The 56863-nt window shown below is 46.1% G+C and carries 59 protein-coding genes and 3 pseudogenes (2 of these 62 only partly in view); 34 read left to right on the forward strand and 28 right to left on the reverse strand.

The window, feature by feature from the left end; genetic code table 11:
- Positions 1-190: the start of a phosphoribosylaminoimidazolesuccinocarboxamide synthase gene (purC, locus tag E4K71_RS12345; protein ID WP_135080010.1), read on the reverse strand. The gene continues 578 nt to the left of window position 1, outside the view; the window shows 190 of its 768 coding nt (coding positions 1-190); it begins with the start codon at positions 188-190; the stop codon falls past the left edge of the window.
- Between the two features lie 251 nt (positions 191-441).
- Between purC and E4K71_RS12350 the strand changes: the two genes are divergently transcribed.
- Both E4K71_RS12350 and E4K71_RS12355 read left to right on the forward strand, forming a co-directional pair.
- Positions 442-717 (forward strand): transposase, encoded by a 276-nt coding sequence (locus E4K71_RS12350; protein ID WP_135080012.1) that lies wholly within the window; start codon positions 442-444, stop codon positions 715-717.
- Between the two features lie 193 nt (positions 718-910).
- The gene (locus E4K71_RS12355; protein ID WP_135080014.1) at positions 911-1297 is read left to right on the forward strand and encodes a hypothetical protein; all 387 of its coding nucleotides are present in this window, start codon (positions 911-913) and stop codon (positions 1295-1297) included.
- A gap of 234 nt (positions 1298-1531) precedes the next feature.
- Here E4K71_RS12355 and E4K71_RS12360 read toward each other — a convergent pair.
- The 7 genes and pseudogenes from E4K71_RS12360 to E4K71_RS12390 all read right to left on the reverse strand — a co-directional run.
- Positions 1532-1732 (reverse strand): annotated as a pseudogene (locus E4K71_RS12360) (transposase); the annotation flags it as partial.
- Positions 1732-2673, reverse strand: coding sequence for an IS110 family transposase (locus E4K71_RS12365; RefSeq protein WP_135076099.1), 942 nt, complete (start codon positions 2671-2673; stop codon positions 1732-1734). The gene E4K71_RS12365 and the pseudogene E4K71_RS12360, both read right to left, overlap by 1 nt.
- A 184-nt stretch (positions 2674-2857) precedes the next feature.
- Positions 2858-3889, reverse strand: a pseudogene (locus E4K71_RS12370) (IS256 family transposase); the annotation flags it as partial.
- A gap of 302 nt (positions 3890-4191) precedes the next feature.
- A complete protein-coding gene (locus E4K71_RS12375; RefSeq protein ID WP_135080016.1) occupies positions 4192-5448 on the reverse strand; it encodes a helix-turn-helix domain-containing protein in 1257 nt (418 codons plus the stop codon).
- A 70-nt stretch (positions 5449-5518) separates the two neighbouring features.
- Entirely contained in the window at positions 5519-7783 is a 2265-nt protein-coding gene (gene ptsP / locus E4K71_RS12380; RefSeq protein ID WP_135080018.1) for a phosphoenolpyruvate--protein phosphotransferase, read from the reverse strand.
- 15 nt (positions 7784-7798) lie between these two features.
- Positions 7799-8821 (reverse strand): nitronate monooxygenase, encoded by a 1023-nt coding sequence (locus tag E4K71_RS12385; RefSeq protein ID WP_135082065.1) that lies wholly within the window; start codon positions 8819-8821, stop codon positions 7799-7801.
- 11 nt (positions 8822-8832) lie between these two features.
- A complete protein-coding gene (locus E4K71_RS12390; RefSeq protein WP_135080020.1) occupies positions 8833-10059 on the reverse strand; it encodes an aspartate kinase in 1227 nt (408 codons plus the stop codon).
- Between the two features lie 158 nt (positions 10060-10217).
- Here E4K71_RS12390 and ubiG point away from each other — a divergent pair, with 158 nt between their 5' ends.
- The 3 genes from ubiG to E4K71_RS12405 all read left to right on the forward strand — a co-directional run bounded on the left by ubiG (position 10218) and on the right by E4K71_RS12405 (position 12500).
- The gene (gene ubiG, locus E4K71_RS12395) at positions 10218-10961 is read left to right on the forward strand and encodes a bifunctional 2-polyprenyl-6-hydroxyphenol methylase/3-demethylubiquinol 3-O-methyltransferase UbiG (RefSeq protein ID WP_135080022.1); all 744 of its coding nucleotides are present in this window, start codon (positions 10218-10220) and stop codon (positions 10959-10961) included.
- Between the two features lie 11 nt (positions 10962-10972).
- A complete protein-coding gene (locus tag E4K71_RS12400; protein ID WP_135080024.1) occupies positions 10973-11191 on the forward strand; it encodes a hypothetical protein in 219 nt (72 codons plus the stop codon).
- A gap of 79 nt (positions 11192-11270) precedes the next feature.
- Positions 11271-12500, forward strand: a complete 1230-nt coding sequence (locus E4K71_RS12405) for a PHB depolymerase family esterase (protein ID WP_135080026.1) — start codon at positions 11271-11273, stop codon at positions 12498-12500.
- A gap of 52 nt (positions 12501-12552) precedes the next feature.
- Here the strand turns inward: E4K71_RS12405 and E4K71_RS12410 are convergent, their stop codons facing one another.
- Both E4K71_RS12410 and E4K71_RS12415 read right to left on the reverse strand, forming a co-directional pair.
- Positions 12553-15015 carry a bacteriohemerythrin gene (locus tag E4K71_RS12410; RefSeq protein WP_135080028.1) on the reverse strand — a complete coding sequence of 821 codons (2463 nt, stop codon included), beginning with the start codon at positions 15013-15015 and terminating at the stop codon, positions 12553-12555.
- Positions 15016-15224: 209 nt separating this feature from the next.
- Positions 15225-15719, reverse strand: a complete 495-nt coding sequence (locus tag E4K71_RS12415; protein ID WP_135080030.1) for a DUF1178 family protein — start codon at positions 15717-15719, stop codon at positions 15225-15227.
- A gap of 163 nt (positions 15720-15882) precedes the next feature.
- Here E4K71_RS12415 and E4K71_RS12420 point away from each other — a divergent pair, with 163 nt between their 5' ends.
- Positions 15883-17337 carry a M48 family metalloprotease gene (locus tag E4K71_RS12420; RefSeq protein WP_135080032.1) on the forward strand — a complete coding sequence of 485 codons (1455 nt, stop codon included), beginning with the start codon at positions 15883-15885 and terminating at the stop codon, positions 17335-17337.
- Here E4K71_RS12420 and E4K71_RS12425 read toward each other — a convergent pair.
- Positions 17318-17704 (reverse strand): response regulator, encoded by a 387-nt coding sequence (locus E4K71_RS12425; RefSeq protein WP_135080034.1) that lies wholly within the window; start codon positions 17702-17704, stop codon positions 17318-17320. The two genes, E4K71_RS12420 and E4K71_RS12425, sit on opposite strands and share 20 nt — an antisense overlap.
- Before the next feature lie 449 nt (positions 17705-18153).
- Between E4K71_RS12425 and E4K71_RS12430 the strand changes: the two genes are divergently transcribed.
- Positions 18154-19710, forward strand: a complete 1557-nt coding sequence (locus E4K71_RS12430; RefSeq protein WP_135080036.1) for an ATP-binding protein — start codon at positions 18154-18156, stop codon at positions 19708-19710.
- 3 nt (positions 19711-19713) lie between these two features.
- Here E4K71_RS12430 and E4K71_RS12435 read toward each other — a convergent pair whose 3' ends face one another.
- The 4 genes from E4K71_RS12435 to cimA form a co-directional block, all read right to left on the reverse strand.
- On the reverse strand, positions 19714-20328 hold the full coding sequence (locus E4K71_RS12435) for an NAD(P)H-dependent oxidoreductase (protein WP_135080038.1): 615 nt from the start codon (positions 20326-20328) through the stop codon (positions 19714-19716).
- A gap of 165 nt (positions 20329-20493) precedes the next feature.
- On the reverse strand, positions 20494-22986 hold the full coding sequence (gene amt, locus E4K71_RS12440) for an ammonium transporter (RefSeq protein WP_167730517.1): 2493 nt from the start codon (positions 22984-22986) through the stop codon (positions 20494-20496).
- A 275-nt stretch (positions 22987-23261) separates the two neighbouring features.
- Positions 23262-24068 (reverse strand): RNA methyltransferase, encoded by an 807-nt coding sequence (locus tag E4K71_RS12445; protein ID WP_135080042.1) that lies wholly within the window; start codon positions 24066-24068, stop codon positions 23262-23264.
- On the reverse strand, positions 24055-25665 hold the full coding sequence (cimA, locus tag E4K71_RS12450; RefSeq protein WP_135080044.1) for a citramalate synthase: 1611 nt from the start codon (positions 25663-25665) through the stop codon (positions 24055-24057). Before cimA ends, E4K71_RS12445 begins: the two co-directional genes overlap by 14 nt.
- A gap of 213 nt (positions 25666-25878) precedes the next feature.
- On the opposite strand from cimA, the gene E4K71_RS12455 reads away from it, so the two are divergent.
- Together E4K71_RS12455 and E4K71_RS12460 are read left to right on the forward strand one after the other, a co-directional pair.
- The gene (locus E4K71_RS12455) at positions 25879-26403 is read left to right on the forward strand and encodes a hypothetical protein (RefSeq protein ID WP_135080046.1); all 525 of its coding nucleotides are present in this window, start codon (positions 25879-25881) and stop codon (positions 26401-26403) included.
- 248 nt (positions 26404-26651) lie between these two features.
- Positions 26652-28562 carry an adenylate/guanylate cyclase domain-containing protein gene (locus tag E4K71_RS12460; protein ID WP_135080048.1) on the forward strand — a complete coding sequence of 637 codons (1911 nt, stop codon included), beginning with the start codon at positions 26652-26654 and terminating at the stop codon, positions 28560-28562.
- Here the strand turns inward: E4K71_RS12460 and E4K71_RS12465 are convergent.
- The gene (locus tag E4K71_RS12465) at positions 28534-29685 is read right to left on the reverse strand and encodes a fused response regulator/phosphatase (protein WP_135080050.1); all 1152 of its coding nucleotides are present in this window, start codon (positions 29683-29685) and stop codon (positions 28534-28536) included. The two genes, E4K71_RS12460 and E4K71_RS12465, sit on opposite strands and share 29 nt — an antisense overlap.
- 18 nt (positions 29686-29703) lie before the next feature.
- On the reverse strand, positions 29704-30408 hold the full coding sequence (locus E4K71_RS12470; protein WP_135080052.1) for an NAD(P)H-dependent oxidoreductase: 705 nt from the start codon (positions 30406-30408) through the stop codon (positions 29704-29706).
- 131 nt (positions 30409-30539) lie between these two features.
- On the opposite strand from E4K71_RS12470, the pseudogene E4K71_RS12475 reads away from it, so the two are divergent.
- The 10 genes and pseudogenes from E4K71_RS12475 to E4K71_RS12520 all read left to right on the forward strand — a co-directional run.
- Positions 30540-31375: pseudogene (locus E4K71_RS12475) on the forward strand (IS3 family transposase); the annotation flags it as partial.
- Between the two features lie 47 nt (positions 31376-31422).
- On the forward strand, positions 31423-32076 hold the full coding sequence (locus E4K71_RS12480) for an IS1595 family transposase (RefSeq protein ID WP_346504520.1): 654 nt from the start codon (positions 31423-31425) through the stop codon (positions 32074-32076).
- A gap of 376 nt (positions 32077-32452) precedes the next feature.
- Positions 32453-32701, forward strand: a complete 249-nt coding sequence (locus E4K71_RS12485) for a helix-turn-helix domain-containing protein (protein ID WP_135080054.1) — start codon at positions 32453-32455, stop codon at positions 32699-32701.
- Complete coding sequence (locus tag E4K71_RS12490; RefSeq protein ID WP_135080056.1) at positions 32694-33002, forward strand: hypothetical protein; 309 nt, start codon at positions 32694-32696, stop codon at positions 33000-33002. Before E4K71_RS12485 ends, E4K71_RS12490 begins: the two co-directional genes overlap by 8 nt.
- 19 nt (positions 33003-33021) lie before the next feature.
- A complete protein-coding gene (locus E4K71_RS12495) occupies positions 33022-33324 on the forward strand; it encodes a hypothetical protein (RefSeq protein WP_135080058.1) in 303 nt (100 codons plus the stop codon).
- A 98-nt stretch (positions 33325-33422) separates the two neighbouring features.
- Positions 33423-34286 carry a hypothetical protein gene (locus E4K71_RS12500; protein ID WP_135080060.1) on the forward strand — a complete coding sequence of 288 codons (864 nt, stop codon included), beginning with the start codon at positions 33423-33425 and terminating at the stop codon, positions 34284-34286.
- A gap of 142 nt (positions 34287-34428) precedes the next feature.
- On the forward strand, positions 34429-34824 hold the full coding sequence (locus tag E4K71_RS12505) for an antitoxin Xre-like helix-turn-helix domain-containing protein (RefSeq protein ID WP_135080062.1): 396 nt from the start codon (positions 34429-34431) through the stop codon (positions 34822-34824).
- A 137-nt stretch (positions 34825-34961) separates the two neighbouring features.
- Positions 34962-36131 carry a Fic family protein gene (locus E4K71_RS12510; protein WP_135080064.1) on the forward strand — a complete coding sequence of 390 codons (1170 nt, stop codon included), beginning with the start codon at positions 34962-34964 and terminating at the stop codon, positions 36129-36131.
- A 14-nt stretch (positions 36132-36145) separates the two neighbouring features.
- Positions 36146-36421, forward strand: coding sequence for a hypothetical protein (locus E4K71_RS12515; protein WP_135080066.1), 276 nt, complete (start codon positions 36146-36148; stop codon positions 36419-36421).
- Positions 36422-36600: 179 nt separating this feature from the next.
- Positions 36601-37119 carry a hypothetical protein gene (locus E4K71_RS12520; RefSeq protein WP_135080068.1) on the forward strand — a complete coding sequence of 173 codons (519 nt, stop codon included), beginning with the start codon at positions 36601-36603 and terminating at the stop codon, positions 37117-37119.
- On the opposite strand, the gene E4K71_RS12525 is transcribed toward E4K71_RS12520, so the two are convergent.
- Positions 37051-37206, reverse strand: a complete 156-nt coding sequence (locus tag E4K71_RS12525) for a recombinase family protein (RefSeq protein WP_240796804.1) — start codon at positions 37204-37206, stop codon at positions 37051-37053. The genes E4K71_RS12520 and E4K71_RS12525 overlap by 69 nt on opposite strands.
- 44 nt (positions 37207-37250) lie before the next feature.
- Here E4K71_RS12525 and E4K71_RS12530 point away from each other — a divergent pair, with 44 nt between their 5' ends.
- Together E4K71_RS12530 and E4K71_RS12535 are read left to right on the forward strand one after the other, a co-directional pair.
- Positions 37251-39200, forward strand: coding sequence for a hypothetical protein (locus E4K71_RS12530; protein ID WP_135080070.1), 1950 nt, complete (start codon positions 37251-37253; stop codon positions 39198-39200).
- Between the two features lie 234 nt (positions 39201-39434).
- Positions 39435-39686 carry a hypothetical protein gene (locus E4K71_RS12535; RefSeq protein ID WP_135080072.1) on the forward strand — a complete coding sequence of 84 codons (252 nt, stop codon included), beginning with the start codon at positions 39435-39437 and terminating at the stop codon, positions 39684-39686.
- A 73-nt stretch (positions 39687-39759) separates the two neighbouring features.
- Here the strand turns inward: E4K71_RS12535 and E4K71_RS12540 are convergent, their stop codons facing one another.
- Positions 39760-40413 carry an IS1595 family transposase gene (locus tag E4K71_RS12540; protein WP_135082029.1) on the reverse strand — a complete coding sequence of 218 codons (654 nt, stop codon included), beginning with the start codon at positions 40411-40413 and terminating at the stop codon, positions 39760-39762.
- Positions 40414-40490: 77 nt separating this feature from the next.
- Between E4K71_RS12540 and E4K71_RS12545 the strand changes: the two genes are divergently transcribed.
- Complete coding sequence (locus tag E4K71_RS12545) at positions 40491-41687, forward strand: DUF3800 domain-containing protein (RefSeq protein ID WP_135080074.1); 1197 nt, start codon at positions 40491-40493, stop codon at positions 41685-41687.
- A 10-nt stretch (positions 41688-41697) separates the two neighbouring features.
- Here the strand turns inward: E4K71_RS12545 and E4K71_RS12550 are convergent, their stop codons facing one another.
- A complete protein-coding gene (locus E4K71_RS12550) occupies positions 41698-42807 on the reverse strand; it encodes a hypothetical protein (RefSeq protein WP_135080075.1) in 1110 nt (369 codons plus the stop codon).
- A gap of 3 nt (positions 42808-42810) precedes the next feature.
- On the reverse strand, positions 42811-43332 hold the full coding sequence (locus E4K71_RS12555) for an ImmA/IrrE family metallo-endopeptidase (RefSeq protein WP_135080076.1): 522 nt from the start codon (positions 43330-43332) through the stop codon (positions 42811-42813).
- 368 nt (positions 43333-43700) lie between these two features.
- Between E4K71_RS12555 and E4K71_RS12560 the strand changes: the two genes are divergently transcribed.
- Positions 43701-44261 carry a recombinase family protein gene (locus tag E4K71_RS12560; RefSeq protein ID WP_167730519.1) on the forward strand — a complete coding sequence of 187 codons (561 nt, stop codon included), beginning with the start codon at positions 43701-43703 and terminating at the stop codon, positions 44259-44261.
- A 494-nt stretch (positions 44262-44755) separates the two neighbouring features.
- Here the strand turns inward: E4K71_RS12560 and E4K71_RS12565 are convergent, their stop codons facing one another.
- The 3 genes from E4K71_RS12565 to E4K71_RS12575 form a co-directional block, all read right to left on the reverse strand.
- The gene (locus tag E4K71_RS12565; protein WP_135080079.1) at positions 44756-45226 is read right to left on the reverse strand and encodes a hypothetical protein; all 471 of its coding nucleotides are present in this window, start codon (positions 45224-45226) and stop codon (positions 44756-44758) included.
- On the reverse strand, positions 45192-45704 hold the full coding sequence (locus E4K71_RS12570) for an alpha/beta fold hydrolase (protein WP_135080080.1): 513 nt from the start codon (positions 45702-45704) through the stop codon (positions 45192-45194). Before E4K71_RS12570 ends, E4K71_RS12565 begins: the two co-directional genes overlap by 35 nt.
- Before the next feature lie 110 nt (positions 45705-45814).
- Positions 45815-46708, reverse strand: a complete 894-nt coding sequence (locus tag E4K71_RS12575; protein ID WP_206201907.1) for a LysR family transcriptional regulator — start codon at positions 46706-46708, stop codon at positions 45815-45817.
- A gap of 812 nt (positions 46709-47520) precedes the next feature.
- Between E4K71_RS12575 and E4K71_RS12580 the strand changes: the two genes are divergently transcribed.
- The 4 genes from E4K71_RS12580 (at position 47521) to E4K71_RS12600 (ending at position 52003) form a co-directional block, all read left to right on the forward strand.
- Positions 47521-48858 carry a site-specific integrase gene (locus tag E4K71_RS12580; protein ID WP_135080082.1) on the forward strand — a complete coding sequence of 446 codons (1338 nt, stop codon included), beginning with the start codon at positions 47521-47523 and terminating at the stop codon, positions 48856-48858.
- A 7-nt stretch (positions 48859-48865) separates the two neighbouring features.
- Positions 48866-49261 (forward strand): antitoxin Xre-like helix-turn-helix domain-containing protein, encoded by a 396-nt coding sequence (locus E4K71_RS12585; protein WP_135080084.1) that lies wholly within the window; start codon positions 48866-48868, stop codon positions 49259-49261.
- A gap of 138 nt (positions 49262-49399) precedes the next feature.
- Complete coding sequence (locus E4K71_RS12590) at positions 49400-50569, forward strand: Fic family protein (protein ID WP_135080086.1); 1170 nt, start codon at positions 49400-49402, stop codon at positions 50567-50569.
- Between the two features lie 537 nt (positions 50570-51106).
- Entirely contained in the window at positions 51107-52003 is an 897-nt protein-coding gene (locus E4K71_RS12600) for a pentapeptide repeat-containing protein (RefSeq protein ID WP_135080090.1), read from the forward strand.
- Positions 52004-52075: 72 nt separating this feature from the next.
- Here E4K71_RS12600 and E4K71_RS12605 read toward each other — a convergent pair whose 3' ends face one another.
- Complete coding sequence (locus E4K71_RS12605) at positions 52076-52783, reverse strand: Rha family transcriptional regulator (protein ID WP_135080092.1); 708 nt, start codon at positions 52781-52783, stop codon at positions 52076-52078.
- Between the two features lie 56 nt (positions 52784-52839).
- On the reverse strand, positions 52840-53214 hold the full coding sequence (locus E4K71_RS12610; protein WP_135080094.1) for a hypothetical protein: 375 nt from the start codon (positions 53212-53214) through the stop codon (positions 52840-52842).
- 177 nt (positions 53215-53391) lie between these two features.
- On the opposite strand from E4K71_RS12610, the gene E4K71_RS12615 reads away from it, so the two are divergent.
- Positions 53392-53673, forward strand: a complete 282-nt coding sequence (locus E4K71_RS12615; protein ID WP_135080096.1) for a hypothetical protein — start codon at positions 53392-53394, stop codon at positions 53671-53673.
- Between the two features lie 201 nt (positions 53674-53874).
- On the opposite strand, the gene E4K71_RS12620 is transcribed toward E4K71_RS12615, so the two are convergent.
- Positions 53875-54135 carry a hypothetical protein gene (locus E4K71_RS12620; protein ID WP_135080098.1) on the reverse strand — a complete coding sequence of 87 codons (261 nt, stop codon included), beginning with the start codon at positions 54133-54135 and terminating at the stop codon, positions 53875-53877.
- A 13-nt stretch (positions 54136-54148) separates the two neighbouring features.
- Entirely contained in the window at positions 54149-54478 is a 330-nt protein-coding gene (locus tag E4K71_RS12625; RefSeq protein WP_167730521.1) for a hypothetical protein, read from the reverse strand.
- A gap of 115 nt (positions 54479-54593) precedes the next feature.
- Here E4K71_RS12625 and E4K71_RS12630 point away from each other — a divergent pair, with 115 nt between their 5' ends.
- The 6 genes from E4K71_RS12630 to E4K71_RS12655 all read left to right on the forward strand — a co-directional run.
- Positions 54594-54836 carry a helix-turn-helix transcriptional regulator gene (locus tag E4K71_RS12630; protein WP_240796805.1) on the forward strand — a complete coding sequence of 81 codons (243 nt, stop codon included), beginning with the start codon at positions 54594-54596 and terminating at the stop codon, positions 54834-54836.
- Positions 54833-55756, forward strand: a complete 924-nt coding sequence (locus tag E4K71_RS12635) for a hypothetical protein (RefSeq protein ID WP_135080101.1) — start codon at positions 54833-54835, stop codon at positions 55754-55756. Before E4K71_RS12630 ends, E4K71_RS12635 begins: the two co-directional genes overlap by 4 nt.
- 156 nt (positions 55757-55912) lie before the next feature.
- Positions 55913-56197, forward strand: coding sequence for a helix-turn-helix domain-containing protein (locus E4K71_RS12640; protein ID WP_135080103.1), 285 nt, complete (start codon positions 55913-55915; stop codon positions 56195-56197).
- Positions 56194-56550 carry a hypothetical protein gene (locus tag E4K71_RS12645; RefSeq protein ID WP_135080105.1) on the forward strand — a complete coding sequence of 119 codons (357 nt, stop codon included), beginning with the start codon at positions 56194-56196 and terminating at the stop codon, positions 56548-56550. Before E4K71_RS12640 ends, E4K71_RS12645 begins: the two co-directional genes overlap by 4 nt.
- Complete coding sequence (locus tag E4K71_RS12650; RefSeq protein WP_135080107.1) at positions 56547-56852, forward strand: hypothetical protein; 306 nt, start codon at positions 56547-56549, stop codon at positions 56850-56852. Before E4K71_RS12645 ends, E4K71_RS12650 begins: the two co-directional genes overlap by 4 nt.
- A protein-coding gene (locus E4K71_RS12655) for a DUF6371 domain-containing protein (RefSeq protein WP_135080109.1) crosses the window boundary here: on the forward strand, positions 56845-56863 show its start. The gene runs 2213 nt beyond the window's last position; the window shows 19 of its 2232 coding nt (coding positions 1-19); it begins with the start codon at positions 56845-56847; the stop codon falls past the right edge of the window. Before E4K71_RS12650 ends, E4K71_RS12655 begins: the two co-directional genes overlap by 8 nt.

A 56863-nucleotide genomic window follows, 5' to 3' on the forward strand; every position in this document is an offset into this window, starting at 1 on the left:
GATCGGCAAGTTTGGTAAATACATATTCGGTAATGCGGTTATTCAACACGCCTTTACCTGTGATGGTGCCTTTCTTTTCTGCGTTAAACGCAGTCGCATCATCTTTAAAATACTGAACGACGGTCCCCGGTTCCGGCCCTTCAAAAAGAACCTTTGCCTTGCCTTCATAAATCTGGCGGCGACGTGCCATGGCAATCATCCTGCTATAAGAGATAAAGTCGGGCCATCCTATAGCAGGACTCACTCTTCGGGGCAATGGGTAGAAGACAATTTTCCCCCAGCCCCTAATCATCTGAGCCAAAAATAAGGATCATGTATCTCCATTTTGCCTTATCCTTCTTGAATTGGACTTATGCGAAAAAAGTGGAGTGCGTCTCATTGGAGCCGTTCCCTAAAACTGGAGAGCACCTTCTGTTAAACTGAGATTTACAGGAGGAATAAATGAGTCTCAAAAAATCAGATGAATTTAAACGTGAAGCTATCCAACTTGCTTTGACAAGCGGTCTGTCTCGCAAACAAGTTGCTGCCGACCTTGGCATTGGCATGTCCACATTGAATAAATGGGTCGCCCAGCATAAACATGACGACCTGATGTCTGGTCCGCACGACGACCTGCATAAAGAACTTGTCCGTCTTCGAAAAGAGAACCGTATTTTGCGAGAAGAGAGGGAAAATCTAAAAAAGGCGACGGAATTCTTTGCGAGGCAAAAACGATGAGGTTTTGGTTTATTGAAAAAATAGAGGTGAGCACCCGCTTCATCTTCTATGCAACGCATTTAATGTCAGTATCAGTGGCTATTATGATTGGTGGAACCGCCCTATGTCACAGCAGCAACATGATGATTGGGTTTTGCTGACTAACATTCGTACGACCCATAAAGAAACTTATCAATCTTATGGACGTTAACGCATGACGGATGAACTTCGAGGTCTTGGCTTTACAGTCAGTGAAAAACGTGTCGCCCACTTGATGAAAGATAATGATATCAAAGTAATACGTACACATGCCTTCAAGAAGACGACAGACAATGACCATAATTTTAATGTGGCACCGAACCTGTTGGACGGAGATTTTACAACGACAGGGCCAAATCAAAAATGGGCGGGTGTTTGCGAAGCTGGCGGAACGCCACATCAGTTATATCAAGACGGCAGAAGGTTGGTCTATTTAGCTATGGTGATTGATCTCTATTCTCGCCGTGTCGTTGGTTGGGCAACCAGCAAACGGCTGAAACGCAAATTGATGATAGATGCACTGCAACGGCTATTGCTTTGCGTCAGCTACCAGAAGGCGTGATTTGCCATTCAGATCGCGGCAGTCAATATTCCAAGAACGGCTGAGGAAACATAGCTTCAAGGCTTCTATATCAGGCAAAGGCAATTGTTATGACAATGCCGCTGTCGAAACCTTTTTCAAATCATTGAAAGCTGAATTAATCTGAAGAATGAAATTGCAGACACGGGAACAAGCGGAAAAAGGGTGGTGTCCGATCTTCCGTGTAAATGACCGCTTAAGTTCACTTTTCCATCCTCAATATATTGAGGATGGAAAACGGTCTTCGAACAGGACGGCAAACTGGTTGAGAGCCTGTTTCCATGTTCGAGTGGGTATGGTCCACTTTTTTGAGGCATTTTTCAAGGCCAGATACAACAACTTGGTCGCCGCCTCGTCATTGGGAAAGTGGCCCCTGTTTTTTATGATTTTTCTCAAGGACATATTCAGCAACTGTATTAATCAGTTTGCCACTCTGATTTCTGAAGCACCATGGCATTTGCAATTGTTGCCAGCTTTCGAGCTGCTGCAATAACGCAAACTTTATGCGGTTTTCCAGCAGACTTAAGGCGTGCAAAGAAGGTTTTTATCTTCGGGTTATGCCATGAAGCGACTAATGCAGCTTGATAAAGAACGTCACGAACCTGTTTTCGCCCGCCAGACATAAAACGCTTTCCTTTATATTTCCCGCTATCTCGTGCGATAGGAGCGATACCACATAAACAGGCAATTTGTTTATCTGAGGCCGTTCCAAGTTCGGGAAGGAAGGCCAGAAAACTTGCACTGAGGACAGGGCCAACGCCGGGGATCGATTGCAAAATACGATCCTTTTCTTCAAGGTCATGATTCTCATGAATGAGCGTTGTGATCATAGCGTTTAAATTGGAAATCTGGTTATTTAGAAACTGGATATGAGCCTTGTCCAATTCTTCAAGGTCTTCTTCCTGCTGTTGTCGAGATTGGCATTTTAATGCAGCCCTTACTTTAATGAGTTGATGACGTTTTGCCATTAACCTATTGAGCCTCAATACATTATCAGATGGAAGGGAACGGCCTGAATTTGGGTTTTCCTGTATAAAACGGCAAATGATTTTGGCATCAATGCGATCTGTTTTTGCAATTTGAGCTTTGGAACGGGCAAAAGATCTTACTTGAGCGGGAGGGACTTGACGAACATGAAAACCCGCTTTGTGAAGAACTTTCCAGAAGGCCACTTCATAGCCTCCCGTGGCTTCCATGGCAATGAGCGTATTGGATTTGATTTCCTCAAGGCCATCAATAAGCTCTTGCAATCCGATTGCTGTGTTGGGGATGGATAAAATTTTGGAGGAATGACTAAAAGCAACGAGGCATTCATATTTCCCAACATCAATGCCGACAAAATAATTGAAATGTGCCATACTTCTTTCTCCTTCTTGTGCTCCGGGATCAAGGTCCCAATCAACTGTTCGAGATATGAAGAAGGTGGAGTTACCTTGCTGACTAACGAGGTCTAAGCCTCAAGGCTCTAACGGCAAACTCCACCCATAGTAGCCCTTGGCCAAGGGCTACTATGGGCATAAGTCTAACAAATTTTAAATACACAAGGCTCTCAATCGCGTTGGTCGTATAGATGATTTTGCGGATTTCTTCAGGATAGGCAAAAAACGGAATGACATGCTCCCAGTTATTTCGCCATGATTTGGCGATAGAGGGGAACTTTCCGCCCCATTTCTCCTCAAATTCATCCAGCCTGAGAGCGGCGTCTTCAGCCGTATTGGCCCGATAGACCCCTTTCAAATCGGTGGCGACCGCTTTTTTCTCTTTCCAGCCGACAAAGTTCAGGGAATTGCGGATCATATGGACGACGCAAGTCTGGACCTGTGTGTCAGGGAAGGCGGCGTTGATGGCCTCTGGAAAGCCTTTTAGACCATCCACGACAGCAATAAAGACGTCGTTCACACCTAGGTTCTTGATGTCATTCATCACCCTAAGCCAGAACTTAGCCCCTTCGGTTTGTTCAATCCACAGGCCGAGAACCTCTTTCTGGCCTTCCATCGTAAAGCCCAGAGCCAAATAAACCGCCTTGTTGCGAACCGTACCTTCATCACGGATTTTGACCCGTAGGGCATCAAAGATGATAACAGGATAAACCGCATCAAGAGGGCGGCTTTGCCAGTCTCGAACCTCTTCCATGACCGCATCCGTCACTGTGGAAATCAAATCCTTGGAGACCTCTACGCCATAGATTTCCTCAAGGTGCCCACGGATTTCGTTAACGCTCATGCCACGGGCATACATAGAAATAATCTTGTCATCGAAGCCGTCAAAACGACGTTGACCTTTCTTGATGATTTGTGGCTCGAACGTGGCATCGCGGTCTCTGGGCGTGGTAATTTCCATCTCGCCGTCTTCGCCGACAATGGTCTTGCGACCATGACCGTTGCGGGAATTGCCGCCATTACGCCCTGTTGGATCGCCTTTGGCATAGCCAAGGTGATCGTCCAACTCCGCATTCATCGCCCTCTCAATCAGGGCTTTCTTCAATTGTTTAAGAAGTCCATCTTCGCCCATCAAGTCTTGTGGGTTCTCAACGGATGCTAAAAGCTCATCGAGCAGTTCTTTCTTGATAACCATCTTCTGGCACCTCCAAACAGGAGTTTACACGATGGCCATTTACACAGTTAATCGGATAGGCTCGGAAAAAGCCTTGTTCGGATATATTAATCGATTTTACAATCCAAAACGTCGTCATTCATACTTGGGAAATATCAACCCCATGCAATTTGAATTGAAGGCGGCCTAAGCAGAGAAGGTACTCTCCAGTTTTAGGGAACGGGTCCAATATCATACTGATCCGGGTTTCTCGAAACAGGTCACTACCTTTCCGTACAAGCCAAATTCCTTTTTGGCATGTTCTCGTGTTTGAAATTCACAAATCAGCTTTCGACGGCTTTACCCGCGAGCAGTTTTTTTGGGTTCATCAGAACCTTACGGCGGACTTCGCCTGCTTCGCCAATAGACGGGGCTTTCGTGCCATCCACAAAGATTTCCAGCCCCCCTGCATTGCCTGTGCGCAAAATCAGGCCCTGAGTTGCCGGGACTTGATATTCATCACCTTCATTCAACACTTGAGTATGAAGCACTGTACCTTGATCATTTGTCACCTGAATCCAAGCATAATCAATGGCCTTAAGCAGGACTTTTTCAGTCATGGGCTGTGGCTTGGCAGGTTGTTCTTCTTCGACATCAACAGTTGTTTCTGCTAGCGTTTCAACTTTAGGCTTAACTTCATCAACGGGCTTTTTCTCCGCCACGGCGATTTTTTCTTCAACCTTCTTTTCGACCTTTTTTACAGTCTCAGCAGGTTTCTTTTCCGCCTTTTTTGTAACTTCTTCTTTTTTCTTTTCTACAACGGCTTTTGTCTTTTCAACTGTTTCCTGCTTCTTTTTCTCAACAGGCTTTTTGACAGTCTCTTCGACTTTCTTTTCAATCTTTTTCTCTGGCTTTTCCTCAACCTTTACGGTCTCAACAGGCTTGACCTCAACAGGGGCCGCAGCTTTTTCTTTTTCTTCAGCCTTTTTCACCGCTTCCATGGCTTTTTTCGCCATATCCTGAGTATCAGCTTGGCTCACGGGCTCTACGGGTTTTTCTTCAGGTTTATTTTCAGCAACCGCTTCTTCTTTCGGTTCTTCATCCACTGCCTTTTTGGTGTCTTTGACCTTATCGACCATTTCGGCAAATTTCGCTGGCAGATCCGGGACCAGCTCGGCCATGGAACGATCCTGAGAAGACAGGAAATACCAACCGCCATATGCCACCAGCAAAATCACCAAACCGATCATAATGATCGCACCGCTCGGCACACTTTGTTCGGTCACAGGAGAAGGGAACATCAGTTCAGAACGCCCTTCAAGGCCGTCAATTTCCGCCTTAAAACGGTTCACCACTTCTCCGGCATCTAGACCAAGATATTCGGCATAAGCCCGCACAAAACCCACCACATAGGTCTTGCCCGGCAGGTCTTCATAACGTCCTGCCTCAATCGCTTCAAGATAGACATAACGGATACGCAAAACATCAGAAACCGTTTGCAGTTCCTGCCCGGCGCGCTCACGCGATGTTTTCAACAGCTCACTTACACCCGGTCCGGTGTATGCGGGCTCTTGCGGTGCGTTACGACCTTTTTTAATCATGATGGTGCCTCAATCAAACCTAGTCCTTCGAACGTTACCACTATAAGCCGCCTTTATTAACAATCCGTTATTATAATTGTATTCCACGATCTTTTGCATACTGGCGCAAAACCGGGCGCAAGCTATGAAGCGGCTTGCCTATTTGTTCCTTAATGAAACCTTCCACTTCCCCCAAATTCAGCGACCGGATCATCATTTTCACCGGGCCAACAGAAGGGGCCGTCATGGATAAACGCCTAAAACCGATCGCCAGCAAAGCCAAAGCATCCAGCGGTCGCCCCCCCATTTCCCCACACAGGCTAAGCCGTACATTGGCCGCCGTACATTTATCAACCACACAAGACAGGGCATTCAACACGGCCGGGGCCAAAGTATCATAGCGCGAAGACAAGCGTGGATTGCCCCGATCAACCGCAAACAGGAACTGGAAAAGATCGTTTGACCCGACCGACAGAAAATCAATTTCTGTCAATAAATGGTCCAGTTGGAAGAGTAAAGAAGGCACTTCCAACATCACCCCGACATTCACACGCGAAGGCAAACGGTGCCCCTTAATGCTTTCGCGTTCAATCTCCATATCCAGAAGACGACGTGCCTGCATAAATTCAGCAACTTCTGCCACCATGGGGAACATGACATTCAGTTCACGCCCCCCAGCAGCACGGATCAAACTGCGCAATTGCTGACGCAGCAAATAGGGGCGATCCAAGGTCACACGGATAGCACGCCAGCCCATGGCCGGGTTTTCTTCGCCATGATCATCCCAATAAGGCAGCACCTTATCCCCACCAGCATCCAGCGTGCGAAACACCACCGGGCGACCTTCGGCTTCATCGAGAATTTTGCGATAAAGCGCCACTTGCGATTCCACACCGGGAATGTCTGAGCGTGCCATAAAAGGAATTTCAGTGCGATAAAGCCCAACACCTTCTGCCCCAACTTCCTTAAGCTGTTCCAAATCCACCAGCAGGCCCGCATTCACATTCAGCGAAACATCCACCCCATCTTGAGTGCGTGCAGGTTTGTCACGCAGGGATGCATAGAGCGCTTTTTGACGCAAACGCGCTTTTACATTTTGTTTAAAGGCTGCAAGAACATCATCACCGGGGCGAATGAACACCTGTTTATTGTTGCCATCCACCACAATCGGATCAGCAGCTTCAATACGCTTAAGCGCCCCTTTAACCTGCCCCATCACCGGGATATCAAGGGCACGTGCAATGATCGCCACGTGTGAGGTAGCAGAGCCTTCTTCCAGAACAAGGGCACGCAGGCGGGTGCGGTCATAATCCAGCAGTTCCGCCGGCCCCATGTTGGAGGCAATCAAAACCGCATGTTCCGGAATATCGTCTGGGGAGATTTTTTCCACCCCGACCAGATGCTGCAACAAGCGGTTTGCTAAATCTTTCAGGTCATTGACCCGTTCGCGCAAATACGGGTCCTGCACCTGAGACATGCGCGCTTCGGTATCATCATGAACCTTTTGCACTGCGGCTTCTGCAGTCAGGCCGGACTTAATGGCCTCGCGAATGCGGCCCAACCAGCCCGCATCTTCGGCAAACATGCGATAGGTTTCTAAAATATCGCGGTGTTCGTCATCCATGCTTTCAGATGACTGCAACATATCATCGAGCGCCCCATGCATTTCACTGAGGGCTTGGCGCAGGCGTTCCAGTTCCGCATCCGGGTCTTCGGCAACGAATTTGCTGATGATCACACGCGGTTCATGCAAGACCGCCTCACCCATGCCGATGCCCGCATTCAGCGTTGAACCTTCCAGACGCAACGGCAACATGGCGATGCCGTCTGTGGGCAGGGTCTCTTCTTTATTAACCAGTTCCCCGCCACCCACCAGCTCGCTGATGATCATCGCGACGGTTTGCAGGGTTTCGACTTCTTCGTCGGTGTAATGGCGCTTGGTCTGGTTTTGCACCACCATAACGCCGAGGACGCGAGAGGCGCGAATAATCGGCACGCCCATCATGGAACGATAAAGTTCTTCCCCTGTTTCCGGGCGATAGGCAAATTGCGGGTGATCAGAAGCTTCCGCCAAATTCAGCGGACGGGCTGAGGCTGCAATGGTCCCCACAATCCCCTCGCCCACACGCAGGCGGGTCAAATGGACCGCATCGGTCTTCAACCCTTGCGTGGCAAACAGTTCCAGAACTTCACCTGCACGCATGATATAGATAGAACAAACTTCGGCAACCAGATCGGCTGCGACAATGTTTGTCACCAGTTGCAGACGTGTTTCAGCCGTCGCATCCGCCTGCATCACAGAGCGCAAACGCGATAAAATCCCCATAGGGGCGGCATGTGTACGTCCGGGTATCATGCGTCCAGTTACAGATTAAGCCGATTGGCGCGTATCCAAAACGGCACACGCTTGCTCGACCAGCTCCTCCAGAATTTCAGAAATAGGCTGTTCTTTCTTGACCATACCAACGGACTGGCCTGCCATCACAGAACCAAATTCAACATCCCCGTCAATGGCCGCACGTTTCAGTGCACCTGCCCAGAAATGCTCAATTTCCAACTGAGCATCATTTTTCTCCAGATCGCCATTATTGAATTTTTCAATAACCTCACGCTGGGTTTTCATGAATTCTTCTGTGCCTTTATTGTTCAGGGCACGTACCGGGATCACCGGGAAGTTCGGGTCAATCTGAACCGTTGTCATGGCATCTTTCGCACCCGCGCGAATGAAAGCCTTCTTGAAGTTTTCATGCGCAATACATTCTTCGGCACAAACAAAACGCGTGCCCATCTGAACACCCGCAGCACCCATTTCAAGGTAAGACAACATGGCTTCACCACGGCCAATACCACCGGCAACAAAGATCGGCACATCTTTGATCTGCGGCAGGATTTCTTGGGCAAGAACAGACGTCACAACCGGGCCGATATGACCACCAGCTTCTGCGCCTTCAATGACCAGCGCATCAGCACCATTGCGGATCAAACGTTTTGCCAAAACCAGCGCCGGGGAGAAACAAATCACCTTTGCACCGAAATCCTTGGCTTGTTTGATAGAGGCCGCAGACGGCAGACCACCAGCGAGTACCACGTGAGAAACTTCATGTTCTTTACAGACATCAATCAGTTGATCAAGCTGGGGGTGCATGGTGATCAGGTTCACCCCGAACGGTTTGTCTGTCAGGGCCTTGGTGGCTGCGATTTCTTCAGACAGAAGGTCTGGTCCCATCGAGCCACCGGCAATGACGCCGAAGCCACCTGCATTAGACAGGGCAGAAACCAGATTTCTTTCCGAAATCCAGGACATCGCCCCACCCAGAATGGCATAGTCGCAACCCAAGAAGTCACGGCCACGTTGCCACAGTTTATCCAATGATTGTTTGGCAGCTTCGCTCATCATCTTATCCCTTATTCTTCGTCCGCATCCAGGCCATAGGCAGAGTGCAATGCACGGATGGCCAGTTCAAGATATTCTTCTGCGATCAACACAGAAACCTTGATTTCAGATGTTGTGATCACCTGAATGTTGATGCCTTTTTCTGCCAGTGCCTTAAACATGGTTGCAGCCACACCTGCGTGTGTACGCATACCCACACCAACGACAGAAATTTTAACAACTTCACTGTCAGAAACAATGCGTTCAAAACCAATTTCTGACTGTTTTTCTTCCAACAACTGCAAAGAACGCTGCAAATCGCCACGCGGTACAGTGAAGGTTACATCCGTTTTCTGACCGTCTTCAGAAACGTTCTGTACGATCATGTCAACATTGATGGAAGTGTCAGCCAGCGGGCCGAACAAACCAGCAGAAACGCCGGGGCGATCGGCAACACCGATCAGTGTGATTTTCGCTTCATCGCGTGAATAGGCAATGCCGCTTACGAGTTCTTGTTCCACGATTTCATCCTCCCCGCAAACCAAGGTTCCGGGTTTTTCTTCAAAACTGGTCAACACTTGCAGGCGCACATCATGCTTCATTGCCATCTCAACAGAACGAGTCTGAAGAACTTTGGCACCAAGCGAGGCCAGTTCAAGCATCTCTTCATAGGTGATTTTATCAAGCTTACGCGCTTTTGCCACGATGCGTGGGTCTGTTGTGTAAACCCCGTCCACATCGGTATAAATGTCGCAACGATCTGCTTTTGCCGCAGCCGCCAAAGCCACCGCAGATGTATCAGACCCACCGCGACCCAATGTGGTCACACGGCCATCTTCACCCACACCCTGGAAACCGGGCACAACAACGACTTCGCCGCTGGACATGCGTTTGTCGATTTCCTCGGTACCGATATCTTCGATACGCGCTTTTGCGTGAACACTGTCAGTACGGATTGGAATCTGCCAGCCCTGCCAAGAGCGAGCCGCAATACCCATGGATTGAAGAACGATAGACAGCAGACCGGATGTGACCTGTTCCCCAGATGAGACAACCACGTCATATTCACGGGCGTCATACATCGGGGATGCATCTTCACAATAGCCAACAAGCTGATTGGTCACGCCGGACATGGCGGAAACGACCACAGCAACTTCATTGCCTGCGTCCACTTCTTTCTTCACACGTTGGGCGACATTCCTGATCCGGTCGAGGTCGGCCACCGAAGTGCCGCCAAATTTCATTACGATCCGAGCCATTTGAAGAAATGTTCCTTAAGGCGAAAGTCAAAAAGGGAATATTCAATTGTGCCCATTTTCCTGAACAATTTTGCATTTTGAACTGGCAAACGCGCACGCGCGGGTATACATACTCTTAAACCGACCTTTTAAGCAAGCCTCATAACGGGAGTTTTTCCATGTCTTCAAGCACTGTTAACCCTGAAGAAGTGGCATGGTTTACAGCAATCGCCGATGAGTGGTGGGACCCCAATGGCAAATTTCGCCCTCTGCACAAATTCAACCCGACGCGTCTGACCTTCATTCGTGAACGCTTGTGTGCCCATTTTGGACTGGATGCAAACGCAGACCAACCGCTTAAAGGTCTGAAAATACTGGATATTGGCTGTGGCGGCGGATTAATCTCCGAACCCCTGTGTCGCATGGGCGCAGACATGACCAGCATTGATGCCGGGGATAAAAACATCAAAACCGCCATGGTTCATGCCAAAGCGGATGGACTGGATATTGACTATCGTTGTGTCTATCCCGAAGACTTAGCCAAAGAAGGCCAGCACTATGATGTGGTGCTTAATATGGAAGTGATTGAACATGTCGCCGATATTGACGCCTTTTTGGATGCGTCCTGTTCACTGGTGAAACCGGGTGGGGTCATGATTGGGGCGACTCTAAACCGCACGGTAAAATCCTTTGCCATGGCCAAAGTCGGGGCGGAATATATCCTGGGCTGGCTGCCACGCGGCACACACAACTTTTCCCAGTTTGTCAAACCGTCTGAATTTGCCGATGGCCTGCGCAAAAATGGCCTTGAAATCAAACAAATGAACGGCATGACCTTTAACCCATTTCGCGACAGCTGGTCCCTCACCGATGATTTGAGTGTGAATTACCTGTTGTTTGCGGTTAAGCAAGACGACAAATGAAGAGATAAAAAATGCTAACCAAACTCACAGGCTTAGAAGGTGAAACAGTCTTGGTCCGCCTAGATCAAATTGCCTGTGCCTATCCCTCCAACATGTATGGTGCCGGTGATAGCGGGGACGAGTTCGAGGTCGAAACGATGGCCTGTACAAAAATCTCCATGATCAGCGGGGATATCCTTCACGTTATCGAAAGCCCGGAAGAAATTCTTGCTTTAACGCAAACCAGCTGACATGGCATTTGGTCGTTGACCAAACACCTATAAAATGCATCATGCACACATATTATATTTTAAAATGTATGGTGCATCTATGCGTAAACTCTTTCTTTCCCTGGCCCTGGCCTTAGCCGTCTCGGTCACGACGGCCCATGCCGACGGGCCAACGCCTAAAATCGACTCAACAAAAATTTCTGTTTCCGGGGTGTCTTCCGGTGCGTTCATGGCGCAACAGCTTCATGTTGCCTATTCTGATATATTTTCCGGTATGGGCTCCGTTGCAGGCGGTCCTTATTACTGTGCTCAAAATATGAAACCGTCTCAAATCACAACCATCAAACAACAATGTATGATGGGGATTGGTGCAGACCTGACAGGCGCAACCTATATTAACAAAGCCAAGCAACTTTCCCAAAGCGGTAAAATTGCCCCCATTACAAATCTAAAAGATGACCGGGTTTTTATCTTCAATTCACAAAGCGATCAGGTGATCAATCCGCTTTTGGGCAATACGTCCCGTATTTTCTATAAAGAGTTCGTAGACTCGCCGTCCAAAAACGTCAAAGCCTGGGCCAATATCCCCTCTTATGGGCCGTTTTACCCCATCGCCCATGGCATGCCTACCGACAAAGGCATGTTTGATAAATTCGAAAATATTGGTGATGCCGCCTTTCCCTGTGCGCCCAGTAACTCGCAACAGTATTCCTGGTTCCCCAACCAGCTGGTTCGCGGTAACGATCCGTGGATGTACCACTGTAATTACGGCCTGATCCCCGGTTATGATCTGGGCAAAGACATCCTGTGGCATATCTATGGTGAGATTAATACCCATAGTAAAATGGATGAAGCCAATCTTTACAGCTTCAAACAGGAACCTTTTGTGGAAGACCTGAACACAGACCCGGCCCTGAATGAACATGGCATTGGCTCAACAGGCTATGCCTATGTCCCATCCGCCTGCCAGTCCGGTGAAAAAGATTGCAAACTGCATGTGGCCTTGCATGGCTGCCAACAATTCCCGGAATGGAAGTTCAAAGGAAAAATCGGTTCAAGCTATAGCGGTCAGGAAATAACCTTTGGCGACCTGTTCTACAAGAACATCTATAACGACCTGGCGGAATCAAACGACATTGTGATGCTGTATCCCCAAGCCCATAACATCGGCACCAAAGAAGCCGATAAGAACCCATATGGCTGCTGGGCGTTCTGGGCAATGTTCGACAATGAAACAGAGACCTATTACACCCGTGAAGGGCGCGAAATGAAAATGATCGCCAATATGGTCAAATCGTTCCAGGAAGGAACTATGAAACTGGTGAAGTAATATTCAATGGTCGTCCTCAGCTTGACTGGGGACGACCATCTCTTTTCCAACCTTACCCTTTAATCGCTGCGGCCAGTTCCTTGTCAAAGGACATGATGTGGTTGACCCACCAGCTGCTGAGCAAGCCAGTCAGATCGACCTCGGCATCGGCCTCTCCCTTTTGATATTTTTTGTAGAGAACATCCAAACGTTTGACAAAGCCTTCATGGGCTTGTTTATGCTTGGCATAGTCCACATAGTTCATTTGCTGCATCACTTCTTCTTCTGAACCGAAATGGGTTTGGGTGTAATGATACAATTCATCAAAGGCAATTTGGATATCTTGTGCACTGGCCTGTGTTTTCATGAAACGATAAAGCTGATTGACCATCCCTAATAGTTTCTTATGGTCATCATCAATTTCATCCACACCAAAGGCCAGATCATCACTCCACTGAACCAAATCTTTCATGTCCGTATTCTGATCGAACTGAACATTTTGCAGGAATTCAGTCACTTTCTTGCGCAGTAACACCCCTTGTTCAGACAGGGCTCCGGATGCCTGACCGATATTAACCGATGCCATTTCAGAACGTTCTGCAGATTCTACCACATGGGTGATCTCATAAGACACATTTTGCGTCCCTTGAGATGCCTCTTCCACATTGCGGGCAATCTCTTTTGTCGCCGCACTTTGTTCTTCAACCGCTGCTGAAATTGAAGCTGAAATTTCATTCACCTCACCAATGGCACGTGACACATTGCCAATCGCCATTACCGATGCATTGGTCGAAGACTGGACTTCAGAGATTTGCTTGGTGATTTCTTCGGTTGCCTTGGATGTCTGATTGGCCAGATTTTTCACCTCTTGGGCTACAACGGCAAAACCTTTACCAGCTTCGCCGGCACGCGCCGCCTCAATGGTGGCGTTCAAGGCGAGCATGTTGGTCTGATCGGCAATATCATTAATGAGATCAACAATCTCCCCGATCTTACCCACATTATTTTCCAGAATACGTATTTTCTGCGAGGTATCATCAGCTTCATGCACCGCCGTTGTGGCAGAAGCCGCCGCATTCGTCACCTGCGAAGAAATCTCAGAAATTGACGCCGATAATTCTTCTGCCGCACTGGCAACCGTTTCCACATTGCCCGAAGCCCGTTCAGCCGAAGCCGCCACCGTGGCCGATTGAACCTTGGTATCCTGTGCAATGCCATTCATTTCAACAGAGGTATCCTGCATGGTCACATCTGCATGGGACAAGCCATCCAAAACCGTCACCATCGTTAACTCAAAATCCTGGATATAGCCTTCGAGTAACTTCTGGCGACGTTGCTTTTCTTCCTGTTCCGCAACTTTTTCCTGATTGAGGCGACCTGCATCAATCAAACCGCTTTTGAAGACTTCCACCGCCTGGGCCATTTCCCCAATTTCATCATGGCGATCAACCCCATCCACGACGGTTTCATGTTCCCCTTTGGACAAAGCAGTCATCACATCCGTCAAGGCATGAATGGGGTTCGTAATACCATTGACGATCTGCATGACAACAACCACTGTCACCACAAGTAAAGCCAAGGTTACAAAGAGGGCAAAATAAAATGCCCCTTCTGCTGCCGTACGAATATCTGTTGCCAAAGCCACCAAATCTTCGGCAATACGATTTTCAACAGTTTTTAACAAGTTGATTTTCTTGGTGATCGTATCGAACCAGTAGGGGCCTTCAATCCCTTCTGTTGTGCCTGTCACCGGGCTTTCAATCGCAATTTTGCGCATGCGATTAACATCATCGACCGCTGCTCCTTGCACAGTGGCCTGATAAAAAGCAATTTGTTCAGATGTTGCAAAAACACGAAAACGGCTCAAGAACGTATTTTGCATAGCAATCAATTGCAGGAACTTGCGATAGATCACAGGCTTGAACTTCCCGGCGCTAAACCCGCCAGAACCCATGGCCCGTTCAATCCCGGCGCGTTCCTTAGCCTGCAAAAAAGCGGTATAAGATGCAATGGCACCTGTAACTTGCGCATCATCACTCAACACAGCCATTTCTTCAATGATACTTAAAAGCTTGGCAATGGTCGGGGTATAATACCCCGCCATCTGCGGAATTGTCAGCTCAAGGCCAGACACCTGTTTACGCTTGCCTTCCAGTTTTTCCAGCGCGCCACTGGCGGCCGTCATCTTTCCTTTTAAGGCATCACTGAAATCATCAATGGGGAACGCCTTGAACGCCTGCTGCAAGACGCCATATTTGATATCGCTTTCCTGGCGTTGATTAGCCAGCTTATCCTGAAATTTTTGTCCCTTACCGCCAATAAAGCCCGCAGATGTTCCGCGTTCTTTTTGCAATTCATGGACAAGGGCACTGATAGTGGGAGCTAAATCCGCCAAGGTGGTCAAGCGCGTCATGTTGGTGGAGACATCACGCTTATCCAACACAATGGACCCTGCAAAAAACAACAAACCAATTACAGGTAACGCCATCGCCAAAATAATGCGTGAACGAATTTTCATATTATTCAATGAAGACATCTTCCCCCTCTTTACGCGCCAGTTTCAAAGTTAAGAGTACGGTTATGTCTAAGTTTATAGCAGGTCAAAGAAATAACGCAGAAAGCGATAGTTCAATTTCCTTTCAACCGCACATCCCGAACGTTACCACGAATGTAGCATCTAACAAAGGATTGTTTGGTACTTTTGAGCTAGGGAAAACCCCTTATTTTCAAGAAAAAGAACGAGCTTTAGTTCGCCTGTTCCTTATCTGCCATTTTGGGAATTGAAATCACCTCAATTCCTTCATCCCGCAGGTCTTCTGTTTCCTGCTGGGTGGCCTCACCATAAATATCGCGCATCTCGCTATCACCGTAATGCATAGCGCGGGCTTCGTCTGCGAATTGTTCACCCACATATTCGCAATTATCTTCCACATGCTTTTGAATGGTGCTAACCACTTCCATAAATGCCTGTGCAGCGTCTTGCGGGTCAGCCCCGTCTCGCATATCACTGGCAGCTTTTTCAGCTGCCTGAATGGCCTTTTCCTGGTCTTGAGAGGTACGCACCTGCACATCCTTGCGAGAGGCAACAGCCGGGGCCATCATAGCCTTGCGGATTTGATCATTTTCACAAAACGGGCACTGGATTTCACCGTGGGCGGCCTGCTCATCAAAGGCAGCACTATCGCGAAACCATGCTTCGAATTGGTGATCATGTTCACAAAGCAGCTGATAGCAAATCATCGTCTGTCATACTCAAGATTATCAGAAGTGGGGCGGGTGTATCCTTTTTTTACGCTGACCTCAAGTAAAATAGCATAAAATTCAAGCTTTGACCTGTCTGGATTTTTGCTTATCTTTCTAAAAAAGGTACCATCTCTTTGGTTCTATGCGATTGGTGAAATAGATGAAGAAATTATATCTCCTGGCTGCTTTGGCCCTCTTGGCTTTTTCCACATCCGGTTGTTCAGTCAATCCGGCTACTGGACAACAAAGCTTTACCGGCCTGATGTCCAGTGATGAAGAAATTCAGGTGGGTCGACAAGAGCACCCCAAGATTTTACGCCAATATGGCGGAGCCTACGATCATGAAGCCATCAGCAAATATGTTGATGATCTGGGCCAGCGTCTTGCCAAAGTTTCAGAACTCCCCAATCTCAAATGGACTTTCACGGTTTTGGATGATCCCATCATCAATGCCTTTGCCCTGCCCGGTGGCTATATTTATATCAGTCGCGGCCTGATCGGTCTGGCAGAAAATGAAGCTGAACTGGCCGCGGTGCTCGGCCATGAAATTGGTCATGTCACCGCCCGTCACACAGCCCAGCGCTATAGCCAGTCAGTCTTAACAGGGGTAGGCGCAACCATTTTAGGGATCGTTGTCGGTGGACCGGCAGGTGATCTTGCCAATTTTGCCGGACAAGCCTATATCGCCAGCTATTCACGCGGTCATGAGATGGAAGCTGACATGCTGGGCATGCGCTATATGACCCGTCTGGGCTATGACCCAAAGGCATCAGCCTCTTTCTTTAAAAAGCTGGCGGAACATACGGAACTGGAAGCCCGCATGAAGGGCAAAAAAGGCGAACAGAGCCACTATTCCATTTTTTCCACCCACCCTGATACACGTATCCGCATTCAGGAATCAGAAAAAATTGCCAAAACCTATCCCGCAGACCTTGACCTGATTAACCGGCGGACGTTCCTCGCCCTTATTGACGGGCTGGATTATGGGGAAAGCGTCAAACAGGGGATCATTGACGGCCAAACCTTTATTCATCGCGATTTACGCATGGAATTCACGGTTCCCCAGGGCTTTACCTATCATAACAGTCCAACCCTTTTAATTGCGACCCATAACAATGGCAGTGCCATTAAATTTGACTTGGGTGACAAATCATACGGTCGCTTGCCCATGACGCGTTATCTCACCGAAGTCTGGGGGAAAAAGTTAAATCTCGTTGAAGTGGAACGCTTAAACATCAATGGTATGGAGGCCGCAACCGGGCGCACCCAAATCCGCACCAAAAGCGGATCAAAGCATTTGCGCTATCTCGCCATTGATGGAAAAGACCGTATTTTTCAGCTGACCTTTCTCACCCCTATTGGGCTGACCAACCAGATGAATGAAGATCTGCGTCGCACCACATATAGTTTTCGCCGCCTGTCCCACCGTGAAGCCGCACAGCTGCGCGGCTTTCACATCGGCCTGCATAAAGTCGGCCATCACGATAGCATTGCAAGTCTGGCCCAACGTATGAAAGTGGAAAAATTCCATACGGACTGGCTCAAGGTGCTCAATAAAGAAACCTTGTCCAATGGGCTTCAAAATGGGGAAATTATTAAATTGGTGACCCGCTAATGTCAGTCACCAAACGCTTGATTGTTGCGTCCAGTTTATCTTTTTTAATCGGTTTAAGAATATAGCCCTTGGCCCCGGCATCCAGTGCATCCACAACCATTTCTTCCTGACCGTGCGAGGTCACCATAATGATTCTCGCCTCAGGGAAATGTTTACAAATCTTGCGGGTCGCATCCACACCGTTCATATCCGGCATGGTAATATCCATAGTGACAAGATCAGGCTTGACCTTGGCATATCCTTTCAAGGCTTCTTCCCCTGTATCGGCCGTATACACAACGTTATGGCCCAGTTCGTCGATATATTTCGCAAGCTTTCTTTGGATAATCAGCGAGTCGTCCACGACCATGAAATTCAATCCAGTCATATCAAATCCCCACTCACCCGGTAAAACCCTCTTTATTCATTGTTCTTCATTTGTTGATCGTGGATTAATTCCACAAAAAAAACGGACTGTCCATATCCAACTAAAACCATTTTAATGAATAATCATGTTAAAAACAGTCTAAACGTCAATCATTTACATTAACAAAACAACCACTGGTCACACCAGAACAAAAATAAAAGATCACCCTAACACACTGATATACATTAATTTTATTTTCCAGACTTCATCACCAATAGATCAAAAAGTGGATATTTATTCTACAAATTAGTTCAACCTTTTATCCATTGAGATAAACGCCTTATCCTAGTTTTAATTGAAATTATTTTAGAAAAAACCATCCTAATAATTGCTCTTAATACACAATTAATCTAGGTTGATAGGTTCAAGAGAGTTTTCTTTCAAACTGTCGGCAGAAACAGATCGCAAGAATGAACGACGCGCAAGAACAAGACAGGCAGTTACAGCAACTGACAGAAGAACTGGAGCATTATAAAAAACAGCTTCAGGACCATCATCTTGCCACCAATCACCTTTTTGATGAACTGGGCATGGGGTTTCTCTATATCCGCTCAGACCTGATCGTCATGCCTTCCCTGTCGCCTGCCTGTCAAAAATTTTTCAATGACGATCCCTCAGGCCAAAATATTCTGGATGTTTTATGTGGCCCCGGCAGTGTGCTGGAAACAAAACGCAGCTTTTTTGAAAAAACCGTTGGTAAAATTCTGGATGATCCCCATTCTCCCAAATCAGAAATGATGCTGGAACTTCTGCCCCAGGAAACCAAGGCCAACGACAAAGATATTGCGATCACCTATTCGGTATCCGAAGATAACCAGCTGATGTTGATTTTTCGCGATATCACCACAGAAAAGGCCCTGCAAAAAGATCTGGAACGTCAGCGCCAGCGCCTTGAACAGGTTGTGCATGTTGTTTCTGACCGAGATGAGTTTGTAGAGATTTTTCAGGAACTGGAAAATTTCGTTTATGGTGATCTGGAAAGTATTTTACAAACGGACTATAGCGATAGTGAAAAGCTGGATATCCTTTATCGCCGCGTCCATACTTTCAAGGGCCTGTTTGCTCAGTTTGCCTTTTATCTGTTGCCCAAGGCATTCCACGATCTTGAAGAAGAGCTGCGTGCCCTTAAAGACAACCCTGCCCTTGACTGTGATCTTCTCAGAAATACCATCTTCAATGCAAACCTGGTCGAAGTCCTTTTGATGGATATGAACGTCGTGTTTGATACACTTGGCGAAGAATTCATTGATGAAGGGGTCGGCGTGCGGGTACTGGAAGATGACATCCAGTTTATTGACCAGCAATTCATCAGCTTCTTTCATGATCATCCGCAGCTCCAAGACCATCAATCTATGGTCAACTTGCTGAACAAGTGGCGCGCGATCGGCACATGTGATTTCAAGGAGCTGCTGGATTCACAACTAGATAGCCTGCCCCAGCTTGCCCAAAAACTGGATAAGGAAATTCATCCCATCCGTATTGAAGGCGATATGATCAAGGTCGACCCCAATGCCTATCGCCCCTTTACCAAAACCCTGATCCATGTTTTTCGCAATGCCATTGATCACGGTATTGAAAATATCGAAGAACGTGAAGAACTGGAAAAGGAAGAAGAAGGCACCATTCAATGCACCACCCATCTCAAAGACGCCTGTATTGAACTGGTCATCAAAGATGATGGGCAAGGGATTGACCCCAACCGCATGAGACAAAAGGCTGTTTCCCTTGGTCTCTATAGTGAAGAAGACGTACAGGCCATGAATGACAAGCAAGCCATGCGCCTGATTTTTGCGGATCGTTTTTCAACCGCACAACAGGTCACAGACATTTCCGGGCGCGGTGTTGGTCTGGCCTCTGTCTTGATGGAGGTGGAAAACCTCAATGGCACGGTAGAGATTGATAGCGAAATTGGGCAAGGCACTACTTTTACATTTACCTTGCCCTTGATCGCTTCCCATTATCAGTGATTTTTATGCTGCCAGCGCTGCATCCATGTCAGCTTCTGCCCCTGCGATGGCCGCTGCAACTGCCTCTTCTCCCATGGCAATGCCGTTTGCCTGAATTAAGGTGGTCCTGTTCAGCCCCAAAAAGCCCATAACCGCTTGCATATAGGGCAAGACAAAATCCAGCTGCGGATACCCTTTTTCAGAATAATCCCCCCCACGGGCAGAAATCACATAAACGGGTTTCTCTTCAACCAGTCCCACCGGGCCAGTATCTGTATATTTAAACGTCTCCCCTGCACGGGCAATATGATCCACATATGCCTTAAGGCTGGATGGAATGCCAAAATTATGCATCGGTGCCCCGAAAACAATTGCATCTGCCTTTTTAAACTGGGCAATCAATTCATCTGAACGCTGCACATAGGCCATTTGCTCATCATTGCGTTGATCTTGCGGGGTAAAGAAAGCTCCTAGAATTTCCCCGTCAAGATGGGGCAAATCCAACTGTGTTACATCAATTTCGTCAACAACAGTCCCTGGGTTGGCCTTGCTATATTTTTCAGCAAAGCTGGCTGTCAGTTTACGTGTGATGGAATGATCGCCCATCGGGCTGGAGTTAATAACAAGAAGCTTTGTCATGGCTGGTTCTCTCTCTTTTTTCTGTCATAAATTCATCTGAAAGAGACAATGCCTGACAATAAGAGAAAAGATAATCCAGCCATTTTGAAACTAATTGTTTCATATAATAAACAAACAGGGGTCCTGTATCACAGAACCCCTGTTTGCCAGTGATGGCTTCGGGCTTTATTCCGCCGCCTCTTGCGCCATCTTGTGCAGGGACAGGCTTCCCACCAGCTTGTTCAGCTCGGCTGCGGATTTCGAAATTTCTTCCGCTTCACCTTTCAGGTCACGAGCCTGTGTATGACTGAGACTGGCTGCCTGTTTCACATCCAAAATCCCCTCATTCAGGTTTCCTGTCTGATTGGCAGCAACACCCGCCATGCCTGAGGCTTCATGGGTGTTTTGCGCCACACGGTTGATTTCAGAAGCCACATGGCTTGTCATATCCGTCATGTCATTCAAACGACCGGAAATCCGATTGGCTGCGGTTGTTTGGCGCCCCACAGCCATGTTAATACCATCTGCGGTCTCATTCACATTTTCAACGAGACCCGCAATTTTTTCCATCACATTCACCGCATCATTGGCACCGGACTGCATGGTTGAGACACGCTGTTCAATGTCTGCAATTGCCCTGGCTGTCTGATCGGCCAGTTTCTTGACTTCACCGGCAACAACCGCAAAACCTTTGCCGGCTTCACCACTGCGCGCCGCTTCAATTGTCGCATTCAAGGCCAGCATATTGGTCTGGTTTGCGATATCACTAATCAGGTTGAGAACTGCCCCTGTAGAGCTGGCGGCTTCACCCAGGGCCTTCATCTTGTCACGGCCATCACGTACTTCGCCAACCGCATTGCTCAGCAAGGTTTGCGTCTGCCCTGTGGAAGATGAAATCTCGTCAATAGAACCAACAACGGCACGGATTTCATTGGCAACACTTTGCACTGTGGCTGACATTTCATCGGCATTTTGGGCAATGGATTGCGCCAGTTGTCCGGCTTCACCAACACCCCCGGCCATGCGGTCCATATCACCGGATACACTTTGCGTCGTGCTTTCCAGTTCAAAGGCCCGTGATTGGGTTTGTTCAGCCTGTGCACTCAGTTCTGTCGACATGCTCGCCAGATTTTGTGATGCGCTGACCAAAACTTCCGTCGTGCTTTTCATCCCCGTAACAAGGGAGGCATTACGGTCCATGAGGCGTTTGAAATAAAATGCAATTTCATCGGCCTCATCCGCTGCGATAAAATTTGCGTGGGGTTCCTCTTCTCCTTGAGAACCGGCAAAGACATGTTCCATTTCACGCAGGACATGAGAGGCCCCCATGGTGGCGGCATGTTCTGCAAAGTTCAAACCGTTCAGTTCGTCCTGTTCAGAAACACGCATTCCACCATCAAACATGTTATTTATCACCTTTAAAATGATGTAAGGCAGAACGAAAGCCCAAACAAAGGCTGTTCCCACACCAATGGCCTGCACACCTAACTGCGCCCACATGCCCATTTCAAATGTTCCCGCCGGGGCAACAACGGCCAAGGCCAGTGTTCCGAACGCCCCTGCAACACCATGCACAGAAACCGCCCCAACGACATCATCTGCCTTAAGCTTTTTCTCAAGGAAATCAGCGGCAAGTACTACAACAACGGCACTTCCGGCACCGATCACAACGGCCCCCCACATGGTCACAACATCACAGCCTGCCGTGATCCCGACAAGACCACCCAGCACACCGTTAATGGAACGATCCGGGCGGTAATGCCCATCCACGCGACGACCGAGCACAAGACCGAAGAGCCCACCGATGGCCCCGGCAACAACCGTATTGGCAATAATATGGGCAAAGGCTGGCGTTCCCGCTGTGGTCGATCCGCCATTAAAGCCGATCCAGCCAATCCATAAAATGATACAGCCAAATGTTGCCAAAACGGGGCTGTGACCGTTGATTTCCACAGGTTTGCCACTTTGGTCATAACGTCCAAGACGTGGACCGATCACCAAAACAGCGGCCAAGGCCACCCAGCCACCGATCGAGTGCACAACAGTAGAGCCTGCAAAATCAACAAAGCCCATCGCGGCTAGAAACGGCTCGTTATCACTATTAAGAAGATTACCCCACGCCCAGTGGCCGTAAACCGGATAAATCAACAAAGCGATCAACAAAGTGACGGACAGATAACCGCCAAATTTCATCCGTTCTGCGACTGCACCAGAAACGATTGTGGCCGCAGTTCCGCAAAAAACCACCTGGAAAACAAAGAACGTAAAGGTCCAGTCTTCAACCTGATCAAAGGCCAACAGCTCCCAGTCCAGCCCGATCAGACCGCCAAAGGAAGACCCAAACATAAGCATAAAGCCAACCGCCCCGAAACAAACGGTTGCCAGAATAAAGTCGGCAATATTTTTTTGTGCAACGTTAATTGAGTTTTTGGAACGAACGAGCCCCGCCTCCAGCAACAGAAAACCACCCTGCATAAAGAACACCAGACAAGCTGCAATCATTGTCCAGATATGGTCGATATTGACCTGTTTTTGATTTAATTCATTTTCAAGAAAGGTCAGACGTTCTTCGAGCGCTTTTGCATCCATTGCAATTGCATCGCCAATAGCGACAGAAATACTTACGGCGACAAGCATGAAGAAAACGACCGCCTTTGGTGCGTTTTTCAATACCAACATTGGTACTCTCCATTCCATTTTAATTTTCAGCCGATAACAAATCGGCAATTACAAAGTAAAATAGCAAGAGAGATGCCAACTTCGAGATTCAGCCCTTAAGTACGAAAACAGGCTCTAAAAAAGGCAAAAAACGGATTCCATTAGAATGATTAAAGAATAAACAAAGCCTACCATTTGGACATATGCATATTTTTTGCGCACACTTTTTGTGCAGTGCACACAACGCGATAACCCCCTATACCAGAAGGATAATTCTACATTTTCATCACGTAAAGTTACTTGTTTTCCCCAGGGCCACCACTGCGACCATTGGATAAAAAAGCGACAATGCCACGCAATGTCTGAACCTCTTGAAGGGTCAAATCAATGCGGGCAAAAATATTGCGGATATTGCGCACCATGGAAGGGCGTTTTTCTTCCACCCGCAAAAAACCGGACGCATCCAGTTCTTTTTCCAGATGCTCATAAAACCCGATCACTTCATCCTTAGTGGCCGGACGCGCTGTTTTCCCCCGCGCCTGCGGAATATATCGCTCTTGGGTGTCATCATTCATGGTGAACCACTCATAGCCGATAAGCAGTACGGCTTGCGCCAAATTCAGGGAAGCAAAGGCCGGGTTAAGCGGTAAATGTAAAATCGCATCACATAAAGCCACATCATCATTATGAAGCCCTTTGGCTTCCTTACCAAACAACACTCCGGTGCGCAAATTACCTGCCGCCAGCGCTACAGACTCTTCTGCAGCCTTGCGCGGTGTCACCATCGCCTTGACCATATCGCGTGGGCGCGCTGTGGTGGCATAAACCGTTTCCAGATCAGCGACCGCTTCTTTCGTAGTCTCATAAAACTTGGCACGATCTAGCACCAGACGCGCACCTGAGCTGGCTTTTTCCGCCTTATCACGGTCCCAGCCTTCACGCGGATTGACAATGCGCAGGTCAATCAAACCGCAATTAAGCATGGCACGGGCAACCATACCGATATTTTCACCCAATTGTGGCTCAACCAAAATAATAGCAGGCGCATCTTCGCGGCAAAATTCTGCGGCTTCGGATTTACGACGACGATCAGTTCCCGCCATGAGCTTTGACTCCAGACTTATAAAGCTTATAGATCAAACTATCGCGCAATGCCTCATAGGACGCATCAATGATATTGGAGGACATCCCAACAGTCGTCCAGGTTTCCCCCGCCCCATCGGCACTTTCAATCATCACTCGCGTGATCGCACCTGTGGCCTGATCACCGTCCAGAATACGCACCTTGAAATCCACCAAATGCAGGTTTTCCAATTGCGGATAGATCGGGATCAGGATTTTACGCAAGGCTGCATCCAGTGCATTGACCGGACCATTACCTTCGGCCACATCCATGACGCGCTTGTCCCCAATGAACAGTTTCACGGTGGTTTCCGACATTTGTTTGACATGGGCATGACGTTTATCCCACACCCGTTCATCAATCACACGGAAGCTTTCCAGACGGAAATATTCCGGCACAGCTTCAAGGTGGCGACGTGCCAGCAACTCAAAACTCGCATCTGCTCCATCATAGGAATAGCCGTTACTTTCCAGTTCCTTGATTTTATCGAGCAACACATTGACCTTGGCATCCTTTGGGTCGACATCCAGTCCGACTTCACGGAATTTTGCGATCAAATTGGAACGCCCCGCCTGATTGGACATGATGATGGTGCGTTGATTACCAACACTTTCCGGATTGACATGTTCATAACAGCTGGGATCTTTTTCAATGGCTGAGACATGCAAGCCGCCCTTATGGGCAAAGGCAGATTCCCCAACATAGGCCGCATTGCGTGCCGGTGCGCGGTTCAGCCGTTCATCCAACATGCGAGACACATGAACCAGACGTTTCAGCCCGTCCTCACTCACCCCGGTTTCATAGCCCATCTTCAACATCAAAGACGGCAAGATGGAAATCAGATTGGCATTGCCGCAACGCTCACCCAAACCGTTCAATGTGCCCTGAATTTGACGCACGCCCATACGCACCGCCGCCAGTGAATTCGCCACCGCATTCCCCGTATCATCATGACAATGAATCCCAAGATGGCTCCCCGGAATATGTTTGGTGACTTCAGAAACGATCTCTTCAACTTCATTGGGAAGGGTACCGCCATTGGTGTCACACATAACAATCCAGCGTGCCCCGGCTTCATAAGCAGCCTTACAACATTCCAGCGCAAATTCCGGATTGGCCTTATAGCCATCAAAGAAATGTTCTGCATCAAACATGGCTTCGCCAGCGGTGGCTTTTACATGAGCGATGGAATCCGCAATCATCGCAACATTTTCAGAACGCTCAATCCCAAGGGCCACATCCACCTGAAAATCCCAGCTTTTGCCCACCAGCGTCACTGTTTTCACACCTGTGTTGATCAAGCCGCTAAGGCCCGGATCATTATCCGCACTGCGCCCTGGGCGCCGTGTCATGCCAAAGGCACTTAAGGTTGCCTGTTCCAGCTTGGGCGGATTGGCAAAAAAATCATCATCGGTGGGGTTGGCACCGGGCCAGCCGCCTTCCACATAATCAATGCCTAAACGATCAAGTTCAATGGCAATCGCAGTTTTATCCGCTGCGCTAAAATCCACACCTTGTGTCTGTGCGCCATCGCGCAGCGTACTATCATAAAGATAGACTCGTTTGTCATTGGTCATTGTTTTTGGTCGTCCTAAACTGAATTAAGTGCGCGCGAGAATGCAAAATTATGGCAATTGACTCAAGCTTTCCTTTATAAAACCTGCGTAATTTTGCTTAAGGCTTTGCAAAGGAGCAATACTTTTGTATTTATATACAACACAGCTGTAAGAAAAACTTAATACGTATAAAATATACAAAATATCTGTACATCTAGGAAACATGAGGCAACCGTGGTAGAGGGCATCAGCCCACTTTTTGAGACCTGTCAAGAAAAGGTCAAGGGCACCAACATCAACGAAGAAACGTTGTTGGCAACCGATTATCTGAACCATTTCAATGAAGTGGTGATGATGATCGACATGTTGCCTGATATGCCTGAATGCCTTGATATGATCAAGGATTGGGAACCCAAACCCTATAAAGACCACTTCCGCGAAAGCACCATTGCAGATAAAGACCTGGCTGTTGAAGTCTATGACCATGCCATGCCATTTGTGCGTCGTGCATTTGAAGATACAATTGCCCAGGTTGACCAGGCGATCTTTCAGGCCATTGCCAATGCCGAAGAAGCACTAACAACCGGTGACAAGGAATTCCTGCGTTTCAAGATTGGCGAATCGGCGGCAGAAATTCATGCCCTGCAAGATCGCCTCAGCGCCATCATCCATGGTACGGCCGATCTCAGCGGTGAAATGATTGAAGAAGAAGAACATGTCACCATGGATCAAAGCGACATTGACGCCCTGTTCGATTAGGTCGTAAACTCATAAAATAGACTTGTTTGGCGGAGATGTATTTGAGGATAGACAAGGCATGAAACCCGCAGAAGTGCAAGCACTTTAAGGTTTTTATAACGCAGCTCTATCCTCAAATACATCCTGTCCCTTACGGGATTTCCCAGCAAGTCTATTTTATGAGTTTACGACCTAATTCCTACAAGTCTCTCTTTTCAAACAGCAATTCTTAGGTCATCTTAAGATATATGCTTTTTGAGGCGTGAAAGATGGGCAACAACGATAATCAAACCTATGAAGTTCAGGTCTATAATAACGGCCGCTGGCAATCTCATGCCCGTTACCCTTATCATGAGCGGGCAAACGCCATTGCCGATGCCAAGGAATTGGATCATGACAAGATCGGTGTTGCCGTTCGGGTGTTGCTGGAAGACTATAACCCCAGCAATGGCCTGCATACGGAATCCCTGATCTATCGCAATAAGATTAAACCCCAAAAGAAAAAAATTGCCCGTACCCGACATAGTGACAGTTGGGCGGATTTGGCCGTTTCCAGCGATGGACGCATTGGCTATCAAAGTGACGATGTGGAAATGTTTCTAGCTGAAGGCAACCTGCAAGACCGCCCCAAGGCCCCTGTGACGACCCCCATGTTTCTAGGGGTCCTCTTCACGATTATTGCCGTTGGTCTGGGTGGTGGTGGCGGCGCAGCAGGATTACTCTATTTAATGATCAAAGGCTTTAATGTCGCCGCCCCTGAACATATTCAAAAATTCCTCATCATGGGGATGTTCGTTCTTGTTTTTCTGATCGCTGCCAGTTCTACATATGCGCATTATGCTGCACGTTTTGACCTGAATCCTTTTAAGAAAAAGAAAAAAACACCGCCCCCAGTGGCACCGCCCACCAAAATTTCACAGGATATGGAAAAAGCCGCCCAAGCCATCGACAAAATGGAACCTGCTGAGCCACCGATCCAAAGTGATGAAGAATTTGATATTTTTGATCTTATTGATGAGCGGGAAACCGAAACGGAAGAAGAGATCAAAGAAGTTGAATTTTCTGAGAATGCCGAAGAACAGAAAATGTTTCTCATTACCTTTTTGGGAACGGTTCTTGGTGCATTGAAAGGACCGGATGTCAGCCTTGAAACCCTTAACCGTTTTGGCCTAAACTTGTTTATCTCCGGTGCCGTCTTACGTATCGCCAAGGACAAGACGCTTAGTGAAGAAGAAACCGCCCTGATTTTACGCCGGCTTATCGAAATGCTTGGGGCCAAGCCAGAACAGGCGGAGCGATTTGTTTCTGATTTTGATAAACATTTGGAAAACCCCCGCCATATTCTGCTGTTTAAGAAAAGCGGTGATATTGCCGCCGCCCTGTCCAACGGGGACCCAACTGCCTCCCTTCACATTCGCGAGGTGATGGAAGAATGGGTTAATTGGAAGCCCCCTGTTGAAGAGCATATCAATCCCAACCTTCTGACCATTATGTTTACCGATATGGTGGGTTCAACCGATTTAACGACAAAGCATGGGGATTACGCGGCCCAAGAGGTCCTGAAAGCCCATGACCTGATTGTACGTACCGCCATTACCAATTTTGAAGGTAAAGAGATCAAACACCTTGGTGACGGGATCATGGCCTCTTTCAAGGACTATCACAAAGCTCTGGAAGCCGCCGTTGAAATCCACAAACGGGTGGAAGGCAATAACAATGCGGGACCGGAGTTCCCCTTACATATTCGCATGGGCCTGCATGCCGGGGAACCGATCAGAAAGAACAACGATCTGTTTGGCACTGCTGTGCAACTGGCCGCACGTATTTGTGATTTTAGCAACAGTGATTCCATTTCCGTTTCGCAGGATTTGGTCGACCTGTGTGGGGAAAAGCCGATTTTCACCTTCATTGACCTTGGGCCACAAGAACTCAAAGGTTTTGAAAACCCGGCCAATCTTTTCAAGCTGGACTGGACAGCCCCACCGCTTGAATATCACGATGAAGAAGACGATGAAAATCTCAACGAAGAAAGCAACAACACGAATATCGCACAACCTGCCCCACAGGCGCACGACGGAATCGCCCTGGATATGGAAGTCGTTGCTCCCCCCACACAAGCGCTCGCAGAAGATTTTGATACAGGGTTGCCTGTTAAAAGCGTTTCAGAACCAAAGACGTGAAGTCATCATTCTGATCGGCACCGGCTCTAAAATCATTCACAAAGGCAAACAGGTTTTCAGACAAGGCATGGGCAGACAGACTTCTATTTTCCAGAAGATAATCAATCAGGCGCTCTTCTGAAAATTGGTTGCGATCTTTATCAAAGGCTTCAGTCACCCCATCGGTATAAAAGAAAATCGCATCACCTTCATTAAGCTGGCAGGTTGAGTTTTCAAAAGGCATTCCTTCTTGAACTCCAAGGATGATTCCCTCCCCGCCTTCAAGGGCAATGGCGTCTTTTGCATTTTCTGCATTAACCAGATAAGGGGGCAAATGCCCACCATTGCTATAGGTCACTTCCCAGCTTTTGGTATCAACCACACAATAAAAGACTGACACAAACATGGACGTAATTTCATGTTCACATAACAGGTCATTGACCCGTTCCAAACAAACCGCCGGTGATGGGCTGGACGGAGCAGTTGCGCGTAACAGGGTTCGCGCCACCGCCATAAAAAAGGCTGCGGGAATGCCTTTGCCGGAAACATCAGCAACCGCCAGTCCAATCTTGTCATCTTCCAAATCAAACGTATCATAAAAATCCCCGCTCATGCGTTTTGCAGGAGCCAGATGTGCCGAGATTTCCAACTCATCACGGGTGGGAAAAATTGAAGGCAGGATTTGGCGTTGAATATTTTCAGCAATGTCCAGCTCTCGCTTAATCGCAGAAAGCTGGGCTTCATTACGCCAGGCTGCACGCCTTGCCTCACAATCCTTATAGACTTTATCAATGGTTAAAAGCAGGTCCTCACGATCCACAGGCTTGGTTAAAAAATCTGCCGCCCCCTCATTCATCGCTTTACGAATAGCAGCGAGGTCACGCCCTGCGGTCAAGGCCACCCGAGGGACACGAAGGCGAATCCCCTCCATCTTTTTAAACAGCCCCATCCCGGAAATATCCCCACCATCAATGGAAACAATGGCAAGATCAATATCGGTATGTTCCTGGATCAGACCAAGAGCCGCTTCATCATTTTGGGCGTAGATAAAACTGTGTTCCCCCATCTCCGTGGTTTGTCCCGCACAATTTTCACATACGTGATGAAAATCCGGATCATTATCAACAACCAGAACTTTTGGCATCTTGACCTCTTTCAAAATCTATTTTTGCAGAGGATACAATCGCTCGTCAAATTGGTCCAGTGTCGGAAAGTCCAACACAGGGACTTTATCAAGGTTGAGCAAACGTGTTTTATAGTCATCAAGGTACTGTTTGCGCACATCATTACTGACATATGGCACATGCCATCCTACAAACGGTTCCAGCACATCAAAACCGACATAACGCAGTGTGCCGCGCAAAAGGGGACGCAACATATCCTCAAGGGGGCCATGAATGCCATCTTCACCAAACATATGTTCGCGCCCACCCAAGGTACAAGTCACCATAGCCTTCTTGCCTGCCAGACCACCACGATCATAAAAGCGCTTACCGCCATAACAAATGCCGGACACCAACACCCGATCAATCCAGCCTTTCAAAATGGCAGGGACAGAAAACCAGTAAATAGGGAAAGAGAAAATCACATAATCGGCCCAAAGTAGCTTATCAAGTTCGCCCTGAATATCGGCTGGCAAGGTCTTGTTTTCCACCGCATGGCGTTGCTCCAACGCATAAACAAGATAATCCTCACCCTTGCGTTCCAAAAAGTCATCCGCACTGGCCACCGGGTTCCAGTTCATTGCATAAAGATCAGAAACTTGAACCTCATGCCTCTGCCCTTCCAACACCTCAACAGCCTGATCTTTCAACGCTGTAGTAAAAGACTTTGGTTCGGGGTGAGCATGAATGATGAGAACGTTCATACAGGTAATTACCTCGTCATTTTGGATCTGCCCCTAGAGCGAATTCAGAGTAACAGGATTCACATAAGTTTGAATAGCCCCTATTTTCCTAGACACCTTGTCGGTTACAAAATGAGGCAAGGAGTTATTCAATATCCAAATCCAATTTCACCGATGAATTTAAAATTGATGCTATAAAGCAGATTATGGAACGGGGCTATTCAGTCGCAGAAGTTTCCCGGCGTTTAGGTATCAGCACACATTCGCTTTATCAATGGCGTAAGCGGTTTTCTAAATTGCCAGCTGTTGCCCAAGAAGTTATGGAACAATCTGCCGAGATCAGTCGCTAAAAGAAAGAGTTGGCCCGTGTCACCGAGGAGTGAGACATCTTAAAAAAGGCCACGGCGTTCTTCGCAAAAGATGCCAAGTGAAGTACGCCTTTATGAAGGTGCATCGTTCTGATTTTATGATCCGAAGCATGTGCCGTATATTGCAAGTTCATCCAAGCGGGTTTTATGCGTGGTTGAAATCACCGCTCAGCAAAAGAGCCCTTGAAGACCAACGTCAAACGGAGCTTATCAAGCAGGCTTGGGAAGAGAGTGGCAAGGTCTATGGTTATCGTAAGTTACATGATGATCTGTGAGAATTAGGCGAATGCATCAGTCCTAACCGTGTCGCACGCCTGACTCGTCTGGCAGGAATTTGTGCTCAGATCGGATATAAACGTCGTCCTGGTCAATATGGTGGAAAACCGTCTATTGTTGTTGATAATACACTTGATCGACAATTTGATGTTCTGGAACCAAATCGATTTTGGGTAACTGATATTACCTATATTAAAACGACAGAAGGATATTCATATTTAGCGGTTGTTATTGACCTTTATTCCAGAAAAGTTGTTGGTTGGCCTATGCAAAGCAGGCAACTGACAGAACTCGCCTTGCAGGCTTTATTAATGGCTGTGTGGCGGCGAAAACCTAAAAATAAAGGGGGCTGAAGTAGCTAAGGACTGAAAGAGGTTCTATAATGGCTACGATGTACATCCGAAAAAGTCGTCTGACTTTACGTCAGCAAAGCAAGTTGATTGAGCATTTTGTCGCAGGCAGCACGGCTCGTGCGACTGCTGAAATTGTAGGTATCCAAGCGAACACAGCGATCCGCTTCTTCATGCGGCTTCGCCAATTGATTGCCAGCAAGTTGCCGAGCTATCGTTTGCAAGGCGAGATTGAAGCTGATGAAAGTTATTTTGGGGGTGTCCGTAAAGGAAAACGAGGTCGTGGTGCTGGCGGCAAAGTGGCTGTGTTTGGCCTTTTAAAGCGGGATGGCAAGGTCTATATGGCAATCATTCCCAATGCGAAGACAGAGACGCTGTTACCGATTATTCAGGAGAAGGTCGAGCCTGACAGTATCGTCTATACGGATACGTTCGGTGCCTACAACGCACTGGATGTTTCAGACTTCCATCACCGTCGCATCAACCATTCCAAACTCTTTGCAGACAAACAAAATCACATCAATGGCATTGAGAACTTTTGGAATCAGGCAAAGCGTTATATGCGGAAATTCAACGGTATCAAACCTGACCATTTCTACTGGTTTCTCAAGGAGTGTGAATGGCGTTTCAATGGAGGCAACCACGCAGACCTCCTAAAGCAGCTGAAAATATGGTATAAACAGGCTAAACATTAACCCTTAGCTACTTCAGCCCCAATATTTTTTTTATCAACCGAATGTCAATAAGCAAGATTGTTACGAATATACCTCAAGGGAACTTAGAGGCAGCTTTGCTCAGGGCGGGGTAGATACGGTCAAGGACAGCATAGAAAAGATGCAAGATATGAGCGGCAAAAGCTGGCGACCTGACACATTCGTATTAAACCTGATTGGCGTAGACTATGGTGATTTGTTGTAGTCAACAGGGGTAAACTACCCGTGTTTTCCCATCAATGCATAAACCTCTGCAATTTACCAATAGCCCGTTGATTTATAGTCATTCTACCTCACTAGAAAGTCATCATATCTCCATGCTTCTCTAAGGAAGTCACGTTATTAGAGGAGATATAGAATGACTACAAACCCTGAGCCAGAAGGTCGCCAAATTCCAGTAGACCCAGATGCACTTTTATTCCCTTCAGAAGCAGCTTACTTAAGGGGACAATCAGTCAACACACTTGCGAATGAACGAGTGAAAAGTGGCGGATGCCCATTTGTTAAACTGGGGCGTTCAATCAGATATCGTCGCGCAGATGTTCTTCAATGGATAGCAAACAACAGTTTTTCTTCAACTTCGGAAGCTGGAGTTTGCAATGTCTGATACACTCACGCTTCACCTATCTCAACAAACCGCAAAATACTATGAAGTCCTTTTTCGACATGAAGCGATACGTTGGCAAAAGGTCGCGCAAGTCTGGAAAGTTCGAACCGAATATGAAGCCGCTAAACTTCGAAGGTTGGCATCGGTTCTATCACATCTTTCAAATGGCATAGCTGATCGTTGTTGGGAAATTGCAAAATACGGTCATGATGCCATAGATAGAAGCGACAAGGTTTCTCTGAATTCTGTCATTTACTTCAGTGATGAATATCGCAACCTATGGCGTCAATTCTCATTTTAAGAAAATGGGGGAGTAAATAATGCGATCCATAAACTTTGAACGAATCAATCGTACAGCTCTATCCTGCTTGCCTTCTATCCTTGCGCGCTGGTTGCCGGATGGAAAAACACAAGGTTCGGAGTACGTAGCTAAGAATCCGCTACGAAATGACCGCCACACAGGTAGCTTCAAGGTAAATCTCTATTCCGGAAAATGGGGCGATTTTGCCACTGGTGATAGCGGTGGCGATATTGTCAGCCTTGGCGCTTTCTTGGCCGGAATTACACAAAAAGAATCAGCGCTCGCGCTAGCAGAAATGCTGGGAGTTGATGCCTATAAGTGAAAATAAAGCAGATATCTTTCAGCCATTAACGCCGGAAGAAAAGAAACCTCCCCAGCGCCACCGTAAAAGCCCAAAAGGGGATTGGGAACCTTTAATGGTTGTTCCCGCACATGCAGGTGACAGGTACAGACAAGCGGGCGCGATCAGGGCAGAAAAAGGGGGCAGGTTCAGATGGTGATGAAGGCGGCGGACGGGTGCCCCAGCGCGATCTGCTTTTATCCGTGATGGATGAGCTGGAGCTTTGGCATGATGATGACCGTAATGCCTATGCCTCCATCTATACCAATCATCATTGGGAAAACTGGCCGATCCGTTCAAAGGACTTTCGTATCTGGTTATCCGGTAGATATTTCGATGAATATGGCAGCGCAATTGGAAGTCAGGCGCTGGAAGATGGCTTAAAGGTAATGGAAACACGCGCCATTCATCATAGTCCCATGCATCAGGTTTGCCGCCGTATCGGTGGATTAAATGGTAATGTGTATCTGGATCTATGCGATAAGAAGTGGCAAGCCGTAGAAGTAACTGCGAATGGGTGGTCCGTAACAGACCGTGCGCCAGTGAAGTTTCTACGATCCAATTCCATGCAGCCTCTGCCAGAACCTGAAGAGGGAGAGCCTCTGGAAAGAATGCATGACTTTATTAATACCGCTTCACAAGATGACTTTCGCCTTATCACCGCCTGGTTAATCGGTGCATTACGACCTGAAGGGCCATACCCTATTCTGTTAATTAACGGTCAACAGGGTTCATCTAAATCAACAGTTTCTCGATTCTTACGTGAATTAATTGATCCGAACCGTTCTTCTATTCGTTCTCAGCCACGAGATGAACGTGATCTGATGGTATCAGCGGTAAATAACAGAGTATTGTTTATGACAATGTTTCCGGCGTATCGCCCTGGCTATCAGATGCCTTGTGTCGCTTGGCGACTGGTGGTGGCTATACCGTCATCATCATAAACAACCAGCTTTGCCACTTTGCTCGGATCAGCACGCAAGCCTTCCAAGCGTTTATGCAATTTGTATTCATGCATATCCAGCGCTATGGATCTTGACCACGAGAGCGCTGAGATCATTAAATTCTCAAAGAAGTAACTGCTGTATGTCTCAAGCATTTGATATTCAAACGAGTACTCGTCGAAAACAGCTATCTGCCTCAGCACTCAAAGCATTCTTCCAAATTGCGCGTTTATGGCAGTTATCTAATGCCGAATGTATAACGCTTTTAGGGCTTTCACATTCCTCCACTTTCTATCGGTGGCGCAAATCAACAGAAACAGCGCGATTAAAACGCGACACACTTGAACGTATTTCACACATCCTTGCCATATACAAAGCCTTGCAAATATTGTTGCCGAACCATCAGCGTGCCGATAGCTGGATAAGAGAAAACAATAAGGCACCTATCTTTGCAAATCGCCCGGCGCTGGATCGAATGCTTGCCGGTAATGTAGCTGACTTGTTCGTGGTGCGAAGATATCTGGAAACTCATATTTAGTTTCAGCTATGTGAGTTAAATTCACCTAACTAACAAAAAACACACATTTCGTTATTTAATTGTTCACAACTAACATTCATGTTATTTACACTAGTGCAAATAACGAAAATGCCGTTTTATGTTAGTTAGAGGACGAAATGGCCGCAAGAGAACAAACCGGACAATTTGTAAATGGCTCCGCAGTAGCTGGCGACACCTACCAAGCCTACATTCCTGATCCGTTACCACCTAGCCCACCACTGGATATGAGCCAACTGTATCCATTATTGGATCAAGCCAGTACAGCGCTAGGCCGACTGGATGGCATGAGTATGGTTTTGCCTGATTCCAAACTTTTTCTATACATGTATGTCCGTAAAGAAGCGGTATTGTCCTCGCAAATCGAAGGCACACAATCCTCACTATCCGACTTGCTGCTTTTTGAAACAGAGGAAGCTCCTGGCGCACCTATTGACGATGTAACTGAAGTCTCCTGCTACGTAGCCGCCATGAACTATGGATTAGATAGACTAAAAGAATTCCCACTATCTTTGCGGTTGATCCGAGAGATTCATGCGGAATTGATGAACAATGCCAGGGGTGGCGATAAACAACCAGGTGCATTCCGTAAATCGCAAAACTGGGTTGGCGGAACTCGCCCCAGCCGGGCCAATTACGTTCCGCCGCCACCTGAAACAATGGGCGAATGTCTAAATGCTTTCGAATTATTCCTGCACGATGAGAAGAACCGTCTTCCAGCGCTGATAAAGGCCGCACTGGCTCACGTACAGTTTGAAACCATTCACCCTTTCCTAGATGGGAATGGTCGTTTAGGGCGCTTGCTGATCACCTTTATCCTCTGTACAGAAGGCATTCTTAAAGAACCATTATTGTATCTCAGCCTCTATTTTAAGGCCAACCGACAAGCTTATTACGACCACCTCCAAAATGTTCGTGAAACAGGAGATTGGGAAGCTTGGATTGAGTTCTTTCTTGATGGTGTCATTGATACAGCTAACCAAGCTACCGCCACGGCACGAGCCATTATGGATTTGTTTGAGGCTGACCGTTTTAAAATCGGTGAGTCTGGTAAATCAACAGCAGCCGTCTTGACAATCCACACTTATCTGCAATCCCAGCCCATTGCAAATACCGGTACGATTAAAGAGGCTTGTAATGTTTCGCTACCAACAGTCCTGCGCAGCCTCACAGCGCTGGAAGAGTTGGGTATTGTCCGTGAAGTAACTGGAAAAGAGCGAAACAAGGTATTCGTATATCAAGATTACCTCAGCATCTTAAGCAGCGGCACAGAACCTATAGCAAGGTAAATCGAGACCAAATAATGACAGGTAAAGACAAAAGAAGAGAAAATCACTATGTACCAGAATGGTACCAAAAAGGCTTTTTGATTGACGGCAAAAATCAGCTTCATCGTCTAGACCTTGCTCCCGATAAAAAGGAATTACCGGACGGACGGATCATTTCACTGAATGATTACCATACAAAACCTACTTCAAAGTGTTTTGTACAACGGGATTTGTATACAACTTTCTTTGGCACATATATTGATGACGAAATAGAGCGGAGACTATTCGGTGAAATAGACGATAGCTCGTAACCCTTTGCGAAATGATCATCAAAAAGGAAGTTTCAAGGTAAACCTCTACACCGGAAAGTGGGGAGATTTCGCAACAGGTGATTATGGTGGCGATGTGATTAGCTTAGGGGCGTTCCTTGCTGGCATTTCACAAAAAGATTCTGCGTTGGCCTTAGCTGAAATGTTAGGGGTTGATGCCTATGAGTAATGTCAAAGAGGGCATGTTCGATCCCATTGAGAAAGGTGAAAGAAAGCGCCAAACTCGAAAAAGGAAGCGACAAGAAGAATGGGTGCCTGTAGCAGTTGTACCACTTGAAGCCGGGCCAGCCCCGGCCTATCACAACATTCACGGTGCACCCAGCGCAATATATGAATACCGGGACCTGAACAGGGACCTTATTTGTACAGTCAATCGGTTTGACCTTGCTGAAGGTAAGAAAGAATTCTTCCCTGCTTCATTTTGTGAACATAGCGTTAGCAAAGAAAAGGAATGGCGCTGGAAAGCACCGCTTGAGCCTCGCCCTTTGTATAATGCACAGCTGTTGTCTGAAAAGCCGTCTGCAACTGTAATCCTATGCGAAGGCGAAAAGGCTGCTGATGTGGCTGCTATTCTTTGCCCTGACCATATTGCCGTATCGACAATGGGTGGATCAAACGCAGCAGGAAAGACGATCAAGCCGCCAGACAACCAATTTATCACCAGCTCGCAGCAAATCTAGAACAGCATTCAGTTGAACTCGGTCACGTTTAGAACCTGATTGTTTCTCCTTAAAGATATCCCGTTCATCGCAACCGTACTTGATCAAAGCATCCAGTTGTAAGGACCAGTCTTGATCATTTGTTGAAACCCTTGAATACAGATCGTGTATTTATCGATTTATTTAAGGCCGTTTTAAATCCGTATATCGAAATCCGTATTGATGCAGAAAGTTGGATGACGATTACTGGGGATACGTTGGCTGACAAGGATGATAATACGAAAAACAAGGTTTTTGCACTAGGAATGGTGAAACCAGAACTGTTTATGGGATGCACAATCCTAGGTGCAAATATCGAACACTCATTAATGTATGACTACTGGAAAAACCACCTAGGAATCGACATGAATTCTCATCAGCCATTGATTGGACGTCTATTTAATACCAATGGGAACCTCTCTGAAAGGATCAAGATTCACTATCTGAGTGATGTTAAACAAAACTCTAAATCATTAAAGTCCAAGATTGATGATCATGGTGAAATGACGATTGATAAGATTGAGCGTGAACTTCTTTCGCACATTGGTGAAGAGACAAAAGTTCTTTACGTAGGAAACAATGATGACGACTTGCCATTGATGGGTAATGCTTCCGGCTGGGAAAGAATGTCAGTTGAGAACAAAGGGCTGAACCAATACCGTCATTACACAAATATTGTGTTTCTGCCAGCACTGAACAGGACCCCAAGGCACATTGCGAAATTGAGAGATTGGTTTGGTATTTCACCTGAAACTCTGAGACGTTCCACACAATATGAAGTAATGTATCAATCCATTATGCGAACTGCCTTACGGGATGGAGACAGTCAAGAAGTCGTGAATGTTTTTGTCACCACAAAAAAAGAAGGCGAATGGTTGATGAACCTCCTTGGTGGTGGTTTGCTTAAGAAATTTAACGAAAAAGACTTTATCAAATACAAACCACGTGCATTGACTGCATCAGAACGTCAATTGAATGCAAGCGGCAAGAAACAGTCGGCAGAAAAATTGAAGGCAATGATTGTTGATCCTGAGGATGCAGATAATTTATACGATTTCTCTAAAGAGAATACTAAAGATAAAACGTATAAAAAAATTGCATTTCGGATGACGCAACATCCCAGCATTTATGATGTTGCTGATGAAGATTTCACACAATTTCAAGGGTCACTCAAAGAATATGTTTCAACAATGAGACAGCTATCGCATCGTATTCTAAAAAACAAATCCGATAATTTTGTGCTAAATACGGGCATCTATGAACGTCTTGAAGGTTCGGGGGATTCATTAAGATGCAAGGCAAACCATCTGGTATCATCATCAATCCAAATTGATATCGATGACGGGTGTTTATCTACGGAACAAATGGTTGATATTCTTGATACGAATGCCGGATATGGGCAAAAGTTTTCTTTCATCCTGTATAACTCGTTCTCTCGGTCTGAAGATCAACCGAACCGTTACAGAATGCAAATCTTCATTGATAGATACATTGACCAAGAAGAGTACAAGGACATTTATCTTTGGATTGTGTCATATCTTGAAAAGAAGACAGGTAAAATCGATAAAGAATTGGGTCTGGATAAAACAGCAGCGAACCCTACACAATCTCAATATGCACCAGCAACTAACAGAGAAAACCCCGACTGGTGTTGTTTCCATGCCAGGAATGTTGATAAACGTGCGTTTGCTAGTGCAGCTTTGAAAGTTGATGAAATCTTGAAATCAGTCGTTCGTGAACCTGCGCCAGTTGAATTAACGGAGACCATGGAAACGGATGTATTCAAGCATAATGAAACTGTCACACCGGAACTACCGGCATCGAAACATGCCCGAAAGCCGGATTTCGAGAGTTTCAATCACGAGAAGAATTCGTTGAAGGCGATGAAGGATGGATCTGGGAGGCATACAAAACGATTTGCATTCGCGGTGAACGCTCTTAAAAAATGGAAAATCCCATATCATGATGTCTTATCTGCAGTGAAATCAATTTGTGACACTCATGGTAAACCCAAACATTACCAACAAATCGTGAGATCACTGGAAAAATACGGGCATATTTAGGACAAAGACCTTGCTAAATGGACACTGACAATATTCTCACCTGCACCTTAAATGAGAATATTGTCTTCCCGTTATCCAAAGTGATACGTGGACAAGCGTTAACTGGTCCACTTGTGTGATACTCTTAAAGCTGAAGAGGCTTTAACCTCAGTCCCTATAAATAAAGACAAGCGATGATTGGTTTCTTCAGCTTTTTGCCAGTGGTAATCATCATCTTTATGAACAGAGGTCGATATGGAAACGTTTCAAGAATATGTAGAAAGAAATGGAAAAGGTCAGGATATACAAACCCTTGAAGAAGGGTTTCTCAATCAAGTTGAACGGGAAGTTTTGTTGATTGAAAAGAGAATTCAAGCCGAGAATGACCTGCTTCGCAAGATTGATCTTTTGGCAAAACAAAGTAAATGGGCGGCATTTCTCACAGTTTGCAGTTTGGCAGTTCAGTTAAAAGATATTTCAGTGCTGAAACGCATAAGAAAGAACTAACCTAACCACATACGAATATGGTACGGCTTGGATTTGGTTTAAGAAAAAAATAAGGGGCTGAAGTAGCTAAGGGTTAATGTTTAGCCTGTTTATACCATATTTTCAGCTGCTTTAGGAGGTCTGCGTGGTTGCCTCCATTGAAACGCCATTCACACTCCTTGAGAAACCAGTAGAAATGGTCAGGTTTGATACCATTGAATCTTCGCATATGCCGCTTTGCCTGATTCCAGAAATTCTCAATGCCATTGATGTGATTTTGTTTGTCTGCAAAGAGTTTGGAATGGTTGATGCGACGGTGATGGAAGTCTGAAACATCCAGTGCGTTGTAGGCACCGAACGTATCGGTATAGACGATACTGTCAGGCTCGACCTTCTCCTGAATAATCGGTAACAGCGTCTCTGTCTTTGCATTGGGAATGATTGCCGTATAGACCTTGCCACCCCGCTTTAAAAGGCCAAACACAGCCACTTTGCCGCCAGCACCACGACCTCGTTTTCCTTTACGGACACCGCCAAAATAACTTTCATCAGCTTCAATCTCGCCTTGCAAACGATAGCTCGGCAACTTGCTGGCAATCAATTGGCGAAGCCGCATGAAGAAGCGGATCGCCATGTTCGCCTGCACGCCAACAATCTCAGCAGTCGCTCGGGCAGTGCTGCCTGCGACAAAATGCTCAATAAGCTTGCTTTGCTGACGTGATGTCAGGCGACTTTTTCGAGTGTACATCGTAGCCATTATAGAACCTCTTTCAGTTCTTAGCTACTTCAGCCCCAAAAATAATATGATATTTGGGAGGCACGTATATGGGGCAATCTAAAATTCCATATTACGCCTATGTTGATGAGACCGGAAATACTGGCCACAATATCTTTGATGAAAATCAACCTGACTTCTTTACTGCGGCCCTGATTACAAGCGGTGACTTTGATAAAATTTATTCCGCTTCCGTTCAGGGAATTGCAAAAAAGATTGATGCGGACGTACTTCATGCACAAGAATTCGGCTTGGGTAAGCTGGAACTGATTGCAGATGAACTTCTGCGGCTTTTTATTGCTTCTAAGGCAACCTTCTTCGTTTCTAGGGTTGAGAAGAAATACCTCTTGGCCACAAAGGTGTTTGATAGTTTGTGTGATTCCGGTGAAAATGCAGCAGTTGCCTGGCACCACTATAATATCCGTCCATTACGAATCATGTTGATGTTTAAATTATCAACCATGATAGATGAAGAAACAGCCAAGATGTTCTGGAAATGCATACTGGAACCCAAAGAAGAAAAAGCCTATGCCTTGTTGCCGAAAGTCTGTGAACGCCTTTTGGCAAATATCGATATTTTACCTGATGCGAAATCAAAAGAAATTCTTGGGGAGGCTCTTACATGGGCGAAAGAACATAAGGAATCTATTCAAATTCATGTGGATCGAAAGATTTCCAGACAAGGACACTTCCCTAACCTAGTCGCTTTCACCAATTTATTGGATGGCCTTGAAAAGTTTGTCACCGCACGGAAAAAGAAAGTGGCAATGATTAATCATGATGAACAAATCCAATTTAAGAATATGCTGACGATGTATCATAATATGTATTCCAATGCTTCCTCCGAAGAAATTTCCTGGGCTGGTGAAACATATTACCTGTCAAAACTATCAGGCAGTGAATTCGTCATGAAAAGAGATGAGGAAAGTGCAGGAATCCAAATTGCAGATGTTGTGTTGTGGCTGTATAGCCAGTTTCAGAAAGGAAAAAAAATCCCGCTGAAATGTGCAAAGTTGTTGGATTATGTATTTGCAAATGGTTGGGAGAATGATTTTTCATTTCGTGGTGTTGAGAGAGTTTTGCTTGAAAATTACGGCCATGTTTTTGATGACAGCGTAGAACTGACAAATGAGCAAAAGAAACGCAGTGTGGAATTGTTGAAGGTGGCAGAGGAAAACCGTCAGAAATCCATGGCCCAATATGAAAAAGATGGATTGCCGCCTTTTATGAGAAGCTATGAGGAATAGTTGTGCTGAGCTATATGTTTTTGAGGGCTTTAAAGACAGTTGCAAATGTCTCAATAGCTTTTTTAATTTCTTCGGCTCTTAGTTCATCGTTTTCTTGAGTTGGCTCAGTATCTTCAATGGCTTCTTGGGCAACTTCCCATCGTTCTTTCCACTGCTCCAGTGTACCCTTTTGGTGTTCCGGCTCTTCACCAATGCATTCACCGCCTTCTGTTTTGATGAATGGCAAAATCATCCAATTATGCTTTGAATGCATAGTTTGAACAAATTTCTCGCAATACTTTTTCAAATCAGCAGGGTCTGCTGCTTCCTTTTTAAGGGCAATGAATTCTGCTTCGTGAAAACCTTCATTTGGTAGGATATCAATCCAAATTAAAGGGTAAGGTGTGCCGGATAAAACACCTTTGAGATTTATTCGTTGCTCGACATACATGAACTTAGTGAGATCAAAGCGTCCGGTCCATTTTTCAACTTTTTTATTGTATGCTTCAATTATCAACCAAGCTAGGTCAACTGAAACAACCATTTGGCGGGGTGTCGCATGGCCAGTCAGACGAAATCCTAAGTCAATTTGAGGACCAATAAAATCCAAGAACTGGTTTTGATTTTTCTTGGGATCAAATGCTAATCTTTGAGCTACTAAACGTACCCACCGATCGTCCCAAACTGGATTTTCAGCATTTGGGGGTTCAAAAGTACCTCCGACTACAATCTCAAAGTTGTTGACTGGAAAACCTGCCAACCAGCCAGTAGCTTTCAGATCAAGTCGACTATCTTTTGTTTTTAGAATTTTTCTTACGGAATTAACTGCTTTAACAAAACTTGCAACGCTGAAAAGTGCTTCGTCGTTGGTGGCAATATCTACATAATATAGAGCCTCATCACCTGACCCCTTCCAAAAAACAGGCTCAGAAGATTTCAAGTGAGAAAAGTCTTCCCCAAGGTTCTTTTTTGAAGATTGCCATTCCGTGCGCAGATGACGGTCAAAGTCCGAAAAAAATCCAGCAATAACTTCTTGCCAGTCTTCGCCATCTCTTGACGCTTGTTTAAGTGCTGTGGAACCTACAATGTCAACGCTAAGAAATAATCGTAGAACGGACTGCAAGAATTTGGTTTCAGTCATATCCTACCAAACGTCCAATCCTAATTGATCGGCGCGTATTTCAGCAGCTTTGTATGACACCCCAAGCTTCTCTGACATTTCAGTGAGGTAACCTTCACACTCATGATATGTTTTCGTGAAAGCATTCTCTGGCATTAGAAAACCAGCAGCAAACCAATTGGCTTCCCACTCAACTGGGCCACTTCCGTATCGATGAGCTTTCATCGCTTGCTTTTCTTCATTAAGGATGTAGTGAAGTACTAAATGTCCCAATTCATGGGCAATTGTAAACCTTTGGCGGTTTCTACCAACGTCATCTGCAAGGAAAATCTTAAACTTACCGTCTTCGTCGATGACTATAGAGCCGTCCTGTGTTTCATTAATAGTTCCGTCAGAAACATAAATAATCTCGCCTCCAAGTTCTTCAATAATTGGAAGTAAAGACTCACCAGGTGTATACCCCAATCTCTCAGCCACCTGAGCAGCGAGGTTTAGAGTTTCCTTTTTTGAAAGTTTGGAACTTGATGGTGCTATAAATTCGGTCATAACAATACTGATATAGCGTTAGTGGTTAAATGCACAATGCCTTAGACGATTGTAAAAGTAAAGATTTGCTTTCATTATAATAAAGTGGAGTACTATAGAATGTGCTTAAAATCACACATTTCTATATGTCTATTTTAATTGTCTTGTTGTTGCTACTTATCACGCACAAAGCATCTCAGCTCATGAAGGCTTCCCAGGCTTATGGCGAGCAGCCTTATTCTCACCCAGTTCAAAAAGTGTTCATTAAATGGAATTGCCCGGATTGATTGAAAACACCCCAGAAAACCGTACAATAAGTTAGTCCAGAAAGTCCGATGACATTCCTCTTTCTGGAGACGTTTTTTGGACTCAGAAAAAGGCGCAACACAATGGGCAGGACTTTCGGCTATTCAAGGGTTTCAACAAATGATCAAGACTGGTCCTTACAACTGGATGCTTTGATCAAGTACGGTTGCGATGAACGGGATATCTTTAAGGAGAAACAATCAGGTTCTAAACGTGACCGAGTTCAACTGAATGCTGTTCTAGATTTGCTGCGAGCTGGTGATAAATTGGTTGTCTGGCGGCTTGATCGTCTTGCCCGTTCCCAACGTGACCTCTTAGAAATCTCAGACCTCATCAATTCCAAGGGTGCAGAACTTGTTTCCCTGATGGATTCAATTGATACCAGTACTGCCACTGGCAAACTTCTATTCAGTATCCTTGGTGCTTTAGGCGAATTTGAAAAGAACCTTCTCATTGAACGCACAAAGGCAGGTCAAAAAATCGCCAGAGACAATGGTGCAGTGTTTGGAAGACCTCAGAAATTAACCCCTGATCTTATCAAGCATATCAAACATGCTCATAATGATAAGAGCGTTACAGTAGCAACGACCTTGAAACACCTGAATATCAGCAAATCCAGCTACTATAATGCCCTGAAAATGTAAGGTACTGTCCATAAAGTGCCTGTGCTCATTATTGGTCTTTGTAGCTCATCACGGTTAGACCATAATGGCAACCAGCCATCTGCTAGGGCACGATATCCCAGTAGATAGAACCTTGGACATTAAGGCACCCCAAAACAGGATAACATTCTGGGCGCGCCACTTTCACCCTGCTAAGTCAAATACTTAGCAGGGTGTTTCCTTTTCAGGGCATATTTCAGAAAATCATTTGGACGCAATTTGGACGCAGTCGGTGTGATTTCGTAGGGCTTCAACCCCAGCACCTGCCGATACCCCTTACTCTTATATACTTCTTTTAAGATTCTAAAAGAATCCACCTGTCCAACCTGTCCAAGTGTCCAAGTGTCCAAGCCGCAATTAAAACAAAAGCTTATCTTGGACACCTTGCGTTTTAATCTGTCCATAAGGTGTCCATACGTAGGTAAAAAGAAAACCGACTGTTGTTGCAGCCGGTTTGAGTAAAGGGAAATTATCTTTTATTTATTGCCTACGGTCTCGTTTTTGTCATTCAACCAGCCCTGTGATTGAAGATCTCGCGCTATTTCAGCTTGCCAATTCATTGTTTCATCTTCGATCATTGTAACAGTAACTGCATCCAGATTGCATTTTCGTTCAAGACGGTTCCCCAAGTCTCTAAGGTTTGTTGCCAAATAGCTAAGTAATTTTTCCATAGTGGAAACAGCATCATCTTTTCTGATGAGTTCACTGCGTTGCAATCCTGCTTTGTGTTCGGCTATTACCGTTTCGGCCGCTTTTTTACGGACTTCTAGGGGGAATAAGGAAATTCCCCGGTCTTGACCGCCTTCCAAGTCAAGGCTGGATTGATGGCGTATCAATTCCTCATCTCTTTTTCGAGCTTCTTCCATGGCTTCATGTTTTATGGATTGTCGCCACGCTTTTAGTAGGTCGAGGTCAATCTGATACGACTTTCCATTCGCGGAATGCATCGTTGACGCCTTCACCGATATTCAGGGCTGTATTCATGATCAGCAAGCGAGAAAACCTTTCTGACATGTCTTGTGGAATAGTAAGCCCCAGAAGACCGCCCCAGTCCTGACAGACCAGCGTAATATTTTGCAGGTCCAATCGCTCAATGAGCCTCATCAGATAGTTGCGATGGAAGTGGAAGGTGTAAACATCTTCATCAATGGGTTTGTCTGATTTCCCAAAACCCAACAGGTCTGGCGCAATCACGCGAATTCCGTTTTCAACGAACACCGGGATCATTTTACGATAGAGGTAACTCCAGGAGGGTTCACCGTGTAGGCAGAGAAAAATTTCTGTAGCGTTAGGATCGCCTTCATCCAAATAGTGAAGACGTAGTCCTTCATAGCCTTCAAGGTCATCAATGTAGTTGGGTTTGAAGTCATAACCCGGCAGGTTTTCAAAATATTCATCAGGTGTGCGTAAAGCATCAATCATCATCTTTTCCTTAAGTCTTGTTTAAGCTTGAGAAAAGTATGACGAGTATATTTGTGACGATAAATGATCTATAAAACAAAACATTGGTGCTAAAATTGCACCAATAATAAGACTTAGATATACATTTGATCGAAGTTCGGGATGCGTTTCTCCCATATAGGAACCGAGCTGCCTATATGCTCTTTCAGATAACGGATGAACAGTTTTGTTTTGATCGGTGCTTCTTTGTGAGGGTAGACAGCATAACACTCCCCAAAGTCAGCCAGTTTCAAATCCGTCATGATTGGAACCAGCTTGCCATCCAGAATTTCGTCATGGATCATATAGGCTAGAACACAGGCGATGCCGACACCATCAATCGCGGCTTTTAGATAAAGCTCGTCCTCATTGGATTTGTAGACTGTGTTTAGCTTGAAGTGAGCGTCTTTTGCGCCGTCAGAGTATTTGATTCTGTCACCCTGTATCCCGCTGGTCGAAAAGATTGCCGCTGGTAGTCTCTCAACATCAAAAATTGTTTTCGGGGTGCCGTGTTTGTCAAGAAGGCTTGGTGCTGCCACAAGCAACATCCGGTTACGTGCAATTTTGGTTGTAATGAGCGAGGAGTCCTTTGGTTTGCCCAGTCGAAAGCCAATGTCATAGCCCTCACCAACCAGATCGACAAGGCGGTCCTCTAATCTCAGTTCGATTTCCACATCCGGATACTCCTTCTGAAAGGCAACCGCAGCAGCATGGATGTAGTGACGCCCTAGATAACTCGGACAAGTAATCCGAAGTAAACCTCTTGGCTCAGTGTGATAGTTCTGTGCCAATCGTTTGGTGTCTGAAAGTAAGCTACGCAATTGCTTAGCTTGCTTGACCATCTCGGCACCAGCAGCGGTTAGGGATATAGAACGGGTGGTCCTATTGAGGAGGCGTACATCAAGTTCATCTTCCAGTCTGGTGATCTGTTTTGAAATAACAGAACGATCCACATTCCTGTGTTCAGCGACTTTCGTAAAAGTCTCCATCTCAACGACTTCAAGAAAGAGAAGTAAACGGCTGGGGAAATCCATGTTGCACCATTGTTGTCATTTAGGCATCAATGCAGTCTATGTGTCGAGTGTTTTCATGCAACATTATTGTGTATGTTATAGATGTGTTTTGAGACATTCTGGGTTAGGTCAAACTATCAACGTCATCACGACTCTTTTTTGGCGATAGTGATGCTGTAAGTCAGTAGGAACACGCCTTGAGAAGTAATAAATGCCATTCTTGATGAATGTGTAATGGGGGAAATGGTCTACGGTTTGGTCTACTGAGGTCATAAAAAGGTGCTCCACAACAGGTGAAGGCATCCAAAATTTTCAGATAATCTGGGAAGAATATCGTTTTAAAGCATTGATATTCTTATATTGAGGCCAGAAACGACAAAACCCCAAGGCGTTAACCTCGAGGTTTTGAAAGTGGCGCGCCCAGAAGGAGTCGAACCTCCAACCGCCTGATTCGTAGTCAGGCAAACATTACATCACGCAAGATAATTACCAATCACTAAACGTCATTAAGATACTGTTTTATAATAAAAATAGTGACATTCCATTATTTTAGGCGTAACCATAAATCACTGCGAATAACGATAATCTGCGTCCAAATTGCGTCCAAATGGAATTTGGCACTTTCAACAGACACAGATAATATCGAGATAGAGAGGCCCAAAAGGTGTCCAACCTGTCCAAGGTGTCCCAGCGCTTTGATATCTGCGCGCTAGAGGAAGGACAGGTCAGGGAAACACCTGTCCAAACCCTGTCCATGAAGTGTCCAGATCGGATGATGTGAGGTAATTATGCCAAAATTGACAAAACGACTTATTGATTCGCTTAAGCCTGCGGATAAGGAATATTCCGAATGGGATGATGAGCTGAAAGGTTTTGGTGTACGTGTCAGCCCCAAGGGCGCAAAGACATTTCAGGTCTATTGGCGAGTCGCAGGTCGCCGCGAACGCAAACGCAAAGTGGGACGTTATCCGGCCATGACTGTTGATCAGGCCCGCAAAGCCGCCTTTGAACTTTTGTCAGAAGTGGAACGTGGCAACGATCCGGCAGTCAAACAAGACCTGTTGCGTAAAGCTGAAACCATGAAAGAACTATGCGAACGGTTCATGACGGAACATTCCATTCCCCATAACAAGGAAAACACCATCGCCGATAACCACAGCATGATTGATCGGTTCATTCTGCCAAAACTAGGGGCTACCCTTGCTGTTGATGTAGCGAAGATGGATGTCCGCCGACTACATCAATCTTGCAGCAAGACGCCATACCAAGCCAACAGGCTTCTATCTCTATTATCTAAAATCTTTAACTTTGCCTCAGATGACCTGCTGGAAATTCGCCATGACTGGCGTAATCCGGCGGAACGGGTCCAGAAGTTCAAAGAAGAAAAGCGCCGCCGTTACCTCAGCCGGGATGAACTACAGGCTGTTTCGCAAACTTTGAACATTGCAGAGACGGAAGGCCTAGCCGTTGCTCAAACGGTTGCGGCCATCCGACTGTTGATATTCACCGGCGCTCGACACCGTGAAATTCTCACAGCCAAATGGGAATATGTAAATTGGGAACGCGCCTGCCTGTCCCTTCCCGATAGTAAAACCGGGGCCAAAGATATTCCGCTGAATGGCCCAGCGCTGGCAATTTTGCAAGGGATCGATAAGCTGAAAGACAATCCTTATATGATTGTGGGGAAATTCAAGGGCACCCACTGGGAAGACCTGAGCCCCACCTGGCGACGCATTCGCCAGCGCGCTACAGTCATGCTATTGGAACAAGACGACGTATGGGGACCTGTCATTAAACGCCATCAAGAAGAAACTGGTAAAACCCCTACCTTAAATGACCTTGAGAAAATTGCGACTGACAAAGACTATAAACTGCCCGGTGGTGTCACTGACGTACGTATCCATGACCTACGCCACAGCTTTGCAAGTATCGGTGTTGGCGCTGGCATTACCCTACATCAGATCGGTGGCCTTATGGGGCATACACAAACCCAAACCACAGCAAGATACGCACACCTCGCAACCGACCCGCAGCAACAGGCCGCAGAAGTAATAGGACGCCAATTATCAGACGCGATGGGGCTTGAGCAAGAGAGCGCTGAAATTATTCAATTCTCAAAAAAGTGATAGTGTTATGTCTCAAGCATTTGATATTCAAATCAGCGCTGGCCGGAAAGGGTTGTCAGCCCCAGCGCTTAAAGTATTCTTCCAAATTGCGAGTTTATGGAAGTTATCCAATACCGAAAGCATGACGCTTTTGGGGCTTTCGCATTCCTCCACTTTCTATCGGTGGCGTAAGTCGACCGAAACAGCGCGATTAAAACGTGATACACTTGAACGGGTTTCACACATCCTTGCCATATACAAAGCCTTGCAGATATTGCTGCCCGATAAACAGCGTGCCGATTGCTGGATAAAGCAACCCAACAAGGCACCGATCTTTGCAAATCGCCCAGCGCTGGATCGAATGCTTGCAGGAAATGTTGCTGACTTGTTCGTGGTCCGGAGACACCTGGAAACTAAAATTTAGTTTCATCTATGTTAGTCAAATTCATTTAACTAACAAAAATCACCTATTTCGTTATTTAATTGTTCATAACTAACATTCATGTTATTTACACTAGTATAAATAACGAAAATGCCGTTTTATGTTAGTTAGGGGGGAAAGATGGCTGCAAGAGAACAAACCGGACAATTTATAAATGGCTCGGCAGTCGCTGGCGATACCTACCAAGCCTATATCCCTGACCCGCTACCACCTACCCCGCCATTAGATATGGGCCAACTGTATCCATTACTAGATCAAGCTAGTACAGCTTTGGGGCGACTGGATGGCATGAGCATGATTTTGCCTGATTCCAAACTCTTTCTATACATGTATGTCCGCAAAGAAGCTGTATTGTCATCGCAAATTGAAGGTACGCAATCCTCTCTGTCTGACTTGCTGCTCTTTGAAACAGAAGAAGCTCCTGGCGCTCCTATTGACGACGTGACCGAAGTCTCCTGCTATGTTGCTGCCATGAATTACGGGTTAGACAGGCTAAAAGAATTCCCACTGTCTTTGCGGTTGATCCGAGAAATTCATGCGGAATTGATGAACAATGCCCGGGGTGGTGATAAACAACCCGGCGCATTCAGAGCGTCACAAAACTGGGTTGGGGGGACACGCCCCAGTCGGGCTAATTATGTCCCGCCACCACCGGAAAAAATGGGCGAATGTCTAAACGCCTTTGAACTATTCCTGCACGATGAAAAGAACCGCCTCCCAGCGCTGATCAAAGCCGCGCTGGCCCATGTGCAGTTTGAATCCATTCACCCCTTCCTTGATGGAAATGGGCGTTTGGGGCGTTTGCTGATTACCTTTATTTTATGTACAGAGGGCATCCTTAAAGAGCCTTTGCTATACCTTAGCCTGTATTTCAAAGCCAATCGACAAGCCTATTACGATCACGTGCAAAACGTCCGTGAAACAGGAGACTGGGAAGCCTGGATAGAGTTCTTTCTTGAAGGCGTTATTGATACAGCCAATCAGGCTACGGCGACAGCAAGAGCTATTATGGACCTCTTTGAAGCTGATCGATTTAAAATTGGTGAGTCCGGCAAGTCCACGGCCGCTGTCTTGACAATTCACACTTATCTGCAATCCCAGCCCATTGCAAATACCGGTACCATTAAAGAGGCGTGTAATGTTTCGCTACCAACGGTTCTGCGCAGCCTAACAGCGCTGGAAGATTTGGGCATTGTTAGAGAGGTAACAGGGAAAGAGAGGAACAAAGTATTCGTATATCAGGATTACATCAGTATCCTAAGCAGCGGTACAGAGCCTATAGCGAGGTAGGCCGTGAAAAATCCATGCTGTAATAAATTGACCAACGCCTTTATCCGTTCACGTTTTGAGGCTCAGAACAGACGTTGTTTTTATTGCGAGGTTGAATTACCACCTTTTTCACTTGGCAATGGTCCAAATAATAACCCTCACATAGGGTTTACTGAAGATCATTTCATTCCCAAAGCCCTGGGTGGAGCAAACGATTGGTCAAACAAAGTCTTTGCCTGTCAGCCCTGTAACAATGCTAAAAAACATAGATTACCCTCTCCTCATGAAAAACAAAGATTTGCCAGGTTGAATTATATCAACCCGCCTACTCCAGACGTTCTCTCACTTTCCAACAGAATAAAACGTCAAGATAGTTAGACGTTTATATTAGCGTTTAGCGCTGATTTCCATTTGAGGGAAAATCTAGTTCAAACCCACAGTTTACTTGAGGTTTGACTGGTTCCCTCGGGTTGCGATTGCTTTTCTCAAAATTGTTAATATCCGTCATTGCAAGCTCTGTGATACATTTGTTTTTTCATCGGGTAAGTCAGTGGGGGCATGATGAAATCTATTAAAAAAAGAAACATGCGCAGGGCAGAAAGTCTTTCGCGGCAAAGGCAAACGCTGCCTCAAGGCCAAGCTGGCATTTCTCCACCAAGAAAGATTAAAGAGATTTGGAAAAGCGCTCACCCAATACTTAAAACCTTGTCTCCGATTGAATGGCTGGGTGAATGGGTGGCTTACTGCTTTAAAGCTTCTGCTGGTTTGCGATTGGTTGCTGAATTTATTGCTTTGGCGATTGTTGTGGTTACGTTTATCGCTTTTTGGCTGGAATACGAGCAACGCGGCATAGATCGAGGAGTGCGTATCGCAACCTTGTTTGCCCAGATCGCTCAGGTTCATGCCTTGCCTGATGGAAAAGGCTTGAAAGCCTTGACGCCAAGTGTTGAGGCACTGGTGCGTGAAAATGTGCCTATCGAGCGGATTGATTTGAATGGCGCTGTTTTGGCACAGGCTAATCTCTCTGGGGCCGATCTCTCTGGAGCCGACTTCTCTGGAGGCAACCTCTATAGAGCCAACCTCTCCGGGGCCGATCTCTCTGAGACCAATCTCTCTGGGGCCAACCTCATTGGGGCCAACCTCTCTGGGGCCAACCTCTATAGCGCCAATATCTCTGGGACCAACCTCATTGGTGCCGATCTCTCTGAGGCCGGCCTCTATAAGGCCAACCTCGCTGGAGCCAACCTCTATAAGGCCAACCTCGCTGGAGCCAACCTCAGAGGGGCTGACCTCGCTGGGGCCATCCTCGAAGGGAGCATCCTCATCAGAACGGATTTCGAAAAGGCAAAAAATGTCCCCAGCCTCAAGAGTGCTTTCGCCATTCCCAACAGGCCGCCCACCAACATACCGGAAGGGGTGGAGATTCCTGCAAAATGGGTTTTGCCTACAAAATAACGTCATTGTTTTTACCCTTTAACCGCCGAAGCGATCCCCTTTATGATGAGCAGTCATAATAAGTCGCCCCCCCTATTTATCTTCGCCAGAAACCAATACCTGCTTAGGTAGCCAGCCGGATTTCATCTGATTGATGGCGTCCATAAATTCATGTGATGTCAATTGAGTTGCCGCGAAACAGTCTCTATTGCCTTGCCTGCCCTCAACTTCAATCCGCTCACTAGCTAGTCGTTCAATCATCCAGGTACAATGAAGCTCCTCAGAATTAAGGGCGTCCCTTGCATTGGCCTTAGCTGGCAAACCACGCTTTTCGATGAGTTTTTTTGCCGTACAGCCAGCAACCTCTTTATTGATTGCATCGGTGCAGTTTTTGAAGCCAAAGCCGTTAACACCATGATCTTGCAAGATTTGGGTGAAATGCCTGCGATAAACCAAGCCTTTATCCCGCTCTTCCTGCCAAAATAACCCCTGACCATTTAAGGCATCTTCCATTTCATTAAAGCGTTGGATGTAGCATTCTTTGAATTCTGCTGCCTTTTTGCCTGTGAACCCCATAACCAAGAAAGTGAAACCATCTTTGGTCATCTGGTATGACTTACGTCCTTTCCCTTGATCATCTATATATTCAGCCTCCTTAAAATTAAGGTGGCGAAATTTTTTTGAACAACCGATGCCTTTAATTTTTTGAATGACATTATCGTGACGTTTTCCGAAATAATCGGCCACATCACGGCTATCAGCAAAGACCTTACCTTTGAACTGCTTTACGACAGGTAACACCCCATTGTCCTCCCCTTACTGACCAAACGATATCATCAGGCATAACCGACAGCCCCCTATGTCTTGTTAAGCAGGTTGCCTTCATGCCAGTTCACAAACAGACCATCCTTTTGCATGGCACTGATTAAACGACGGGCATTTTTGCGTGCGGATTTCTGGACACCACCCAAGAGGGGTGCATTTTCTTCATGTTCTAAAATGGTACGAATAACGTCATAACAATCAGACAGCAGTGACCCGTTCGGCACATCCAACAGACCTTGGCGCACCACATCACAAAAGGCGAGATCCACAACCTGAAACGCCAGCATCAACGGACGATCTTCAAAATCCTTCAGGTATTTGGAACTCAGGAATTCAATTGCTGTGGCAATATTGGTACGGCGATTTGCATCGTGCCGGGGTAGTGGTGAAATACACACCTGTTCCATCCCCTCAGCAAACCAATCTGGCGGGGTGAAACTAAAACTCTCAAAAATTTCATTTCTCTGTCCTTACTGTTCAGAATTTGGTACCTCTACCATTATGTTATTATAAGAGTTTCAGAATGGCCAAAGGCCTATATGTCAGCTAAAATCTTAAGTCTGGATACATTAAAGGAAGGTAACATGGCAGATGAACCAACCGATGATGAAGTACGAGCCTATGCTGAAAAATTACGTGATCGTGGCCGAAACTCCACCATGGAGCAGCTTATAGAAACTTGCCTTGCCTATAACGAAGAGAGCCGCCGGAGTGATCGACTCCATGCGGCTCGAATGCAAAAATGTAAAGAACGTTTATACGCTTCAATAGAATACGCCTACCATGAGTTACATCGAAAGCCTTTAGATAAAGTTGAAATGCATATGTATCGACAATGGCTTATTGAAAAACAGGGGAAATCATAACAATTCGCCTAACTAAAAACTTTAATGTCCCTATTATGAAAATACTTGAAGCATCCTTTGCAGGAATTCATTTATCACCTCATCGGGACAATCTGCCGACCTCAATAAGTTAACAATTTTTGCATATTCAGGATCGTCTACTAAGCTATAGTCAGATTTTGGCGTAGACTTGAATTCAATAACATTACTCATTATTCTTCCTCAATCAAACCTTTGCCATTTATGCGTTTCACCGACAATCGTCAGAGAACCCCATAAACGCCCATCCGCCTCAAAATAGTCCAAACCATCCTCTCGTACGGCTGTATGTAAAGGTCCTGCCCCATTTCCTCGCCTTGATTTTATGTCTGTTGCGAATGCACAAAAAGCTCCTTTTTCGCTTTCAGTCATCAATGAATATTCGTGCAAAATCTTTTGCATACTTTCTTCTTTTCCTTGTGTGATTCCTTTAGTGGTTTTCATCTCTGCCCCTTCTTTACCAACAAGCCGCATAATAAGCGGCGCACTGAGATCGGGATTTCATTGAAACTGGCATCTGTCTGACATTATTACGCTTTAAAGAATGAAAACAGATGTCTGCTGTTACCAATTCCGCCCGATCCGCTTTAATTAAAGCCCAAGCCCTTTTCAGAGCTTCTTTAAGGTATTGGCGAACAGAACCGCCAAAATCTTCCTGGGCTTCCTGAGCAATGGCCCACGCCATACGCATCACCTTCTTCGCCAGCGCCGTTACATAGACTTTCTGAACTGACACAAACGCCTGACGTTTGCCTTGCTCCCAATTACGGCTAAATACTGATTTCATCCGGTAACGCATTGCATGAACTCCATATTGATTTCATCATCATCAATATGTACACTGTACACACAAACAGGTCACAAGTCAATACATTGTACAAATACAAATGGACACAGTACACATGATAAACAAAGAACAAGTCAAAATGGCCCGAGCAGCATTGAGCTGGGGGGTCCGTGAATTAGCAGAAAAAGCAGGAACAACCGCCAACACTGTAAGTCGGTTTGAAAATGGTGCAGACGCAAAAGTTAGTACGCTTGAAGGTATTCAGGTAGCCCTTGAAAGCGCTGGTATTGTGTTCATAGAAAATGGTGCCCAGAGCCTAGAGGGTGGTATTGGCATAAGGCTAAAGGAAAAAACATGATACCAAGATATCTTGATATTTGGCTGACCATGAGGGACATTCTTTCTAAAAGAGGCATTCATGACGAACCTGATTTTTTTGATACGCCCGATTATATCTTTGCCGATCCTGACTATGAAACAATCTACTTTATTCAATCAGAACTCAAAGCTCATGAACAATTGGGCTTTGTACCACCGTTGTATGAAGCACTGAAAGTCAGCAGCGATAGTGGCATTATGGTTCCCGGCTTAACCGAGGCATTCGGACAAACTTATTTCACCTATATAAACGAGGACCGAAAAAAAGGAAAAACAAAGGCCCAAAGAGACCATGACGCTTATGAAAGATACTGTGACCTATTTGAAAGATGGTTGATAATCTGGAATGAAGTAATAGATAAGAGGACTATAAGCGCTATGGGGATAAAAGATATTCCCGCATCAAGAGGAACAACTCTTAAAGAAGTCTTGGAAAATTTGGTAGGTGAGAAAGATTTTGAAATTGCATCCGAAGCAATAATCGAAATGGCACACAATTCCCCTGACACAAAGTTTCTTCGCAAACGAGATCGCGGCGGGAACTTAACAGACGCAATAATCACCCCTCAAACTCTTATGAAAAGCTTTGATGAGTTCAGAACGAAATATGACCAAAATGGTTGGGTGTATGCTCCTTGCCTAGATTTTACAGGATTCATAAAACGCAATGATAATCCCCACAATACCGCTGGCGGTTTTTATTTTCGAAGTCCTTGGGTATTTCTCGCATTTACCGAAATTGTCAGACTGTTTAGAAAACCATCCAGCTTGTTAACAAGCCTTAAGGATATTCAGAAGGACCCAAACTTTCGGAAATCAGCAATTTTCAACAATTATCCAGTAGCTATGGACGCTGCTTTGCAGTTAGCTCAAAGATATTATGAAAGAAAATTTGGATAAAATGATATCCACTCAAAATAGTACTTTTTGAGTGGAACGGCTATATCTCAGTACATTCAAATTGGATACCACCCTAATTGGCCCTTTTAGCTTCGTTGGTACACACTTCAAATTTACCAATAGTGACCGTGTTCTTCATTTTTAGGAAACACGATCATGAACTCTTCTATTAAATCTCCCTATCTTCCTGACAACGTTGCAAACAATGAACCCGCAGGTCGTCCCATTCCAACCGATCCGGACGCTCTATTGTTTCCAGCAGAAGCTGGCTATTTATTAGGTAACAGTACAGGGACACTTGCTAATTGGCGAGTTCAAGGCAAAGGCCCTTCGTTCATCACTTGTGGGCGTAAACAAATCCGCTACCGCCGCACTGATGTCTTACGATGGATTGCTGACAACAGCTTTTCTTCCACTTCAGAAGCAGGTGTCGGCCAATGATTATTGCAAAATCCTCTTCCGACTTTATCTGTGACGTTTCGCCTGTAATTGCCCGTCACTTGAGAGCTCTATACAGAACTGCCGGTGACGATGCAGAACGTTTGGCACAAGACTTTTTGAAAACCTCACGCAATCCGCAATATCAGACTTGGGCAAAGTCCTATGTCAGATTTGGACATTTACACTGCTGGAAGGCCAATGCTGCACGTATGATTTCCAGCCGCTGTGAAGACCTGATGCTATCAGGTGGTGGGGCACTGGATATCAAATGCGCCCTTAATTCTGAGGCGGCAATCTACGATGAGGCGAGAAGTATCTTTAAACAATTTGCTGCCAAGGGGGTGAGCCAATGACCCAGCGCATCGACTTCGAAAAGATAAATCGTACTGCCCTGTCCTGCCTCCCCTCCATTCTGGCGCGTTGGTTGCCGGATGGCAAAACCCAAGGGGCAGAGTATGTCGCAAAAAACCCGCTGCGCAATGACCGGCATAGCGGCAGCTTCAAGGTTAATCTTTATTCCGGCAAATGGGGTGACTTTGCTACAGGTGACAGTGGCGGCGACATTGTCAGCCTTGGCGCTTTCCTAACCGGCATTAGCCAGAAAGAATCTGCTTTGGCCTTGGCCGAGATGCTAGGGGTTGATGCCTATGAGTAAGGATAAGGCTG

The organism is Terasakiella sp. SH-1 (assembly GCF_004564135.1).
Lineage (GTDB): Bacteria > Pseudomonadota > Alphaproteobacteria > Rhodospirillales > Terasakiellaceae > Terasakiella.

What these genes read in the sequence shown, in the direction of transcription:
- E4K71_RS12350 (WP_135080012.1), top strand. Translation starts at nt 442, where the DNA reads ATGAGTCTCAAAAAATCAGATGAATTTAAACGTGAAGCTATCCAACTT.
- E4K71_RS12355 (WP_135080014.1), top strand. Translation starts at nt 911, where the DNA reads ATGACGGATGAACTTCGAGGTCTTGGCTTTACAGTCAGTGAAAAACGT.
- E4K71_RS12365 (WP_135076099.1), bottom strand. Translation starts at nt 2,673, where the DNA reads ATGGCACATTTCAATTATTTTGTCGGCATTGATGTTGGGAAATATGAA.
- E4K71_RS12375 (WP_135080016.1), bottom strand. Translation starts at nt 5,448, where the DNA reads ATGATTAAAAAAGGTCGTAACGCACCGCAAGAGCCCGCATACACCGGA.
- ptsP (WP_135080018.1), bottom strand. Translation starts at nt 7,783, where the DNA reads ATGATACCCGGACGTACACATGCCGCCCCTATGGGGATTTTATCGCGT.
- E4K71_RS12385 (WP_135082065.1), bottom strand. Translation starts at nt 8,821, where the DNA reads ATGAGCGAAGCTGCCAAACAATCATTGGATAAACTGTGGCAACGTGGC.
- E4K71_RS12390 (WP_135080020.1), bottom strand. Translation starts at nt 10,059, where the DNA reads ATGGCTCGGATCGTAATGAAATTTGGCGGCACTTCGGTGGCCGACCTC.
- ubiG (WP_135080022.1), top strand. Translation starts at nt 10,218, where the DNA reads ATGTCTTCAAGCACTGTTAACCCTGAAGAAGTGGCATGGTTTACAGCA.
- E4K71_RS12400 (WP_135080024.1), top strand. Translation starts at nt 10,973, where the DNA reads ATGCTAACCAAACTCACAGGCTTAGAAGGTGAAACAGTCTTGGTCCGC.
- E4K71_RS12405 (WP_135080026.1), top strand. Translation starts at nt 11,271, where the DNA reads ATGCGTAAACTCTTTCTTTCCCTGGCCCTGGCCTTAGCCGTCTCGGTC.
- E4K71_RS12410 (WP_135080028.1), bottom strand. Translation starts at nt 15,015, where the DNA reads ATGTCTTCATTGAATAATATGAAAATTCGTTCACGCATTATTTTGGCG.
- E4K71_RS12415 (WP_135080030.1), bottom strand. Translation starts at nt 15,719, where the DNA reads ATGATTTGCTATCAGCTGCTTTGTGAACATGATCACCAATTCGAAGCA.
- E4K71_RS12420 (WP_135080032.1), top strand. Translation starts at nt 15,883, where the DNA reads ATGAAGAAATTATATCTCCTGGCTGCTTTGGCCCTCTTGGCTTTTTCC.
- E4K71_RS12425 (WP_135080034.1), bottom strand. Translation starts at nt 17,704, where the DNA reads ATGACTGGATTGAATTTCATGGTCGTGGACGACTCGCTGATTATCCAA.
- E4K71_RS12430 (WP_135080036.1), top strand. Translation starts at nt 18,154, where the DNA reads ATGAACGACGCGCAAGAACAAGACAGGCAGTTACAGCAACTGACAGAA.
- E4K71_RS12435 (WP_135080038.1), bottom strand. Translation starts at nt 20,328, where the DNA reads ATGACAAAGCTTCTTGTTATTAACTCCAGCCCGATGGGCGATCATTCC.
- amt (WP_167730517.1), bottom strand. Translation starts at nt 22,986, where the DNA reads ATGTTGGTATTGAAAAACGCACCAAAGGCGGTCGTTTTCTTCATGCTT.
- E4K71_RS12445 (WP_135080042.1), bottom strand. Translation starts at nt 24,068, where the DNA reads ATGGCGGGAACTGATCGTCGTCGTAAATCCGAAGCCGCAGAATTTTGC.
- cimA (WP_135080044.1), bottom strand. Translation starts at nt 25,665, where the DNA reads ATGACCAATGACAAACGAGTCTATCTTTATGATAGTACGCTGCGCGAT.
- E4K71_RS12460 (WP_135080048.1), top strand. Translation starts at nt 26,652, where the DNA reads ATGGGCAACAACGATAATCAAACCTATGAAGTTCAGGTCTATAATAAC.
- E4K71_RS12465 (WP_135080050.1), bottom strand. Translation starts at nt 29,685, where the DNA reads ATGCCAAAAGTTCTGGTTGTTGATAATGATCCGGATTTTCATCACGTA.
- E4K71_RS12470 (WP_135080052.1), bottom strand. Translation starts at nt 30,408, where the DNA reads ATGAACGTTCTCATCATTCATGCTCACCCCGAACCAAAGTCTTTTACT.
- E4K71_RS12480 (WP_346504520.1), top strand. Translation starts at nt 31,423, where the DNA reads ATGTACATCCGAAAAAGTCGTCTGACTTTACGTCAGCAAAGCAAGTTG.
- E4K71_RS12485 (WP_135080054.1), top strand. Translation starts at nt 32,453, where the DNA reads ATGACTACAAACCCTGAGCCAGAAGGTCGCCAAATTCCAGTAGACCCA.
- E4K71_RS12490 (WP_135080056.1), top strand. Translation starts at nt 32,694, where the DNA reads ATGTCTGATACACTCACGCTTCACCTATCTCAACAAACCGCAAAATAC.
- E4K71_RS12495 (WP_135080058.1), top strand. Translation starts at nt 33,022, where the DNA reads ATGCGATCCATAAACTTTGAACGAATCAATCGTACAGCTCTATCCTGC.
- E4K71_RS12505 (WP_135080062.1), top strand. Translation starts at nt 34,429, where the DNA reads ATGTCTCAAGCATTTGATATTCAAACGAGTACTCGTCGAAAACAGCTA.
- E4K71_RS12510 (WP_135080064.1), top strand. Translation starts at nt 34,962, where the DNA reads ATGGCCGCAAGAGAACAAACCGGACAATTTGTAAATGGCTCCGCAGTA.
- E4K71_RS12515 (WP_135080066.1), top strand. Translation starts at nt 36,146, where the DNA reads ATGACAGGTAAAGACAAAAGAAGAGAAAATCACTATGTACCAGAATGG.
- E4K71_RS12520 (WP_135080068.1), top strand. Translation starts at nt 36,601, where the DNA reads ATGAGTAATGTCAAAGAGGGCATGTTCGATCCCATTGAGAAAGGTGAA.
- E4K71_RS12535 (WP_135080072.1), top strand. Translation starts at nt 39,435, where the DNA reads ATGGAAACGTTTCAAGAATATGTAGAAAGAAATGGAAAAGGTCAGGAT.
- E4K71_RS12540 (WP_135082029.1), bottom strand. Translation starts at nt 40,413, where the DNA reads ATGTACACTCGAAAAAGTCGCCTGACATCACGTCAGCAAAGCAAGCTT.
- E4K71_RS12545 (WP_135080074.1), top strand. Translation starts at nt 40,491, where the DNA reads ATGGGGCAATCTAAAATTCCATATTACGCCTATGTTGATGAGACCGGA.
- E4K71_RS12550 (WP_135080075.1), bottom strand. Translation starts at nt 42,807, where the DNA reads ATGACTGAAACCAAATTCTTGCAGTCCGTTCTACGATTATTTCTTAGC.
- E4K71_RS12555 (WP_135080076.1), bottom strand. Translation starts at nt 43,332, where the DNA reads ATGACCGAATTTATAGCACCATCAAGTTCCAAACTTTCAAAAAAGGAA.
- E4K71_RS12560 (WP_167730519.1), top strand. Translation starts at nt 43,701, where the DNA reads ATGGGCAGGACTTTCGGCTATTCAAGGGTTTCAACAAATGATCAAGAC.
- E4K71_RS12565 (WP_135080079.1), bottom strand. Translation starts at nt 45,226, where the DNA reads ATGCATTCCGCGAATGGAAAGTCGTATCAGATTGACCTCGACCTACTA.
- E4K71_RS12570 (WP_135080080.1), bottom strand. Translation starts at nt 45,704, where the DNA reads ATGATGATTGATGCTTTACGCACACCTGATGAATATTTTGAAAACCTG.
- E4K71_RS12575 (WP_206201907.1), bottom strand. Translation starts at nt 46,708, where the DNA reads ATGGAGACTTTTACGAAAGTCGCTGAACACAGGAATGTGGATCGTTCT.
- E4K71_RS12580 (WP_135080082.1), top strand. Translation starts at nt 47,521, where the DNA reads ATGCCAAAATTGACAAAACGACTTATTGATTCGCTTAAGCCTGCGGAT.
- E4K71_RS12585 (WP_135080084.1), top strand. Translation starts at nt 48,866, where the DNA reads ATGTCTCAAGCATTTGATATTCAAATCAGCGCTGGCCGGAAAGGGTTG.
- E4K71_RS12590 (WP_135080086.1), top strand. Translation starts at nt 49,400, where the DNA reads ATGGCTGCAAGAGAACAAACCGGACAATTTATAAATGGCTCGGCAGTC.
- E4K71_RS12600 (WP_135080090.1), top strand. Translation starts at nt 51,107, where the DNA reads ATGATGAAATCTATTAAAAAAAGAAACATGCGCAGGGCAGAAAGTCTT.
- E4K71_RS12610 (WP_135080094.1), bottom strand. Translation starts at nt 53,214, where the DNA reads ATGGAACAGGTGTGTATTTCACCACTACCCCGGCACGATGCAAATCGC.
- E4K71_RS12615 (WP_135080096.1), top strand. Translation starts at nt 53,392, where the DNA reads ATGGCAGATGAACCAACCGATGATGAAGTACGAGCCTATGCTGAAAAA.
- E4K71_RS12620 (WP_135080098.1), bottom strand. Translation starts at nt 54,135, where the DNA reads ATGAAAACCACTAAAGGAATCACACAAGGAAAAGAAGAAAGTATGCAA.
- E4K71_RS12625 (WP_167730521.1), bottom strand. Translation starts at nt 54,478, where the DNA reads ATGAAATCAGTATTTAGCCGTAATTGGGAGCAAGGCAAACGTCAGGCG.
- E4K71_RS12630 (WP_240796805.1), top strand. Translation starts at nt 54,594, where the DNA reads ATGATAAACAAAGAACAAGTCAAAATGGCCCGAGCAGCATTGAGCTGG.
- E4K71_RS12635 (WP_135080101.1), top strand. Translation starts at nt 54,833, where the DNA reads ATGATACCAAGATATCTTGATATTTGGCTGACCATGAGGGACATTCTT.
- E4K71_RS12640 (WP_135080103.1), top strand. Translation starts at nt 55,913, where the DNA reads ATGAACTCTTCTATTAAATCTCCCTATCTTCCTGACAACGTTGCAAAC.
- E4K71_RS12645 (WP_135080105.1), top strand. Translation starts at nt 56,194, where the DNA reads ATGATTATTGCAAAATCCTCTTCCGACTTTATCTGTGACGTTTCGCCT.
- E4K71_RS12650 (WP_135080107.1), top strand. Translation starts at nt 56,547, where the DNA reads ATGACCCAGCGCATCGACTTCGAAAAGATAAATCGTACTGCCCTGTCC.